The 57671-nt window shown below is 47.4% G+C and carries 45 protein-coding genes and 1 pseudogene (2 of these 46 cut by a window edge); 35 read left to right on the top strand and 11 right to left on the bottom strand.

Going from position 1 to position 57671, the window contains the following annotated elements; all coding sequences use genetic code 11:
• Window positions 1-243: the start of a Ppx/GppA phosphatase family protein gene (locus AC3ITG_RS26645; RefSeq protein ID WP_413373474.1), read on the bottom strand. The gene continues 1284 nt to the left of window position 1, outside the view; 243 of the gene's 1527 nt are visible here — the first part of the coding sequence; the start codon lies at window positions 241-243; its stop codon lies off the left edge, out of view.
• A 26-nt stretch (window positions 244-269) separates the two neighbouring features.
• Window positions 270-524 (bottom strand): hypothetical protein, encoded by a 255-nt coding sequence (locus AC3ITG_RS26640; RefSeq protein WP_413373472.1) that lies wholly within the window; start codon window positions 522-524, stop codon window positions 270-272.
• Between the two features lie 236 nt (window positions 525-760).
• Between AC3ITG_RS26640 and AC3ITG_RS26635 the strand changes: the two genes are divergently transcribed.
• The gene (locus AC3ITG_RS26635) at window positions 761-1420 is read left to right on the top strand and encodes a YheC/YheD family protein (RefSeq protein ID WP_053783243.1); all 660 of its coding nucleotides are present in this window, start codon (window positions 761-763) and stop codon (window positions 1418-1420) included.
• 355 nt (window positions 1421-1775) lie between these two features.
• Complete coding sequence (locus AC3ITG_RS26630; RefSeq protein WP_017692430.1) at window positions 1776-1919, top strand: sporulation histidine kinase inhibitor Sda; 144 nt, start codon at window positions 1776-1778, stop codon at window positions 1917-1919.
• 21 nt (window positions 1920-1940) lie between these two features.
• On the opposite strand, the gene AC3ITG_RS26625 is transcribed toward AC3ITG_RS26630, so the two are convergent.
• Together AC3ITG_RS26625 and AC3ITG_RS26620 are read right to left on the bottom strand one after the other, a co-directional pair.
• Window positions 1941-2192 carry a hypothetical protein gene (locus AC3ITG_RS26625; protein ID WP_489251850.1) on the bottom strand — a complete coding sequence of 84 codons (252 nt, stop codon included), beginning with the start codon at window positions 2190-2192 and terminating at the stop codon, window positions 1941-1943.
• A gap of 85 nt (window positions 2193-2277) precedes the next feature.
• On the bottom strand, window positions 2278-3252 hold the full coding sequence (locus AC3ITG_RS26620; protein WP_489254535.1) for an NAD(P)/FAD-dependent oxidoreductase: 975 nt from the start codon (window positions 3250-3252) through the stop codon (window positions 2278-2280).
• 534 nt (window positions 3253-3786) lie between these two features.
• Here AC3ITG_RS26620 and AC3ITG_RS26615 point away from each other — a divergent pair.
• Window positions 3787-4980, top strand: coding sequence for an NAD(P)/FAD-dependent oxidoreductase (locus AC3ITG_RS26615; RefSeq protein ID WP_489251849.1), 1194 nt, complete (start codon window positions 3787-3789; stop codon window positions 4978-4980).
• Complete coding sequence (locus tag AC3ITG_RS26610; protein WP_024632648.1) at window positions 4977-5231, top strand: hypothetical protein; 255 nt, start codon at window positions 4977-4979, stop codon at window positions 5229-5231. Before AC3ITG_RS26615 ends, AC3ITG_RS26610 begins: the two co-directional genes overlap by 4 nt.
• Before the next feature lie 134 nt (window positions 5232-5365).
• Here the strand turns inward: AC3ITG_RS26610 and hemQ are convergent, their stop codons facing one another.
• Window positions 5366-6112 carry a hydrogen peroxide-dependent heme synthase gene (gene hemQ, locus AC3ITG_RS26605; protein WP_489251848.1) on the bottom strand — a complete coding sequence of 249 codons (747 nt, stop codon included), beginning with the start codon at window positions 6110-6112 and terminating at the stop codon, window positions 5366-5368.
• A 230-nt stretch (window positions 6113-6342) separates the two neighbouring features.
• Here hemQ and AC3ITG_RS26600 point away from each other — a divergent pair, with 230 nt between their 5' ends.
• From AC3ITG_RS26600 to AC3ITG_RS26580, 5 genes are all read left to right on the top strand, one after another.
• On the top strand, window positions 6343-6636 hold the full coding sequence (locus tag AC3ITG_RS26600) for a YuiB family protein (protein WP_413373467.1): 294 nt from the start codon (window positions 6343-6345) through the stop codon (window positions 6634-6636).
• Window positions 6637-6990: 354 nt separating this feature from the next.
• Entirely contained in the window at window positions 6991-8526 is a 1536-nt protein-coding gene (locus AC3ITG_RS26595; RefSeq protein WP_489251847.1) for a replication initiation and membrane attachment family protein, read from the top strand.
• Window positions 8527-8663: 137 nt separating this feature from the next.
• Window positions 8664-9635: a helix-turn-helix transcriptional regulator gene (locus AC3ITG_RS26590; protein ID WP_489251846.1), complete on the top strand. Its 972-nt coding sequence runs from the start codon at window positions 8664-8666 to the stop codon at window positions 9633-9635.
• Between the two features lie 95 nt (window positions 9636-9730).
• Window positions 9731-10249: a DinB family protein gene (locus AC3ITG_RS26585; RefSeq protein ID WP_489251845.1), complete on the top strand. Its 519-nt coding sequence runs from the start codon at window positions 9731-9733 to the stop codon at window positions 10247-10249.
• Window positions 10250-10906: a hypothetical protein gene (locus AC3ITG_RS26580; RefSeq protein ID WP_489251844.1), complete on the top strand. Its 657-nt coding sequence runs from the start codon at window positions 10250-10252 to the stop codon at window positions 10904-10906.
• Between the two features lie 88 nt (window positions 10907-10994).
• Here the strand turns inward: AC3ITG_RS26580 and AC3ITG_RS26575 are convergent, their stop codons facing one another.
• Window positions 10995-13751, bottom strand: a complete 2757-nt coding sequence (locus AC3ITG_RS26575) for an endo-beta-N-acetylglucosaminidase (RefSeq protein ID WP_489251843.1) — start codon at window positions 13749-13751, stop codon at window positions 10995-10997.
• A 211-nt stretch (window positions 13752-13962) separates the two neighbouring features.
• Here AC3ITG_RS26575 and AC3ITG_RS26570 point away from each other — a divergent pair, with 211 nt between their 5' ends.
• The 11 genes and pseudogenes from AC3ITG_RS26570 (at window position 13963) to dnaI (ending at window position 35245) form a co-directional block, all read left to right on the top strand.
• Window positions 13963-15792: a sensor histidine kinase gene (locus AC3ITG_RS26570; RefSeq protein WP_489251842.1), complete on the top strand. Its 1830-nt coding sequence runs from the start codon at window positions 13963-13965 to the stop codon at window positions 15790-15792.
• A gap of 1 nt (window position 15793) precedes the next feature.
• Complete coding sequence (locus AC3ITG_RS26565; RefSeq protein WP_489251841.1) at window positions 15794-17308, top strand: response regulator; 1515 nt, start codon at window positions 15794-15796, stop codon at window positions 17306-17308.
• A 282-nt stretch (window positions 17309-17590) separates the two neighbouring features.
• Window positions 17591-19063, top strand: coding sequence for an ABC transporter substrate-binding protein (locus AC3ITG_RS26560; RefSeq protein WP_413373453.1), 1473 nt, complete (start codon window positions 17591-17593; stop codon window positions 19061-19063).
• A gap of 75 nt (window positions 19064-19138) precedes the next feature.
• Window positions 19139-20068, top strand: coding sequence for an ABC transporter permease (locus tag AC3ITG_RS26555; protein ID WP_489251840.1), 930 nt, complete (start codon window positions 19139-19141; stop codon window positions 20066-20068).
• Window positions 20069-20151: 83 nt separating this feature from the next.
• A complete protein-coding gene (locus AC3ITG_RS26550; RefSeq protein WP_413379814.1) occupies window positions 20152-21006 on the top strand; it encodes a carbohydrate ABC transporter permease in 855 nt (284 codons plus the stop codon).
• Window positions 21007-21040: 34 nt separating this feature from the next.
• On the top strand, window positions 21041-23389 hold the full coding sequence (locus AC3ITG_RS26545; RefSeq protein WP_489251839.1) for a glycoside hydrolase family 3 N-terminal domain-containing protein: 2349 nt from the start codon (window positions 21041-21043) through the stop codon (window positions 23387-23389).
• Window positions 23390-23393: 4 nt separating this feature from the next.
• Window positions 23394-26501, top strand: a complete 3108-nt coding sequence (locus tag AC3ITG_RS26540) for an alpha-mannosidase (protein ID WP_489251838.1) — start codon at window positions 23394-23396, stop codon at window positions 26499-26501.
• Window positions 26502-26793: 292 nt separating this feature from the next.
• Window positions 26794-28113 carry a glycoside hydrolase family 125 protein gene (locus AC3ITG_RS26535; RefSeq protein WP_489251837.1) on the top strand — a complete coding sequence of 440 codons (1320 nt, stop codon included), beginning with the start codon at window positions 26794-26796 and terminating at the stop codon, window positions 28111-28113.
• Window positions 28110-31283, top strand: coding sequence for a beta-galactosidase (locus AC3ITG_RS26530; RefSeq protein WP_489251836.1), 3174 nt, complete (start codon window positions 28110-28112; stop codon window positions 31281-31283). The genes AC3ITG_RS26535 and AC3ITG_RS26530 overlap by 4 nt, the downstream gene beginning before the upstream one ends.
• Window positions 31284-31287: 4 nt before the next feature.
• Window positions 31288-34065, top strand: a complete 2778-nt coding sequence (locus AC3ITG_RS26525; protein ID WP_489251835.1) for an alpha-mannosidase — start codon at window positions 31288-31290, stop codon at window positions 34063-34065.
• A gap of 230 nt (window positions 34066-34295) precedes the next feature.
• Window positions 34296-35245: pseudogene (gene dnaI / locus AC3ITG_RS26520) on the top strand (primosomal protein DnaI).
• A gap of 115 nt (window positions 35246-35360) precedes the next feature.
• On the opposite strand, the gene AC3ITG_RS26515 reads toward dnaI, so the two are convergent.
• Window positions 35361-35516, bottom strand: coding sequence for a YqzM family protein (locus tag AC3ITG_RS26515; RefSeq protein WP_090810527.1), 156 nt, complete (start codon window positions 35514-35516; stop codon window positions 35361-35363).
• 263 nt (window positions 35517-35779) lie between these two features.
• On the opposite strand from AC3ITG_RS26515, the gene trxA reads away from it, so the two are divergent.
• Together trxA and uvrC are read left to right on the top strand one after the other, a co-directional pair.
• On the top strand, window positions 35780-36097 hold the full coding sequence (gene trxA / locus AC3ITG_RS26510) for a thioredoxin (RefSeq protein ID WP_036605788.1): 318 nt from the start codon (window positions 35780-35782) through the stop codon (window positions 36095-36097).
• Window positions 36098-36612: 515 nt separating this feature from the next.
• Window positions 36613-38703 (top strand): excinuclease ABC subunit UvrC, encoded by a 2091-nt coding sequence (uvrC, locus tag AC3ITG_RS26505; RefSeq protein ID WP_489251834.1) that lies wholly within the window; start codon window positions 36613-36615, stop codon window positions 38701-38703.
• Here uvrC and AC3ITG_RS26500 read toward each other — a convergent pair.
• The gene (locus AC3ITG_RS26500) at window positions 38672-40369 is read right to left on the bottom strand and encodes a CPBP family intramembrane glutamic endopeptidase (protein ID WP_489251833.1); all 1698 of its coding nucleotides are present in this window, start codon (window positions 40367-40369) and stop codon (window positions 38672-38674) included. The genes uvrC and AC3ITG_RS26500 overlap by 32 nt on opposite strands.
• Window positions 40370-40844: 475 nt before the next feature.
• Between AC3ITG_RS26500 and AC3ITG_RS26495 the strand changes: the two genes are divergently transcribed.
• Both AC3ITG_RS26495 and AC3ITG_RS26490 read left to right on the top strand, forming a co-directional pair.
• The gene (locus AC3ITG_RS26495) at window positions 40845-42179 is read left to right on the top strand and encodes a TrkH family potassium uptake protein (RefSeq protein WP_205525066.1); all 1335 of its coding nucleotides are present in this window, start codon (window positions 40845-40847) and stop codon (window positions 42177-42179) included.
• A 17-nt stretch (window positions 42180-42196) separates the two neighbouring features.
• On the top strand, window positions 42197-42868 hold the full coding sequence (locus AC3ITG_RS26490) for a potassium channel family protein (protein ID WP_076290888.1): 672 nt from the start codon (window positions 42197-42199) through the stop codon (window positions 42866-42868).
• Window positions 42869-42923: 55 nt separating this feature from the next.
• Here the strand turns inward: AC3ITG_RS26490 and AC3ITG_RS26485 are convergent, their stop codons facing one another.
• Window positions 42924-43847, bottom strand: a complete 924-nt coding sequence (locus AC3ITG_RS26485; RefSeq protein WP_063566089.1) for a LysR family transcriptional regulator — start codon at window positions 43845-43847, stop codon at window positions 42924-42926.
• A 303-nt stretch (window positions 43848-44150) separates the two neighbouring features.
• On the opposite strand from AC3ITG_RS26485, the gene AC3ITG_RS26480 reads away from it, so the two are divergent.
• From AC3ITG_RS26480 to AC3ITG_RS26455, 6 genes are all read left to right on the top strand, one after another.
• The gene (locus AC3ITG_RS26480) at window positions 44151-44819 is read left to right on the top strand and encodes a succinate dehydrogenase cytochrome b558 subunit (protein WP_063566173.1); all 669 of its coding nucleotides are present in this window, start codon (window positions 44151-44153) and stop codon (window positions 44817-44819) included.
• A 43-nt stretch (window positions 44820-44862) separates the two neighbouring features.
• Window positions 44863-46605, top strand: a complete 1743-nt coding sequence (gene sdhA, locus AC3ITG_RS26475) for a succinate dehydrogenase flavoprotein subunit (protein ID WP_413373438.1) — start codon at window positions 44863-44865, stop codon at window positions 46603-46605.
• 464 nt (window positions 46606-47069) lie between these two features.
• Window positions 47070-47834 carry a succinate dehydrogenase iron-sulfur subunit gene (gene sdhB, locus AC3ITG_RS26470; protein ID WP_489251832.1) on the top strand — a complete coding sequence of 255 codons (765 nt, stop codon included), beginning with the start codon at window positions 47070-47072 and terminating at the stop codon, window positions 47832-47834.
• Window positions 47835-48011: 177 nt separating this feature from the next.
• Window positions 48012-48953: a metallophosphoesterase gene (locus AC3ITG_RS26465; protein ID WP_489251831.1), complete on the top strand. Its 942-nt coding sequence runs from the start codon at window positions 48012-48014 to the stop codon at window positions 48951-48953.
• A gap of 39 nt (window positions 48954-48992) precedes the next feature.
• A complete protein-coding gene (locus AC3ITG_RS26460; RefSeq protein ID WP_413373435.1) occupies window positions 48993-49727 on the top strand; it encodes a metallophosphoesterase family protein in 735 nt (244 codons plus the stop codon).
• Between the two features lie 170 nt (window positions 49728-49897).
• A complete protein-coding gene (locus AC3ITG_RS26455) occupies window positions 49898-50530 on the top strand; it encodes a GNAT family N-acetyltransferase (protein ID WP_413373434.1) in 633 nt (210 codons plus the stop codon).
• Between the two features lie 447 nt (window positions 50531-50977).
• On the opposite strand, the gene AC3ITG_RS26450 is transcribed toward AC3ITG_RS26455, so the two are convergent.
• Window positions 50978-51787: a histidinol-phosphatase gene (locus AC3ITG_RS26450; RefSeq protein WP_489251830.1), complete on the bottom strand. Its 810-nt coding sequence runs from the start codon at window positions 51785-51787 to the stop codon at window positions 50978-50980.
• A gap of 31 nt (window positions 51788-51818) precedes the next feature.
• Window positions 51819-52721 (bottom strand): LysR family transcriptional regulator, encoded by a 903-nt coding sequence (locus AC3ITG_RS26445; RefSeq protein ID WP_024632619.1) that lies wholly within the window; start codon window positions 52719-52721, stop codon window positions 51819-51821.
• Between the two features lie 449 nt (window positions 52722-53170).
• Between AC3ITG_RS26445 and AC3ITG_RS26440 the strand changes: the two genes are divergently transcribed.
• The 5 genes from AC3ITG_RS26440 to AC3ITG_RS26420 all read left to right on the top strand — a co-directional run.
• Window positions 53171-53629: a chemotaxis protein CheX gene (locus AC3ITG_RS26440; RefSeq protein ID WP_413373432.1), complete on the top strand. Its 459-nt coding sequence runs from the start codon at window positions 53171-53173 to the stop codon at window positions 53627-53629.
• Window positions 53630-53685: 56 nt separating this feature from the next.
• A complete protein-coding gene (locus AC3ITG_RS26435) occupies window positions 53686-54459 on the top strand; it encodes an SDR family NAD(P)-dependent oxidoreductase (RefSeq protein WP_053783210.1) in 774 nt (257 codons plus the stop codon).
• Between the two features lie 477 nt (window positions 54460-54936).
• Entirely contained in the window at window positions 54937-56310 is a 1374-nt protein-coding gene (locus tag AC3ITG_RS26430) for a DEAD/DEAH box helicase (RefSeq protein WP_413373431.1), read from the top strand.
• Between the two features lie 27 nt (window positions 56311-56337).
• Window positions 56338-57090 (top strand): ABC transporter ATP-binding protein, encoded by a 753-nt coding sequence (locus tag AC3ITG_RS26425; RefSeq protein ID WP_076290881.1) that lies wholly within the window; start codon window positions 56338-56340, stop codon window positions 57088-57090.
• Window positions 57091-57092: 2 nt separating this feature from the next.
• Window positions 57093-57671, top strand: partial view of an ABC transporter permease gene (locus AC3ITG_RS26420; RefSeq protein ID WP_489251829.1) — the beginning only. Its footprint extends 639 nt past the window's final position; only the first 579 of its 1218 coding nucleotides appear in the window; the start codon lies at window positions 57093-57095; its stop codon lies off the right edge, out of view.

Raw genomic sequence — 57671 nt, 5'->3', positions numbered from 1 at the left:
AGCGCGGATAAGTTTGGTTTGATAAGCTTCGCAAGTAGCCCTGAATTGTCGCAAAATAGTGATGGCCTTGTCCAGTGAATGTCGCAGTATGGTTCCGTCTTGTTCAACCACATTGCTTAGACGAGCAGCATATTTGTCTTCATGAATGATGCGATAGGCCCCATCCTGATCGAGTTCATAAATAACCAGACGAATGGAATTGGAGCCGATATCGATGATTCCGAGTATTTCGTTATGTGTCATAAGCATCTCCTTCTACAGAGGTTAATCTACCCGATTTTCAGCAAGGCAGCCATGGCTTCCGGTGAACCCGGAGGCGTGGAGGAGAAGGGCGTGGTCAGCATGACCACAATGATGAAGACGATAAAGCAGGCAAACAGAATACAACTTATAGCAAAACCGCGATTGCTTTTCTTCATAAACAGTCGAATACCTGTAACGAATAGAAGTACCGTAATGGCTACCAGAACGATAGAAATTGCAAAATAGGCTACGCCATAAAGTGATTTAAAAAATGATTCCATGTCTTCTGAACGCTCCTTAGATCCTCATATTTAAGCCTCTCCAAACCATTCCTTAGTAGCATACGATAGATTGATGCGTTTGAAAAGCAAACCAGGCGCCTGTTCCGGCCTTGAACCAAGCTGATGGACTTTATCCACGGAAAAGGGGCTCCAGCCTTGGACAGACATCCAAGAAAGCACGGCTCCTGTTGAGTATGTATAAGGAAGGACTATTGTTCACGAAAGGAGATCAACCCATGTCGAGACAACTTGCAAGCAAATGGCTGAAGACAGCGGCGCTGTTGAAATATCCGGTAGCTGCTGTCCATATTCCACAGACGAAGGCGTTCAACTCGGGGAATCTGCTAAAGATGCTTAGTCATTATGGAATGGTGTATATCAAACCTGTTGTCGGTGGTGGAGGTTACGGTGTCATTAGAGTATCGGCAAGCGGAGGAGCCTATCGATACACTCATATGAAAATAACCCGTTCTTTTACTCATTTTAATCAGATGTACCGTTCCCTAATCCGTGTAAAAGCCAGACGGAGATACATGATCCAGCAAGGCATTCATCTGGCGACCATTCAAGGCAGACCTATCGATTACAGAGTCAAAGTCGTCAAGACGGAAAGAGGCTGGGTATTCCGTTCTATGGTGGGACGGCTCGCTCGTCCGGGACTGGTCGTGACCAATCTTAGCAAAGGAGGAACGATGCTGTCTGGTAGGAGAGCGCTCGCTCTGTCTCTACCTCATATTTCCGGAAAACATAAACGTCGAGAGATGCGTTCACTGACACTCACCTGTACACATATCATGGAAAGTCGGTTCCCAGGTGTCGGCCAGCTCGGCTTCGATTATGGACTGGATCATTCCGGCAAGATATGGATTTTGGAAGTGAACACCAGACCGCAATGAAAATGGTGAAAAAAGCTAAAAAAATCCAAAGAAAATCCGATAGTAATATAGAAAGAAACTAGATGGAGAACGTTTGAAATATAACAATAAGGGTAATTTACTCGCATCAACTCTTGAAACTATGATTTTATTCTAAAAAAAAACGCTCTGATAATCGTTCTGTTCGATAAGCTACGATCCTGTGTATAAATACTGTCCACACTATCCACGTTGATCAATCAACATTTTTACCATTTATCAACAAACTATACACAGGATTTCCACATAACGTTGTGGATAACAAGAACGCTTGTTCTCTTTATAAATCTCTGATATGATAGTTTCGAGGAAAAAAAAGGAAAGGTTGTGGCGGGAAATGGCTATGTTATCCGATGAGATGTTGTTGGATTCCTACCATAAGGCGATTGAGTTGAATCTCGAACGAGATTTCATCGCACTGCTGTTGGCAGAAATCCATAAGCGCAAACTGGGTACCGACGTATCTGCCATTCTTCACTAGAGATCCTCATTGCAGGCAATGTTACAGGTTTCCGGACATGTCCCATAGATGGACAGGCCATAGCGTGCTTGTCTGGCAGTGGTGACAGAACATCATATGATTGCAAACGTTTTCGGCTTCGTCTGCTATGTCAGAGGAAGTTTGAAATACGTAGGGGCTGTACGGTCCGGTGTAATCGTCCAATTTGCCGCATTCTGACAGTCCCTGAAGGCAGTGGGGACAAGCCTGCTCCGGTACAACCAGACCGTTACACAGCGGGCATATATAAGACAAGGGTATCCCTCCTGATGTTGGATTCATTCAGGAGTAAGATACCCTTTTTTGTGTCTTTTATGTTCTATATGATTCCATAAAGGAATTAGCGCTTCATGTTACTGCTGTGTCCCGGGGACAACTTGGCATCTGGGTCGAAGTAGACCTTAGCATTGTTGACTGCGGTTGGCGCTTCACCGAATCCAACAGCAATCAGCTTCAGCTTGCCTGGATAGGTTGTAATATCTCCGGCAGCATAGATACCCGGAATCGAAGTTTCCATGCGGGAATCAACCACGATGGAATTGCTGTCAATTTCGATGCCCCATTCTGCAATAGGTCCCAGGGAAGAGACAAATCCGAAATTGACGATTACATCATCGACTTCAATTTCCTGTGTTTCCTTGGTTTTAACATGAGCCAAAGAAACCTTGGTAATACTGTCTTCACCGTGAAGTTCCGTAATTTCGGTAGGTGTAACGATGTTAACCTTGGAATTCATCAGGTTTTCGACGCTGTGCTCATGCGCGCGGAATTTGTCGCGGCGATGGATCAGGGTTACTTGCTCAGCGATCGGCTCGAGCATAAGCGCCCAGTCTACAGCGGAGTCACCGCCACCGCTGATCAGTACTTTTTTCCCAGCAAAGGCGTTCAGATCACTGATGAAGTAGTGCAGATTGGTTTTTTCGAATTTGGCCGCACCCTCAAGCTCCAGACGACGGGGTTCGAATGCACCAACACCTGCAGTGATAATTACGGCTTTGGCGTGATATTCATTCACATCGGTTTTTACGACGAAGTGACGTTCTTCTAATTTCTCTACCGATACAACCTTTTCCTCCAGACGGATGTTCGGGTTAAAATGGCTCATTTGCTCCACTAGATTATTCACCAGTTCCTGAGCGGTAACTTTCGGGAACCCGGCTACATCATAGATGAATTTTTCGGGATAGAGTGCGGCAAGTTGTCCACCAAGTTGTGGCATACTTTCAACCAGAGTAACAGATGCCTGACGCATCCCTCCGTAAAACGCGGCGAACAGACCCGCAGGGCCGCCACCAATAATAAGTAAATCGGTCATGTCATGACCGGCAGTTTGTGCAGTCAAGAATCAACAACACCTTTCTTATTTTAATAGGTAGTTAACAGAAATAATGAAGCCGGGTACGTTTGGTAACCAGCGTTTGTTGCTGAACTGTCTTTTTCATTATAAACGGTGTAAACTGGGTTGCAAAGTTGGCAGTTTGATGAATCTGGGAACAATAGATGAAGATCAGGTGAGAATAGGATGAAATTGGAAATGAAAGGTTATGAAAAATAACAAAAAAAACCTTGATCTTTGCCAGAAATACAGATATCCTTGACCTGTACTATGTGTTTTTTTGTCTAATTTAGCCCCAATTTGTAATGTGAAGACAATACCCGCGTTTTGTTGAATCTTGTGTATAATTTCACAATTTTAATCGATAACTTGCATGCAAAAAGTTCAAATAAATTCGCGAAGTTAACATTTGTCGTCATAATGGATAAGACCTCATCAATATGGGTAAGTAAGAGCTTTTTTACAACAAAACAATCGAATGGCTGATGCAACGAAACCGGAAGGGGTATAGACATGAGCAGTATTCCCAAAATCGTCATCCTCGGCGCGGGCTATGGCGGGATTCTGACAGCCCAGCGGCTGCAGAAGGAATTGAACTATAACGAGGCCGATGTCACATTGGTGAACCGGCATGATTATCATTATATCACTACACATCTACATATGCCGGCAGCCGGCACAGATACCATTGAACATGCAAGGGTCCCGATTTCGAAGCTGATTGACGAGTTCAAGATTGATCTGGTCAAATCTTCGGTGAAGGAGATCCGCCTGCAGGATCGGAAGATTATTCTGGAGGATGGCACGTTATCCTATGATTATCTGATTATTGGATTGGGTGGAGAACCGGAGACCTTTGGTATTCCAGGCATGCTCGATCATGCCATGACGATACGCAGCATTAACTCGGTCAGAATGATTCGCGAGCATATCGAATATCAGTTTGCCATGTACAAAAATGATAATAAACGTAACCGCATTCGTTTTGTTGTGGGTGGGGCTGGCTTCAGTGGTGTCGAATTCGTGGCAGAACTTGCGGATCGCATTCCTCAGCTTTGCAAGGAATTCGACGTGAATCCCAAAAATGTGCACATCTATAATGTGGAAGCAGCGCCTTCAGCTCTGCCGGGCTTTGATCCGGAACTGGTTGAGCATGCAATGAACGTGTTGAAGAAAAAAGGTGTTACTTTCAAAATCGGTGTTCCGATCAAGCAATGTCTGCCAGACGGAGTCATTGTGGGTGAAGGAGAAAAACTCGATGCAGCAACGGTCGTATGGACCGGCGGTATTCGTGGGAATGCTCTGCTTGAGCAGGCAGGCCTTGAAGTGATGCGTGGACGGGTGAAGGTTGATGAATTTCTTCGTGCCCCAGGGCATGAGCACGTCTATGTCATCGGTGACAATTCACTCGTGTTCAACAACGAAGGGCGTCCATATCCACCAACAGCTCAGATCGCGATGCAGCAAGGTGTTAACTGTGCCAAAAACGTTGTCGCTGCCATCCGCAAGAAGCAGCCACAGCCTTTTGTATTTACAAGTAAAGGTACGGTTGCGTCATTGGGGAAAGGTGAAGCTATCGCCGTCGTAGGCAGTAAGAAATACAAGGGATGGAAGGCGGCTCAGCTGAAAAAGCTGGTGGATCTCCGGTACTTGTTTATCATCGGTGGCATTCCTTTGGTACTTAAGAAAGGGCGGTTTTTTGGATGAGACATTGCAGTGTTCAGGTCAGAGGACTACTCACACGCGAAGAACTGGATCGTTACAACGCCCTGATGCAGGTTGGCGGTTATCTGGAGGAACAGGATCAATACGATCTGGCTTATATCGTTCAGAAGGAAGTTGATATTCTCATTTTGCCTGCGATCGAGCGGCTTAAGGAGAAGGGACGTGACCGTGACCGGGCAACGGCTGAGTTTTTGGAATCTCTGAAAGCGGTTGATGAAGAGGATCAGGATTAAGGAATCACATTTCCAAAAGAACCTGAGTCATCCATTTATTATTGAACATTTCATATTCATTCGAAAAAAGTAAAAGCACCGCTGATCCTATCCTTAATGGATTGTATCGCGGTGCTTTTTGTGATCTATACGATTTACAGCTTAAGCATATCTTCCAATGTTCCTTCGTTCAGCAGACTTCCCACATAGAAAGAGCCGAATTCGCCAAAACGGGCACTGACTTCGTCAAAGCGCATCTCGTAAACGAGCTTCTTGAACTGAAGTGCATCATCCGCAAACAACGTAACGCCCCATTCCCAGTCGTCGAAACCAACGGAACCGGTAATGATCTGTTTCACTTTGCCCGCATAGCTACGACCAATCATGCCGTGGCTGCGCATCATCGTACGACGCTCGTCCATCGACAGCATGTACCAGTTGTCGTTCAGCTCGCGTTTTTTGTTCATCGGGTAGAAGCAGATGTATTGCCGCTGAGGCAGGACCGGTTTGAGACGGGCGATGATTTCCGGGTTCTGCATAGGGTCTTCGCCCTCTTTACCAAGATAGTTACTCAGTTCCACTACACTGACATAGGAATATGATTTGGTGGTGTACTGGGCAAACATCGTTTTGTTGAACGCGTTCTCAACGGCCTTCAGATCTTCCAGCGTTTCACGCAAGTGCATCATGACAAGGTCAGCCTTCTGTCCCACAACGGTATAAACGACAGTGCTTCCTTTGGATGAATCCTCTACAACTTTCCATTCCTTCCAGAATGCCTGAAGCTCGTCCAGTGCTACGGCGCGTTCCTCATCATCGGCTGCTTTCCAGGCGGCCCAGTTAATCGAGCGGAAGTCATGCAGGGCGTACCAGCCCTCCAGTGTTGATGCGGCTTCGTTCATTGAATTGATTCCTCCTGCAGGTTATATTTCCAAATCCCGGTAAGGGACGGTTGAGTACTTTATCGTCTTCATTGTATCCCAACAGGAAGCAGAAGGGCAAATGAAGAGAAGGTGAATATAGGGAAATTTGTCCAGAAAGTTCGTTGCTTCGCCACATTTTTTGCGGTACACTATCTACTATCCGTAGTAAGAGTAACCGAGTCAGTGAAAGAAGAGGTGAACGTCACCCGATGCAGTTTATACCTGTGCTGGTATTGATGGTGTTATTTTTCGTTATGATGTTTGGTATCGGTTTCATTCTGAATATGCTGATGAAGACAACCTGGTTTCCTTCCTATCTGTTCATTATTGTCATTCTGCCTGTTGTCGTGTATTCTTTATGGGATCATACGGCATCGTTGATGTCGCATCTGGGTTCATTCCATATTGTAGACTATATGACGGGGGTAGCTGGACTTGGTGGAGCGGTCATCAGTGGCTGGGCCATTCGCAAACTTCGTCTGGGTGGGTACAAAATGTTTTAAATGGCTAGCCAATTGGCAGCAAACGCTGGACTGCATTTTCCGTAAAGGTCTTGCCTTTGTCGTAAACGCTTACGAGTGCAAAGGGAAGGCTTTTTGGCATGCATCAAAAAAATGAGCATGATTATTCGGACATGTCTCATATATATATGGATAACATTTCTCCATATGTTCACTTGTGTTCTAAGGCTGTAGCTTTTATAGTAATCTAGCAACTCTGCGAAAACGTGAATGCTGTCGACCTAGGACGAAACGGAGCGAGAACAGGTCCGTTTTTTACCTGTTTTTGAGCATTTGAGGATCGGACATTTATGATAGAATAGATAAACATACTTTTGGGGAGAAGGAGATCAAGCTATGCGCATGAAGAATTTGCACCATTATACTGAACATCATCGCTACTGCGTATACAGGGAGTTTGGACTTAGTGCCCTGGATGACCGCATGCTCACCGGAGCGTATCAGCCAATGGTAGGTGCCTTTGCGATAGGCTTGTATCGACTGCTGTTTCAGCATCTTCCCGGTGAACAGGTCGGTTACTCGCCGCTTGAACAGCAACGGAGGCTGTTCATGACGTTGGGACTCGAGCCCAGCGAGAAAGGGCGCAAGTATTTGGTGGAGCAGGCATCCAAGCTTGAAGCCGTTGGTTTGCTTCAGACTTCACGGCTGTATATTCCGGAAAATGATGATTACATTTATGAATATGAGCTGCAACCTCCGCTTTCTCCGGCAGAATTTTTCCGTACACAGCATTTGACACTGCTGCTTCGTGACAAAATCGGCAAGTTCGCCGTACTTTCACTGCGTTCCGGTTTTTCGGCGATAGAGAGCGGTGACGCGCCTTACCCAGCAGCGAATAAAGAGAATATTTCCATTCCTTTTTACGATATATTTGAATTGAATACCCATGTCATTGATTATGAACTGGAACAAGCGTTGTCGGAAGTTTCGACTTCGGCCCAGCGCAGCGGGATAAGTGGTGCGGCCGAAGAAAACAGCCTGAATTATGCCGACATTATATTGCGTTTTCCGCGTGAGTCGGTCAATCGCCGTCATGTGGAGCAATTGCGGTTCGATCACGAACAGCTCGGCATTGTGAATTATGTGGTGAACAAGTTCAATCTCAGCGTACAGGATGTATGTCGTTTGCTGGATGAAGATGATATCTTCAACTCACAGGGGCAGCTCGTACTGGATGATCTTCAACACAAGGCAAGCCTGCAGTTCAGACAGACCAAGAAGCGACATGAGCAGCAGACGGTACAGGCAGCGAAGGTAGTTGCCCTCAGACAGCATATGGAGGAGCCTGAGCGGAAAGAGGATTCCGGTGAACCGCCTGTCGAACATGTGGTACAGATGGAATACTACGTCGAAGTGCCACCGCAATTTTCGACCAAGTGTGATATTCATCAATACAACATGATGCTGCGCAATGAGCCTTACACAAGATTGCTTCAGACGTTCTTTCCTGGTGCCGTACCGGACAACCTGGTGGACATTTTTGAGAAGATCGACCTCAGCTACAAGTTGCCTGGTGAAGTGATCAATGTGCTGATTCATTATTTGATGGCATTGCTTGTATCCGGTGGTGAGCAAAGAATTAACCGTAACTTTGTTGAGGCCATTGCCTCCAACATGCTGCTCAAGCAGGTGAATTCCTATGAGAAGGCGGTACAATATATTCGTGACCAAGCCAAGGTCAAAGGCAAACAGGCTGCTGGTGCAGCTGGAACCCGTTCCCGTACATACGGCAAAGGAACCAAAACCAAACCCGAAATTCCGATTGTACAAGACATAGGCGCCGACGGCGATGCCGTATCCGAAGAAGAATTTGAAGAGATGATGAGGTTTGCCCAGCAGATGCAGGCAAGCAAACAAAAGGGAACCTCATAACTTTCATAAAATACATCCAAAAGGCGAGTCACCTAAATTAAAGGAGACTCGTCTTTTTAGCTAGATGATTATGTTTTACATCTTTGAACAATACATAAATGACTTTTATTCTTTCAAGGAAAAGAGGAGGGCTCCCGATGGCGAAATGGGATAACATGCTGTCCATGCTTTGGATGCTGCGATCCGGAAGAAAGCTCACCGCCGCTCAGATCGCGGACAGTTTGGAGATTAGCGTCCGCACCGTGTACCGATATATCGACGCATTATGCGCCAGTGGCGTGCCAGTCGTTGCGGAATCGGGCCATGATGGCGGTATTCGTATTCTGGAAAATTTCAAGGAAACGCCATTGTTCTTCAACTCTGTAGAGTTGAAGGCACTTGTGGATGCGTTTAAATTTGCCCAAGGTGCTGGTTATCCGTATGTGCAGGAGCTGGAGTATGCGTTGAAGAAGGTGGAGAACGGACTGCACGAGGAGCAGCGCCACGATCTGTCTCGCCAGCAGAGCAACTTGGACGTCGTTTCTTCAGCGCGTGCACCTTCTGTTGTTCCGTTGTTGCGGGACTTGGAACAAGCGACGAAAGACGGGCGAACGGTCCGTATGGTCTATCGCAAAGCGAATGCGGAGCAGGCTGACGAACGTGAAGTGGATCCATATGGGCTAGCGTATGACCGAAACGAATGGTACGTTGTCGCGTTCTGCCATCGGTCGCAGGCGATGCGGACGTTTCGCGTCGAACGAATCGAACGGCTGGAGTCAACCGAAGCGAGGTTTGACAAGCCGGAGTCTTTCTCTGCGTCCGCGTTTTTCTGTGAGCAGTCCAACCAGAGACGGGAGGCAGATGGGCCGTTAACGGTTATCTGTATCGAGGGACAGCCTGACACGCTTAATGCGGTTTGCAACCACTGGCATCTGCGCCACTATTTGACGGAACGAACCGATCGGGAGGCACGGTTTCTGATCGATGCTCCGACGATGAACAAATACCTACCGACATATCTCCTGACGTTCGGCACGGCCATTTGCATCCGCGAACCACTGGAGTTGAAGCGGCGGATTCAGGAAAAGGCATACGGTATCGCCAAACATTACGAAGACGATCCGGATTGAAGTTTGCTGACAACATTTGTCAGCGAACTTGTTATATGATAAAGACACAGCTGCGGCAGCCAAACCATGCGAAGAAGGGAAAGGTGAATTTATCGATGCTTCAACAACCATACCGACTGTATGACTATCATGTTTGGGCAAATGATCGATTGTTTGCACACCTGGAGCAACTCCCGAAGGAAGTATTCCATACGGAAGTGACGAGCGTGTTCCCATCCGTATCACAAACATGTGCACACATGTACTTGTTCGAACAGCTCTATATGCTCGTGCTCGCAGAAGTTCCGAACGAGGAGATTTTCCCGAAAATCTCAGGCTGGACAGAGGAAGCACAGGGCAAAACCGTGAATGAGATGAGGGAGCTGTTTAGCAGTGTTGCCGAACGTTTCCGCGATTTACTGCGGCATACGCCTGACCCGGACAAAAAAATGACAATCGAGCATCCGAAATACGGTAAAATGGAAACACATTTTTCGGACATTCTACAGCATGTTGTTAACCACGGGACGTATCACCGGGGCAATGTGACCGCGATGTTGAGACAGCAAGGTTATAGCGGTGTTCCAACCGATTATATATTTTATTTGTTGGAACAGCAGAAAGTTCAAGGGTAAATGAATAAGATTAGAGCGAAGAGCGAGTCAACCACAAAACAAAAAGTTTTATCGATAGGGTACGCCATGCTGATCGGAGTTATCATGGGGGTGGCAGCCAAACTTGTTGATGCTCCGGGAATCAACCCTATATTTGACAGTATCGGTGGACGTCTGGGTGTATGGGTATTTGTTGCAGCGCTTATATCGGTTTTTAGCTATTCTCCCCAATTGGCGGCAGTAAAAATATTCGTCTTTTTTGGGTCAATGTTGACCGTGTATTATGTTTATACCGTGTTATTTCTACATTTTTCTCCAGTGAGGGCTATGGTTTTTTGGGGGATATGCGCGGTGGTATCTCCGATCTGTGCTTATATTATGTGGTATGCACGTGGGAGTGGGCTGTTATCTAATGTTGTTGCAGCTCTCCCCGTTACATTATTACTGTCAGAAGGGTTTCAATTACGTCACGCTTACTTACCTATTCATACTCATTACTATTTAGTTCCAATCCTTATGATAATATATTTAATCATGATTATTGTGTTGTTGCTGATCATACCGATAAATAAAAAACAATTTTTACCCATTCTATCGATAGCACTTATATTGTCATTTATTATGATCTATTTTAATGTTTTAGGTCGGATATTTGGTGGGATGAACGGCGTATTGTAGGGTTTAATTAAAAGTACCGAACATGAATTAGGCCCTTCCGACTTCCTGTAGGGAAGCGAAAGGGCTAGATTGATTTCTTGTGAATCTTTTATCGTAGAATCGTCGTTGCTTTATTGCCAGCATAATCTTCGATAACGAGCTTCAGGGAGCTGGCGCTGGATGCAGGCGTGAATGTCAGTTCGCTCAGCTTCGTTCTACCCCGAATGATATAAGGGAATTTTTGCGAAACGTAAGTTACTCCGAATTCGCGTGCTACCTCATTTTCATAGACATAGATTTTGTACCAATCCTCCAAATCAGGCAATGCGAGGGTGTACTTTCCATCCTTTACCGTAACCTTTTCCTTGGCATATGGTGTAATCTGAGTATCTCCCAGTTGTCCGGTCGTAGTGACTGGATTCTGTTTGCCAATGGCAATATCCAGGACGTAATGTTCACCATTGGTCGGAAGGCCTGTCAGAATGGCAGACTGTTTTCCTTTTTTGACCTGAAGTGTCTTGGTGAAAGGTTCCTTCGTGTACTCAGTTTGGAGTGTAAGCTGGATCGGATCTTTACCTAGGTTCTTCTTCGGGTTTTTCCAACTGACAATAGCATCGCCATTGTTCTTGAATTTCACATCAATGTCCTGAACAGCTGCATTCAGATCATAGGACAGGACGGTTGCTTCACTCTCGGTACCATCTGCGCCTACAGCACGAATGGACAGTTCGCCAGCGGGATGTTTGAGCGTTTTAATATAAAATGTGGAGTCATACACGCCGCCGACATAAGCGCCGTTCTCATACAGATTATATTGCTTAACCTTCGAATAGTCCTCGATATCCCATTCGACAACCAACTCATCGGTGTTGGTCAGTGCTTTGGCAATATGGAATCCGGTTGGAGCATTCGGTTTGGCGGCAGAACCGTCGGATATACGAATCTCACCAATGTTCATCTGATATTTTTCAATCGTAGTGCCGTTAGGATTGAAGGATAGACCAAAAGCTGCAACGGTCTTCCCTTGGTATGCACTCAGATCCAGTGAAGCGATCTTCCAGCCTGACGTGTGCTGACCTGAATTTGGCACTTTGACTTTGACCACTTTGGTTGGTTCATCCTCAAATATCAGTCCGACATACATGGAGGAAGCGTCGTTGACAGACGGTTTGTTATAGGTGAGTTCCAGTTTGGATTGGGCGTTGATCGACAGATCCGTCTTGTACAGACGCAGGAAATTGTCCGTATTCAGACTTCCATTTACGACAAGAGAACTGCCGCCAGTGAACGCACCAACGGAATCATAAGTATAACGAGCACCTTTTTCATAGGTTGGACCATAGTCAAAATCAACAGTGAGTTTGTCACCTTGACTATCCATCCACCACTGCCAGGTGACTGGGATATCCTGAATATTAATATTGGACCATTCGGCTTCATTGGAGACGGTCCCGCCCTCATAATATTTCAGACCGTGGCCTGTATTGAAGTTGGTCACAAAATTGGAGCCGTGAATAACGGAGCGTTCGGTGAGATAAGCGGCTATGCCGTCCCACTTTGCACCGGATGCATACACGTCGGATAGATCAACGGATGCTGTACGGAGTGCATTGGTTGGGTCCTGATTTGGACCTGACCACCAGGCGCGGTCACGCACAAAGGTCATCCATTGGTACTCATCTTCGGCTCTATGATTCGTGCTGCCATCGCCCATCTCTTCATCCAGGGCATTATGGGTAAAGTCGGCACCGAGTGTTGCAATACTGTTCATCGGCTGACCGTTCTCGTCCAGATTGTTACGCAGATCGTAGAGCTGCTTCCAGCGGCCAAACTGGTCATTCCCACCTTCGACACCGGCAAATACCGTTTCCAGTGGATCAAGTCCCAAATCTAGGGCATGATCGCGCGAATCACGCAGCATGTCATGGTTCCACACGTAATTCAGGAAGATCGAATCCGAGACTCTGCCTAATGCAGAATCTTGCACAAATGGACTGTTGAGTCCGTTAAACTGATTCTGGTATTGAATCTTGCCCGTTGTATTGATAGTGGAGTCATACCACTGAACATATAGTCCTTCGTCTCTTAAATACTTCATGAATTTCTTGTAGGAAGCGATGTCTTCAGGCGCAACGCCTTTAGCAACCTCTTCCTGATTGAAGAAGTATCCGTCGTAATTATAATACTTTGCCATCTCGACCAGCTTTGCAGCGACAGGGAAATTCCCTTTTTCATCCTGCACAAGCATCTGCTTGTAGGTTTGTGGTCCGCGATCGTTGTCGGAGAAGAAGATGTTGGCGATGGACCGGACACCATTTTTGTGTGCTGCATTGGTGTAGGCCGGATTTGGAATGTTCAAAATGCCAAACTCAAAGTACTTTTCCGTCCATTCCTTATTGGGGTCATACAATTCCTCAGGCACGCCAGCAGAAGCCATACCATGCCAATAGCTGTAATAGTCTGTGTACTGCCAATAATTAAAGAGGTACTCGCTGAATTCATTCGTGTAAGGAGTGCTGTCAAAGAACGCGTTGCCATAATCGCCACTCATCGTAAACAACTGGGTGTCTGGGCTGAGTTCGGGGTAAGCTTGCGTGGCCGCAAAGGCATCATTACGTGGCTGCAAAGGTACATGAGCACGAAGCAGATCACCATGGATATCACTTTCGGGTGTCCAATTCAGAATCTGGGCAGCGGTGTAGCCATGCTGATAAGGCTGATTTACTCCCTTGGCGCTGTCACCTGTGTAAGGAAGCGTGTCTCCGGCATAAACGGATGAGGCAATGACTTGTCCAAGCAGAGCCGAAGTGAGAACCATTACGGTTACTTTGGGGATAAGGCCTTTGGGTTTGTGTTTGCGTGTCATGCTGTTCCTCCTTCAAGTCGAATGAATGTAAGGTATTCTTTTACACAAAAATAAACTTATGGTTAACGATAGGGTATGAAAGCATTTTCAAATAGGGTTAAATTAAAGAAACTCAGGTATAAACTAAAGAAAAGTTCAAGGTGACAAGTTAATGTCAGAAGGCAAATGATATACTTTAGACAGGAAAACAGCATCGGGGGGAACATGCGACTTGAAAATTGTTAGCGTTTACAAAAATTTCTTTAAAAATAATATGTTTATGAAGATGCTGTTCATCTTCTCCATGATTTCGATTGTAACGATTATTACCTTGTCTTATATCATTTTCCTGTCAGTGTCCGATGCCACGATTCGCCGAGAACTGGCGATTCAGAAAGCGGCCATGGAGAGCGTCGACCGATATATTCATCAGCAGTATGAATCAGTGCAAAATATGGTGAGAGATATGCATCAGAATGAGGCGTTATCGTCCAATATCACCTATCTGATGAAGCACACGTACGCCGAGTATGTACAGCATCTGACGAATGGCTATTATGCGAATCAGGATGATTACTCAGCTGATGTACTGAAACATTTTCAAAATATCATGGATCGCAATTCGGATATCAATCAAGTGATGTTATATAGTGCAGAGCGGCAGGATCTGTCCGCCTTCAATCAACATAAGCAGTTCAGAAAGTTGAACACCAATGTGGCTCATTCCTATATTCCTGACGTGATGGCGATGGAGACACCCAATATCAGCTCACCAAACTATTGGATTCGTAAAGAAATTGATCAATGGGACCCGGCGCTGTATGCGATTCGTGTGCCTATCAACGATACACAGACCCTTCGAAATTTGGGTCAGTTCCTTGTTTTCTTTGACTCAGCAGGTATTGGCAACGCTTTGGACAGTTATGAAAGTAATCTCAAGGGAGAAATTGTGGTGCTGTCAGCCAAAGGTACAGTATTGTTCGATTCCAACAGTAACTATTACGGCAAAAAGTATCCGTATATAAATGTGGCCGATTCCCTGTTTGATCAGACGGATATGGATTCGATGAAAAAGGAGCGAAATATGTATGTGAACAAGTTTGTCTCGGCGGATCAGGGATATGTGGTCGTTGGCACGGTTCCTGTGGATGAGATGGCTGAGGCCTATGCGGGTACACGCAATACAATCGTTTCGATTAGCATCATATGTATCCTGTTTGCAGTGCTGGTTCCGGCGTTTTTCATTATTAATTTTGCCAAACGCACCCGCAGAATCATTCGTTTCACCCAAAGGGTGAAATACGGCAATCTGACAGCACGCATCGATGATGCCCGTGATGATGAGCTTGGACAGATCTCGCACAGTTTCAACGATATGCTGGATGAACTTAATCAATATATCGAACGCGTCTACAAAGCCGAGATCAAACAAAAGGAGACAGAACTGGTCGCTCTCCAGGCACGGATTAATCCTCATTTTCTCTATAACACGCTGGAGGTCATCCGTATGAGGGCAATTTCGCAAGGGGCGAAGGATGTCGGCGAGATGATCTACAGTTTATCCGTGTTATTCAAGAGCCTTGTTCAACAGAAGAAAAATTATACGCTGAAGGATGAGATGGAAGCTTGCCGCTTATATCTGGAATTGTTCCGGATCCGGTATAAGGACATTTTCATGTATAAGATTCAGTTGGACCCCGTGCATAACCAGCATCCGGTGGTCAAGCTATCCCTGCAGCCGATTATTGAGAACTATGTGGTGCACGGCATTCAGACAGAACGTTCGGATAATCAATTAACAATCGTTGTTGAAGAATTGGGCGACGCTTTGCAGGTAGAGGTCAGAGATAATGGTAAAGGCATTGAGCCTGCCCGCCTGACTGAAATTTTAGAAGAACTGGAACGTCCGGAAGAGTCGGGTAAAATGTTTGGACTGCGCAGCGTTCACACCCGTTTGCGTTTCCTGTATGGACCGGAATTCGGCATCACGATAGAGAGTACACTCGGAGAAGGAACCCTGATCAGGGTACGTTATCCTCATACAGAAGGGACAGGTATTTAAAATGTACAAGGTATTTATTGTGGATGATGAACCGTTCATCATTGAAGGATTGTACGATATTTTGGATTGGTCGTCGTTTGATATGGAAATTGTAAGCCATGCCGGCAATGGACAGGCCGCATTAAACGCCTTGTCTGCGCAGCCCGTGGACATTCTGATCACGGATATATCCATGCCATTCATGAATGGTCTGGATCTGATTCGGGAAGCAAGGCAAGTGCAGCCTGACATCAAGGTAATTATTCTAAGTGGTTTTAATGAGTTTGAATATTTGAAAGAGGGCATGCAACTGGGCATCGAAAATTACCTGCTCAAACCGATCAATGTCGAAGAGCTGGAATCGACGCTTCGTAATACGGCTTCCAAGCTGGACCATGCGTTGTCACCTCAAACGGATGATGCTTATGGTGTTCAGATTCTGAAAGACAACATCCTCCATCGATGGCTGACGGGACAGATTGCGGCCACGGAATTCGAGGAACGGGCACAGTTCTTGAATCTTTCGCTGGATGCACCTGATGTTGCAGTAGCTATACTGCGAACTAAAGGGGAAGTATCCGGCATGTTCGAGCGAGTGGAGGGTATGCTGAAGGGAAAGTCCTATGTGAATATATTTCATGACATCGATGGAGACATCGTCATAGTTGCCAATGTGCATGCAGGTGAGGACGAGAAAAAGAGGTTTATGGAGTGCCTTCAGGCATTATCCGCCGCGCTATCTGAGACACATCCTGCTGTTCTGATTGGGGCAGGAAGTCTGATGCGTGGGCTTCACCATGCGCCTGCAAGCTATCAGGAGGCGAAAAAGGCGCTCCAGTATGTGATGATCTATCCCGACCTCAAAGTAATCGATCATGCCATATTGGAGAAGGGTGGGAGCTCTGCTTCTTCCTTCTCGATCGATTGGAAGGAGTATGCGAAGCTCATTCTATCCCGTAATGCAGAGCTGCTTGCGGAGCGAATTCGGGTCGATTTTGAACAGCACCGCGACGGGGTTACTCCGGCTGAGTTGCAGAACATCGCACTGGAAGTGGTCATTCGTTTCAAGATGGAATTAGAGGGCATCAAACATTCGGATGAATCGGCCATTTACCAACGTGGACTTCGCCTTGTACTGGACAGCGGAACCTTTGATGAACTCGTGCAGGCGTTGCAGCAGGTCGGTACGGAGACGATTCAGTCCCTGCTTCAGGATTTAAAGAATCCGATTGTCAACCAGGTGCTTCAACATATTGACAAACATTATGCAGAAGAGCTCTCCCTGAAGCTGCTGGGTGCTCTCTATCATCTTCATCCGGTATATTTGGGACAACTGTTCCACAAGGAGACGGGGGAGACTTTTGCCGAATATATCAATAAATACCGGATTGAACGTGCCAAGGAACAGCTGCGCAATTCGAATCTGAAGGTACATGAGATCGCAAGGAATGTTGGGTACTGGGAGACAGGATATTTCTATAAACAATTCCGCAAGTATGTGGGAATATCACCTACCGATTATAAGGTTTTTGGATGATTTCCAGTGGATCATAGATTGGACCAGTGGACTGAAATGGATGAGACATTCTGGGGACAGTAGGGCATGCAACTAAGCTGGTGCCAAATGTTACTCAGCATGTCTTTTTTATGTAAGCGATTTATTCAAAAAGGTACAAATTAAGGAATCGGTACTGATTTCTCTTTAATTTGTACCTCGAAATATTAAGTTTATCTTCTTTTTGAAAATGCTTTCATTCGATAAGGTTAAAGCAGTTAGTTTGTAGAGCTAAAGGGAACACGAAAAGGGAGGATCAAGGAAATGAGTAAACAAAGAAAAAGTTTTTCTCTCGTTCTTGCATTGTTGATGGCGGTTACAGTTGTTCTTAGCGCCTGTGGAGGAAGCAAGGATGCTTCAGAATCAGGGGAAGCAGGAGATGATGCTGTCGAGCTGATCTGGTACACCATCGGTACCCCTCAGAAAGATGTTAATAAAGTGATGGAAGAAGTCAGCAAGTACACCAAAGAAAAAATCAATGCCACAGTAACGATGAAGATGGTTGACTGGGGTGACTATCCGCAAAAGATGCAAGTTAACGTGGCATCCGGCGAGCCAATGGACATCCTGTTCACTTCTTCCGGCGGATTCGATTATGTTCAAAATGCCAGAAAGGGCGCATTCATGGAGCTGGATGACTTGCTACCTAAATACGGTCAGGATCTCATTAAAACCATCGATCCTGCATTCCTGAGCGGTTCGAAAGTAGACGGACACAATTACGGAATTCCGGCTAACAAGGAGTTGCCTCAACAAGAGGTATGGCGTTTCAACAAAACGCTGCTTGATAAATACAAAATGGACATCTCCAATATTCGTACGTTAGACAGTCTGGAGCCTTTGCTCAAAACAATCAAGGAAAATGAGCCAAGTGTGACTCCATTTGGAATGGATAAAAACTTCGTTCCTTATGTTCCTTATGACTATGTCATTCAGAATTTGCCAATGGCAATCAAACTGGATACAACGGATTACAAGATTGTGAACATTCTGGATACGCCAGAAATGAAAGCAGCACTCAAAACGATGAGCAAATACTACAAAGCTGGTTATGTATCTGCAGAGGCAGCAACAACAGGCTCCACCAATGACCTGACTACATCAGGCAACTGGTTCCTGGATCGTGCACAAACTCAACCGCTTGCAGACAACCAATGGTCGGCAAGTTACGGATATCCGGTAGTTTCCACACCAGCTAGTGACGCGATCATCACCAACACGTCTGTACAAGGTTCAATCATGGCCATCTCGTCCAACTCCGAATATCCGGAGAAAGCAATGGAGTTCCTGAACCTGTTGAATACAGATCCAGTGCTGCGCAATATGGTCGATTCCGGTATTGAGGGCGTTCACTACAAAAAAGTGGATGATACGCACATGGAAAATCTGGCTGAATCCAAGAACTACGATATGCCTTCTTACTCCCTCGGTAACAACATGTTGTTGTATCTGAACAACAATGACCCGGATAACAAATGGGATGAGTTCAAGAAGTTTAATGCAGAGGGTGTAAATTCCCCAATTCTGAGCTTTAACTTTGACTCAAGTAAGGTGTCGTCGGAACTGACAGCAGTGCAGAATGTCAAAGAGCAATACTGGGCCGCATTGATGACAGGTACGCTGGACCCAGAGAACAATTTGGAGCAAGTGATTGAGAAGTTCAATCAAGCCGGACTTGAAAAAGTGATGGCTGAAGCCCAAACCCAGCTTGATGCCTGGAGAGCGGCAAATAAGTAAGGGTAATTTCAGGGATCGGGCCGCTGCTTGTTGCGCCCGATCCTTTTTCATTCAAGCCTGAAGGAGGATCTCCATATGACCGCATTTTTGAAAAATTTGATTAGAAACCGAGTCATGCTGTTCATGGTGCTGCCAGGCGCCATCTGGTTCTTCTTCTTTTCCTACTTACCATTGGTTGGTACAGTAGCAGCGTTCAAACAATATCGCTTCAGCCGCGAAGGTTTCTGGGCAAGTCTTGTGAAGAGCGAATGGGTGGGCTGGGACAACTTTAAGTTCCTATTCAGCACCAACGACGCGTGGCTCATTACTCGAAACACGCTTTTGTATAACATCACGATTATTGTGTTAGGGCTGGTATTCGCTGTAGGTTTGGCGATTCTGCTCTCAGAGTTGGTCAATAAAAGATTGGCCAAATTGTATCAGACAGGTATGTTCCTGCCGTATTTCTTATCTTGGGTTATTGTCGGTTACTTCGCGTTCAGCTTCCTGAGCATGGATCGGGGGATGTTGAACCAGATTATTGGGTGGTTCGGTGTGGAACCGATTCAGTGGTATTCGGAGGCGAAGTATTGGCCGTATATCCTGATTTTTGTAGCGCTATGGAAAACGATTGGATACAACAGTATTGTTTATCTGGCTTCCATTCTGGGCATTGACCGGTCGCTGTATGAGGCGGCGATGATTGATGGGGCGAGCAAATGGCAGCAGATTCGTAACATTACGATTCCATTGCTTTCACCTATCATTACGATTATGACCTTGTTGGCCGTAGGCCGCATTTTCTATGCCGACTTTGGACTGTTCTATCAAGTTCCTAGGGATTCGGGTACGCTGTATTCCGTTACAAACGTTATTGATACGTATGTGTATCGTGGCTTGAAAACAAGTGGAGAGATTGGCATGAGTACGGCTGCCGGATTGTATCAATCCGTTGTAGGCTTTGTGCTCGTTATCATTTCCAACTACGTAGTACGCAAAATCGATAAAGATAGCAGCCTATTCTAGGACAAGGGAAGGAGTGAACCACTGTGGCTCAAATCGTAAAAAAACGCGACTTCCATCATGTATCTAATGCCTGGAACGTCGTTATGAATATTTTGGCCGGACTATTCGCTTTAATCTGTGTATTTCCATTCGTGTTTGTAGTGATCATCTCGTTTACGGACGAGAAGGCACTAGCCCGTGACGGGTATCGACTGATTCCGAAGGAATGGAGTCTCGCAGCCTATCAGTTTGTTTGGCAGAGTGGTGACACGCTGCTGCGTGCTTATGGGGTAACCATTTTGGTGACGGTACTGGGTACCATCATCAGTCTGATTCTAATGTCGCTGTATGCTTATGCGATATCCCGCAAGAGCTTCCGTTATCGGAGATTTTTCTCCATATTTGCCATTCTGACCATGTTGTTTAACGGCGGGATGATTCCGACCTATATGGTCGTGTCCCAACTTCTTCATTTGAAAGATACCGTGTGGGCACTGATTCTGCCACTTGCAATGAATGCCTTCTATATCATGATCCTGCGTACATTCTATTCAACCAGTGTACCGGATGCGGTCATTGAATCCGCGAAAATTGATGGAGCCGGAGAATTTTATACGTTTATGAAGATTGTCATTCCATTATCTCTGCCAGGGCTGGCGACAATCGGATTGTTCAGTACGCTCGGTTACTGGAACGATTGGTTCAATGCGCTGTTATATATCGATAATCCCAACCTCGTACCGCTGCAATCGATGCTGATGCGGATCGAGTCCAGCATCCAGTTCATCCAGCAGAACTCGGCGAACAGCTCGATGAGTCTGGCGGCGATGCAATCCATCCCGCAGGATACTTCACGGATGGCTATGGTGGTTCTCGCCACGTTGCCGATTATTTTCGCTTATCCGTTCTTCCAGCGTTACTTTGTACAGGGTCTGACGGTCGGAGCTGTCAAAGAGTAACCGAATCACTTCTATAGGGTGGAGGCATCGAAGGATGATGATATATAAGGACAAAAGCAAATCCGTGGAAGAGCGAGTAGAACATCTGCTGGGCTTAATGACGACGGAGGAAAAGGCGGGTCAACTCATCCAGCCTTTTGGTTGGCAGACATATACCAATGATCAAGGGAACATCACGCTGAATGAATCCTTTAAGCAGCAGGTGGAAAACGGGGGCGTAGGCTCCCTGTACGGTGTACTTCGTGCAGATCCATGGACGGGTGTTACGCTTGAAAATGGACTGTCTGCCAGAGAAGGGACAGAAGCAGTAAACCTCCTTCAGCGCCATGCTGTAGAGCATTCCAGACTGGGGATTCCCATTCTGATCGGAGAGGAATGCTCTCACGGACATATGGCGATTGACGGTACGGTCTATCCGGTTCCCCTGCTCTTAGGAAGTACTTGGAACGTGGATCTGTACCGTGATATGTGTCGGGCGGTCGCTCGCGAGACGCGTGCTCAAGGCGGTGCGGTAACGTATTCTCCGGTGCTGGATGTTGTACGTGATCCACGCTGGGGGCGTACTGAGGAATGCTTTGGGGAAGACCCGTATCTCATTGGCGAACTGGCTGTTGCTTCCGTGCAAGGACTTCAGGGCGAACGTTTGGACCAAGAGGATGCGGTAGCGGCTACACTGAAACACTTTGTCGGTTATGGAAGCTCGGAAGGTGGACGCAATGCGGGACCGGTGCACATGGGGTGGCGTGAGCTGCTGGAAGTTGATCTGTATCCGTTCCGCAAAGCTGTTGAAGCAGGTGCTCAATCCATTATGCCGGCTTATAACGAAATCGACGGTATCCCGTGCACGGTTAATACGGAACTGCTGGATGACGTTCTGCGAAAAGACTGGGGCTTTGACGGTCTGGTGATTACGGACTGCGGAGCCATCAACATGCTCGCAAGTGGGCATGATGTGGCGGCAGATGGATTGGAAGCATCCGTACAGGCCATTCAGGCTGGTATAGATATGGAAATGTCCGGTGAGATGTTTGGACAATATTTGGTGCAAGCGATCTCGGAAGGCAAACTTGAAATGCATGTACTGGATCAAGCTGTCCGCCGCGTGCTGGCACTGAAATTCAAGCTGGGACTATTCGAGCAGCCTTATGTGGATGCCGATCGAGCAGCAGAAGTCATTGGCAGTGAAGAGCATATTCAACTGGCACGCCAATTGGCTGCAGAAGGTGTGGTCTTGCTCAAAAATGAAGCTGCAACGTTACCTCTGTCGACGGCAACAGCGGGCCGAATTGCTGTCATTGGTCCTAATGCAGACCAAGCCTACAACCAGTTGGGCGATTATACATCCCCCCAACCGAAGTCCAAAGTGGCTACGGTGCTGGATGGCATCCGCAGTAAGCTTGCTGTAAGTGAGAGTGGGCACGCAGGGGAAGGCTCAGATGGACAATCGAATGGTGAAGATCAGATACTCTATGCACCGGGATGTCGCATCAAGGGCGATTCAAGAGAAGGGTTCGAGCATGCAATAGAAACTGCACGTCAGGCTGATACGGTCATCATGGTCGTTGGCGGCTCGAGTGCCCGTGATTTTGGTGAAGGAACGATCGATCTGAAGACAGGTGCTTCCAATGTGTCCGATAACTCATGGAATGACATGGAGTGTGGTGAAGGTATTGACCGCATGACGCTTGGGCTTGCAGGAGTCCAGCTGGAGCTGATTCAAGAGGTTCACAAGCTTGGCAAAACACTTGTCATTGTTTATATCAACGGTCGCCCGATCACCGAGCCTTGGGTGGATGAACATGCCGATGCCATTCTGGAAGCATGGTACCCAGGTCAAGAGGGTGGGCATGCCATTGCGGACATCTTGTTCGGCGAAGTGAATCCGTCCGGCAAACTGACGATATCCATACCGAAGCATGTGGGTCAATTACCGATTTACTATAATGGCAAACGTTCACGCGGCAAGCGTTATTTGGAAGAGGATCTGGAGCCTCGTTATCCATTCGGATACGGGCTTAGCTATACTACCTTTAATTACAGTGAGCCGAAGCTGAGTACAGAATCGATGACGGCCGACGAGACAGTCACCGTATCGGTGGAAGTCACCAATACGGGGTCTTGCAGAGGTGCAGAAGTCATCCAGATGTATGTATCCGACGTGGTCAGCCGAGTCGCTCGTCCAGCCAAAGAGCTGAAGGGGTTTGCAAAAGTGAATTTGGAACCTGGAGAGACGAAGACTGTAGCCTTCCATATTGGAGCAGAGCAGCTGCAATATATCGGTCGTGATCTCACGCCTGTCGTTGAACCAGGACAATTCCATATTCATATCGGGAGACATGTGAAAGATACGCAGTTCGCCGAGCTGACGGTAGAGGAGGCGTAAGGAAATGGAACGCATCAGACGATTTATTCGCGAGTTGTCCGAACGTCAGTGGTTGGAGCAAATGAAGCTGCGCAGCTGGGACATCACCCGCGCTTATTATAAAGTGCCAGGACAATATGAGGATCAGAAGGCTTATCCAGAAGGCGAGGGGTTGAATCGTTTCCCGAGTGATCAGGGAACGACCTATTTCTTCCGGACACGGTTGGATGTACCTGCCTCCTGGCAGAAAGAACCTTACGGACTTGTATTTGAATCCGGTGGGGAAGGCTTGCTTCGGGTGAATGGACATTCCTATCAGGGGCTGGATCGTAATCATACGTATGTAACACTCGACCCTTCCCGAATAGGGGCTCAGCCTGAACTTGAGATTGAGTTATTTGATCCAGTACCCGAGCCTGTAGATCCACTGAACCAACAAGCGGTTATTCAGCCGCCGATTACATCAATCAGCAGTTTGTTGGTGCGACCGAATGAACCTGTCCGTAGCCTGATGTACACGGTTACGATTGTGCGTGATTCCGCGGTGCTGCTGCCGGAAAGTGATTTCCGCCGTGTGCGCCTGCTGGAAGCGATCTATCGGGCGATGGATCAATTCGTGAGTCTGACAGAAGAGGCTGTCAAGCAGGGGAATGGCATCCACAGTATCGAAGAAAGATTGATCCATGAAGTGCGAGAGATTGGTGGAAACGCCGAAGGCTTGGAGCATATGGTGGGGCAATCGCACATCGATATTGCCTGGCTGTGGCCTGTACGTGAGACGGTGCGCAAGACCAGTCGTACATTTTCCACGGTGGATGCACTCATGAATGAATATCCCGATTATATTTATTCCCAGAGTCAGCCTTTGCTGTATGCTTTTCTGAAGGAACATGACCCCGAGCTGTATGAACGGGTGAAGAAGCGCATTGCCGAAGGACGCTGGGAACTAGTTGGCGGGATGTGGGTTGAGCCGGATCTGAACATTCCGAGCGGGGAATCCCTGATTCGTCAGATGTTATATGGTCAGCGCTTTTATATGGAGGAGTTCGGCAAAACATCACAGATTGAATGGCTGCCAGATACATTTGGTTATTGTGCTTCCCTGCCTCAGATTTTGAAGCATGGTAATGTCGAGTACTTCATGACGACCAAGCTCGGATGGAATGATACGAACGTGTTTCCATATGATCTTTTCCACTGGGTAGGCATTGATGGCACGGCCATCCTGTCTTATCTCAATCATGGCGTCAACGAGCATACGCTGCCGAAGGACATTCATGATCATTGGCAGTCTTACCGCGAGAAAGCATCGCATCCTGAGCATATGCTTCTGTACGGGCACGGTGATGGTGGCGGCGGCGTGACACGAGAGATGCTGGAGTACGTGGATCGATCCGAGTTGATGGTGGGACAGCCGAAGAATGGTTATAGTACCGCCGGAGCCTTTTTTGCCGGAATTGAGAAGGCGCAGCCTGATCTTCCGAAGTGGCATGGCGACCTGTATCTGGAGCTTCACCGGGGTACTTATACGACCCATGGTCGCAATAAGCGCAACAACCGGAAGGCTGAGGTGCTTTATCGCGAAGCGGAGCTCTGGAACACACTTGCCTTACCGGATATGGAGCCGCAGCAGGATGCTGAAGTGCGTTCGGCGTTGCATGATGGATGGAAGCTGATTTTGCTGAATCAATTCCATGATATTATCCCTGGTTCGGCCATAACGGAATCCTATGTAACGTCGGATGAGGAGTATATTCGGGTATTCGAATTGGGTAGAGCAGGACTGAATCAAGGTGTTGCTGCATTAACGAGGGGGATTAACACGCAGGGGCCAGAGGGTTCTGTTCCTTATGTTGTGTTCAACAGCCTTGGTTGGAATCGAAGTGAAGTCGTTCAACTTCAAATGCACGATGGATTGGATCGTTACGTTATAGATGAAGAAGGTCAGCGTTTGCGCATGGATCGGGAAGATGGCCAAATTTCGGTTCTGGTGACGGATATTCCAGCGTTTGGTCATAAGACGATTTGGCTCGTACCGGAAAATGCAAGGGAAACAAATGTACGGGAAATGGCGAGCATTGCCGGGCAAAAGAACTTTACAGATACGTGGGAAACCGCGTATTACCATGTGGAGTTTAACGAGCGTGGCGAGATATCCCGCTTGTGGGATAAGACAGCAGAACGTGAGATTCTGAAGCCGGGTGAATGCGGCAATCAATTTTACTTTTTCCATGACCGTCCGACGCTCTGGGATGCCTGGGATATCGACAGCCGTTATGAGGCTCAGGTTGCTGGAGAAGTCGAGCTTGTGGAGAAAAAACTGGTTTTGGCGGGTACTACGAAGGACGTACTTCGTTTTCAGTGGAAGCTTCACCAGTCTGTGATTACACAGGATATGGTGTTCTATCATGACAATCGACGGATCGATTTCAAGACCCATGTAAGCTGGAATGAAGATCATAAATTGCTCAAAGTGGGCTTCCCAATCGATGTAGTGAGTTCCAAAGCGACCTATGAAATTCCATTCGGTGCATTGGAGCGTCCGACTCATCGCAACACGAGTTGGGAGCAAGCTCAGTATGAAGTGTGCGGACACCGCTTCGCAGATGTCGCCGAGCACGGATATGGCGTCAGTCTGCTCAATGATTGCAAATATGGATACGACGTACAGGGAAGCACGATTCGCCTTTCCTTGTTGCGTGCACCGAGATGGCCTGACCGGACTGCGGATATTGGAGAACATGACTTCACCTATTCCCTGTATCCACATGAAGGCGACTGGAGAAGTGCACATACGGTACGTCAGGCGGCCGAATTAAACCATGAAGTGCCTGTGCATCAGGTGGACCAGAACGCAGGCGTACGCCCGGCAACTGGAGCATGGATTGAATTCGATAGCAGCCATGTCATCTTGGATACGGTCAAACCGGCAGAGGCAGGAAACGGTACAGTGCTCCGTTTCTATGAATCTTCGGGAACACGTGAACGTGTGACGCTGCAATGGCCGCATGCATTTGAGCAAGCTTATCTCTCCAATGCTTTGGAAGAAGCAGGCGAGCCTTTGGATAGCACCAATGGTCAGATTACATTATCTTTTAAACCTTACGAAATAAAAACCGTGCTATTACGGTAAACCTTTTTGAAATATATTGAGCTATGTAAGCTCAGCTTTTTATTCACACGTTAACGGAGAGGACAGAAATAACCTGAAGAAGTGAAACGTTCGCCTAAAAGCTTTCTGAAAGAAAGCTACATCGGAAGCATACGCTATCCCCGGATTTTAACCTTTTGGAGAAGGGAATCAAAAAATCTGGGGATAACAGCGATCGGAAGGTTATTCTGTCATCGTAGTGGCTAGTGTGAATGTTCTCAGCTGATCTTGCTACGGCTACACCATTCAATTTGTTTAAGGAGTGCACTCATTCATGGAACAATTCAGACTACCCAAAATACCGATGCCACCTGTTGCATTGCCACAAGCCGTACAGGCTGTAATGGAAGAAGCGGAGCAGAAGCTGGCACATCGACCGAAGCTGCTTCAACTATTTAAGAACTGTTTCCCGAATACGATTGAAACAACAACGAAATTAATGGATGACGGCACGACCTTTGTCATCACTGGCGATATTCCAGCTTCCTGGCTACGGGATTCCGTGGAGCAAGTGGTGCATTACATTCCATTTGCTAAAGAAGATCAAGACCTGCAACGCATTATTGGTGGTCTGATCAAGCGCCACATCCAGTACGTTCATATTGATCCGTATGCCAACGCCTTCAACGAGACAGCCAATGATTGGCACTGGAACACCACCGACGTGACCGAGATGTCACCTTGGGTGTGGGAGCGCAAATTCGAGATTGATTCTTTGTGCTTTGTCGTGCGTCTCGCTTATTTATATTGGAAAGAAACTGAACTGACGGATATTTTCGATTCCAGCTTCAAAGCCGCAATGCGCAAAATCGTGGATTTGTTCCGAGTGGAGCAGCATCACATGGAGAAATCACCATACAGCTTTACCCGCAATAACGGCATTGCTACGGATTCAATTCGTAATAACGGACGAGGTATGCCCGTCAATTACACAGGCATGATCTGGTCCGGTTTCCGTTCCAGTGATGATGCGTGTGATTTCCATTACAACATTCCAGGCAATATGTTTGCCGTCGTTGCCCTGCGTCAGATGCAGGAGTTCGCGGAGTGGGTATTCCGGGATATGGAGTTCCTGCAGGAGCTTAAGGATCTGGAAGCCGAAGTAGATCATGGTATTCAGCTGTACGGTATTTACCGCCATCCTGAATTTGGCCCGATCTATGCTTATGAGACGGATGGTTTTGGCAACTACTGCCTGATGGATGATGCGGGTACACCGGGACTGATGTCCATTCCTTATCTTGGTTACGTCACAGCGGATGATCCGATCTATCAGAATACGAGACGTTTTGCGCTCAGCAAAGAGAATCCGTTCTATTACGAAGGCAAAGTTGCCAAAGGAATTGGCAGCCCGCATACACCGCCCAATTACATCTGGCATATGGGTCTGTCCATGCAAGGATTGACGGCCCAGTCTGCTGAAGAGAAGCTCGAAATCATTCAGATGCTGGAAGCAACGGATGCAGATACAGGATATATGCATGAAGGTTTTCATGCCGATGATCCGACGATTTTTACGAGAAAATGGTTTGCTTGGTCCAACAGCCTGTTCTCCCAGTTGGTCTATAAATCCATGAAGGATGGTTTGCTATGAGTAGCGCACAGGTGAAGAGAACCAAGCTGATTATTTTCTCTGATCCAACGTTTCCGGTGGAAGGCACTTTGCCAACGCAAGGTGCTCTTGATTCGTGGAAAGCATCGGAAGAGGTCATCGTTGTGGGCGCGGATGAATTGGCTTCGGCTTTGAGTACAACGTCAGGTGAAGGATGTTTCGTGAACCTGCATGCGCCTTATTTTCCTAAATCCGCTTGGACCGAAATCGCAGCTTTTCTTCATCAGGGGGGAAGTCTGATCAGCATTGGTGGCGCACCATTCAAACGTCCTGTTCGTCAGGAGAATGGGGCATGGATTTCCGAGTCGGAACAAACGGCGTATCATCAGGAACTTTATATTCATGAGGCGTTAAAGGTATCCGCAGTCAAAGTGGATTCACTAACTTCCTCAGAAGATATTCCACTTCTTGCAGGCAAAGAGGGACTGTTCGAGAGTGCGGATACGTGGAATCTGGTACCTCATACAACCAAAACAAGCGATTTGCCACATCAGATGGGTTCCTCAGGTCCGATGAGCACGCAGATTTCTCCGCTGCTCCGCGGCCGCAGCAAGGATGGTCGCAGCATCGCTGCCCCAATCGTATTATGGGAAAACTCCCGCAGTACGTTTGCCGGTTCGCGCTGGCTGTTTGTTCATCTGCCTTTGACGGCTACCTTCTGGGAACAGAACGGAGCAGCCGAAATGGTGAACTGGGCGCAGTATTGCGCCAAAGGTGTAACCGAGCTATCTCTGAAGCCGAACTATGCTTCGTATGAACTGGGTGAACGAGCTTCACTAATCCTCCAAACCCAAATTCTACAGCGTGCGGGTAGCAGAAGAAGTGAGCCGGAACTTTGGACGTTTGATCTAACAGTTGAACGGGAAGATCGTACAAACGGCACGGTAGAGAAGGTATGGAATCATCAACTGGAGATGGAACTTTCCGGCGAACAGCGTTTTGAACGTATTCTTCTTCCTTTTTCAATCGAGAGCGGGCTGTATCGAATCGTCGGTCGTGTTCAGGCACCGGATGGAGAAGTTCGCATACTGCGGCAGGGCTTCTGGGGTCAGGACGCAGCCTTGTTGGCAGAAGGGGAAGTCATTACACGCAGCAGAGATTATTTTATCAAAGACGGTCGTCCGTTGCCTGTTGTTGGTATGACCTACATGACCTCTGACGTGGCACGGAAATTCCTGTTCCTTCCTAATGCGGATGTGTGGGATCGGGATATGGCACAGATGGCGAAAGCCGGCATTAACTGGATTCGGACCGGAATCTGGACTGCCTATCGCAACATGATGCAGGTGGATGGTCACATGTCCGAGGATGTACTGCGTGCTATTGATGCGTTCCTGTTAACGGCAAAACGGCATGGCCTTCAAGTGACGTTCACCTTTTTCTCCTTTACACCCGAGACCTGGGAAGGAACAAATCCATATTTGGACCCGCAGAGCGTAGATGCACAGAAACGCTTCATTCGCAGCATTGTTAGTCGTCACAGACATTCCACACATGTGGACTGGGACTTGATTAATGAACCGTCGATGTTTGATCCTGTGCGCATATTCTCCGATGGGCCACGTTCGGCAAGAGATTCATATGAACAGCAGGAGTTTATCGAGTGGCTTCAGCAGCGGCATCAGACGATTGAAGCGTTGCAGGAGGCATGGAACATGTCACCTAAGCAGCTCCCTGACTTTACAGCAGCAGTCATTCCTGAACCGGAAGAGATCAATTTCGATGTACAGGACATGCACAAGGCTAAAAAAGGAACACGCTGGCTCGATTACTGTCTCTTCTCGATGGAGATGCATAATGTTTGGGCGAGAGAGCTTGTAGGCACGATCAAGGATCTTGTTCCCCATCATCTGGTTACCGTAGGGCAGGATGAAGCTCTTGGAGCACAGCGGCCTTCACCATTCTTCTATGAGAATGAAGTGGACTATACAACGGTGCATTCCTGGTGGCTCAACGATGATCTGATCTGGGACGGCATTTTCGCCAAAACACCACATAAACCTAATCTCATTCAGGAGACAGGTATCATGTATGTGGAAACCCCGGATGGCCGGGCCAAACGCACAGAGGAAGAGCTTCACAGCATTCTGGAGCGCAAATACGCCTATGCCTTCTCAACAGGCGGTGCCGGAGCTGTGCAATGGATCTGGAATACGAACTTCTATATGGATAATGCCAATGAATCTCATATTGGAGCGCTGAGAGCGGATGGTACAGAAAAACCTGAAGCCGATGTGTCTTACGATTTTGGCCGATTCATGGAGCAGATTCGAGACCTGTTTACCGATCGCGAACTGGAGGAAATTGCGGTGGTCTTCCCGTATTCCAACGATTTCTCGAACCGTTCCCTGGCCTACGATGCAACCACAAAATTGACGCGTGTAATGGCTTATGAGCTGAAGCAGCCATTCCGGGCTGTATCCGAGTATCATTTGGAAGCGTTGAAGCAACAACCACCGAAGTTGATCATGGTTCCGAGTCCGCACAACATGGACAGCGATGCGTTAAGCGAACTGCTGAACTTCGCGGAGAATGAAGGAGCTACGCTACTTATCACTGGGCCGCTTGGACTGGATGCTTATTGGAAGAGAAGTGATCGGGCAGATCATCTTGTCGGCCAGCGCAGTCTGGGTAACGTACAGCGAGAAGAAATGCTGAATATTAACGGGGTGAATCACCGCGTCACGTATGGTCGTCGCCGGATTGCCGAGGTGGCGAAGGAAACGTTGCTTCATGCGGAGAATCATACACCTGATGAAGTAGTAGTACTGCCATTAGGCAAAGGCAAGTTGATCTGGAGCCCGCTGCCGCTGGAGCTGAACGGCCGGGATGAGCCGCTGGCTGACCTGTATCGATATGCGTCAGAAGTGGCTGGCATTGAGAATGAACTGGAATGGATATCTGGCGGTGAACTTGCAGGGATTTATGGCCGGAAGTTGAGCTTCCCGAAAGGGAATCTGTACGTATTTGTATCGGAGTTTGCTTTGGATCATGAGGTGAAAGTCAGAGATACGCGTACCGGAGTCATATATACGCTCCTGTTGGAGAAAAATCGTTCCGTGCTGTTTGCCACAGATGCTGCCGGACAGCTGCAAGCCGTGTATCGTCCGGATGAGGTAGAGATTGTACAACAAGAGGTAGAGGGGGAATAATTCAATGACTAAACCGACAAGCAAATCGAAGAGAGCGCATATTATTTCTCACACGCACTGGGATCGGGAATGGTATTTGCCGTATGAGAAACATCATATGCGATTGGTGCAACTAGTGGATGCCTTGCTGGATCAGCTCGATCAGGGGCCAGATTTTAAGAGCTTTTATCTGGACGGCCAGACGATCATCATCGATGACTATCTTCAGGTTAGACCTGAGCAGAAGGAACGGCTGGAGAAACATATTCGTGATGGCCGTATTGTCATTGGGCCTTGGTATATTTTGCAGGATGCGTTCCTGACCAGTGGTGAAGCGAACGTACGTAATATGCAGGTTGGACATCGTGATGCCAAACGTTATGGAACACCTTCAAAGATCGGATACTTCCCAGATACGTTCGGACTTGTAGGACAGACACCGCAGCTGATGCTGCAATCAGGTATCGATAATGTCTTTTTCGGGCGAGGCGTGAAGCCAACGGGCTTCAACAACATGGTGTCTGACGATGGATACGAATCCAGTTTTTCAGAGCTGATGTGGGAAGGTCCGGATGGATCAAAAGTGCTGGGTGTTCTATTTGCCAACTGGTACTCTAACGGGAATGAAGTTCCGGTGGACGAAGCTTCAGCTCGCAAGTTCTGGGAAACCAAGCTAGCGGACGCGGAGAAGTATGCATCGACCAATGAATTGCTATACATGAACGGATGTGATCACCAGCCGATTCAGAAGGATCTGCCTGAAGCCATCCGTATGGCTGAACAATTGTATCCCGATATCGAGTTTGTTCACTCCAACTTCCCTGACTATCTGTCAGCGTTGAAAGAATCTGCGGTTCAGGAGCTGTCTGTTGTAAAAGGAGAGCTGCGCAGCCAGCGTACTGATGGCTGGGGCACTCTGGTGAACACGGCTTCCGCACGCGTTTATCTGAAACAGATGAACCAACTGGGCCAAGCCATGTTGGAAAAAGTGGCTGAGCCACTGGCTTCGTTCGCGCACCTGTTGGGTCATTCATATCCGCATGATCAGTTTACCTATGCCTGGAAAACGTTGATGCAGAATCATCCGCATGACAGCATCTGTGGCTGTAGCGTAGACGAAGTACATCGCGAGATGGTCACACGGTTTGATAAGAGCCGTCATGTCGCTGAGGCCCTGATTGAGGATAGCACCAGCCAAATCGCTGCAGCTGTGGATACTTCAACATTTGAACGATATGGTGATGAAGCGCGGCCAGTGGTTGTGTTTAACACTTCGGGATGGGAGCGCAGCGGTGTGGTTCAGATTGAACTGGATGCGGCCCGTTTGTACTTCCGCGACGGTTTCTCATTGGAAGATATGGCAGCCAAAATGAACGCCATTGACCTGTCAGGTCGTATTTTGGTGGATGAAGAAGGCAAACCAGTTCCGTGTACGGTAGAGGATCTGGGTCTGCAATTCGGCTATGATCTGCCTGATGATCGATTCCGTCAGCCATATAGCTGCCGTCGGGTCAACATTACGTTTGAAGCAGAAAATGTGCCTGCACTTGGCCTGAAGACGTATGCCTTGGTCCGCATGGACAGCAATGCTGCGAATTCAAATACACTGCTGCGTGGTGAGCGTGGCATGGAAAATGAATATTTTATCGTAAATATTGCAGACAACGGCTCGTTTGCACTCACGGATAAACGGACAGGCCGGATGTATAAAGATCTTGGTGTGTATGAAAATGTCGGTGATATCGGAAATGAGTATATGTTCAAGCAACCGGAGAACGAATTAGCACTGACTACGAAAGATCTTAAGGCAGAAATTCGGGTTATCGAAGATGCGCCTTACAGAGCTTCGTACGAAATTGTTCATCATTGGGAAATTCCTGAATCCGCCGACGAAACGCTCGATCGTGAGCAGCGGGAACTGATCTATTATCCGCATCGCAAAGCTCAACGTTCCAAACAAATGGTTACGCTCAAAATCCGTACCATTGTGTCGTTAAGCCGCAGTGGAAAAGGCATCAAGCTCGAAACAACCTTCAACAATCAGGCGAAGGATCATCGGGTGCGGGTACTCTTCCCGACGGATCTGACAGCGGCTGTTCATTACGTAGACTCGATGTTCGAAATTGCTACTCGTGATAATACGCCTGCACCGGAATGGCAGAATCCGAGCAACACCCAGCATCAGCAAAGTTTTGTTGATGTGAGCGAGGATCAGGCTGGGTTAGTTGTAGCCAATCTGGGGCTGAATGAATATGAGGTTCTTGAGGATGGACGGAATACGATTGCCGTAACACTGCTTCGTGCCGTGGGAGAGCTTGGAGACTGGGGATTGTTCCCGACACCGGAAGCTCAGTGTCTCGGCGAGCATTCCTTCCAGCTGGAGATTATCCCTCATGACGGGAACGGGGCAACATCCGGAGCGTACAATGAAGCTTACCAGTTCCAGATTCCATGGACTGTGGCTCAGACGAACGTACACCCGGGTTTCCTGACGCCAAGCAACACACCGTTTGAGTGGCAAGGGGACGGTCTGGCGTTTTCTTCACTGAAGGTGAACGAGGATTCGGGTGATCTGATGTTGCGCTGGTATAATATGAGATCTAATACGACTGAGTTGAAGTTTGCTGCTTCTGAGTCCATTCCGCAAGCATTGGAAGATGCATATCAGAGCAACATTCTGGAGGAAGAGACAGGTAAGCTGAATTCTTCAGTTATAAATGAATCTTCCACTGCCTTGATCAGCAAAGAATGGGCTCTTCAAGCGGGACCTTGTGAGATTGTTACGGTGGGGTTGCGTAGATAATTTTGCAAGTGTGATCGGGTCAATCTTTGTGTATAGCTCTACCTGAAGTTATGCGTACTGTCATGGAATGGATAATGCTTTTTCCAGCTGAAAATGTTGAGTTATTCCTCAAGTTTATATAGAATGAACATTAGAATTACAAGCGATCGAAGGTTACCCTGCCATCATGATGGTCATCGTAAAATTCAATTGTTCATTCTATATTGAAACTATTAAGGGGGCTTGAAGCCATGGAATCCTTGGGAGGACTGCTTCAGCAGCTGAATCCTTCCTTTCGTGAACAGTCGCGGCGGATTGCGGCGGAATTGATGGAAGATCCGTACGTACGCGAATTCCGAGCAGGTCATCCTGAACTGAAAGATGCACAGCTTATTACCGATCTGAGCAAGCTGTATCAGTATGCCAAAGATTCGAAGAACTGTGCGAACTGTCCGGGGCTCGACAACTGTCCTAACGATTTCCAGGGTCACTTTTGCAAACTGGAAGTAGAGCATTTTAACGGTAAACCCGAAATTATAGATAAAAAAGCGCCTTGTTCCAAACATATCGCACGGCAAAATGAGCATGTTATCAAGCAAAGAATCCGCAGTTTCTATGTGGACGAGCGTGCGCTCAATGCAGGATATAACGATGTGGAAATTATGGGCAAGGATCGGATGCGTGCTCCGGCGGTGAACCAGGTTCTGCGTTATATTAACGACACCAAGGAGAATGGATTGTCTCCGCAAGGACTGTTTTTGGAAGGATCATTTGGAACGGGCAAGACGTTTCTGATGTGTTATCTGCTGCATGAACTCGCGGTTGTGGGCCACACAGGTGTTATTATCTACATGCCTGATTTTGTGGAGGATCTGAAATCCATGATTAGTGAAGGAAACAAGCTGAAGGAAACGACGGATATTCTGAAAAGCTGTGATCTGCTCATCTTTGATGATATCGGGGCAGAGAATCTGAATTCGTGGGTACGGGATCATGTGATGGGGTCCATTCTGAACTACCGTATGAATCGCAAACCTACGTTTTACACGTCCAATTACAATCTGGAGGGGCTTGAGAAACATCTTAGCTTCACCAATCGGGATGGCGAGGAAATGAACAAAGGCCAGCGTTTGATGGACCGGATTCGTCCGTTTGTTGATGTCATCTCGGTTCGGGTGAGAATCAGCGTGGTAAACGTTAATTCCTATTTATATTACCGATCTGATCTATTTTTACTCATATAGTCCCAAAAAAAGCCTGGCTTTCGCATTGTCGCGAAAACCGGGCTTTTTTGGCCTGCGTGCAGCCTGAAGATCCTATTCGGTGATAAATTTGAAAATCACCATTCCGAAAAAGATAACCGTCATCAGGCCGGCCATGCCAGCAACACCCGCTATCAGATCAAACAAATCATTACGGGGTTCCTCGTTCACATGTTCACGCGGGTCGTTGATCCGCACATTTGCATCCATGGTATTGCCTCCTTATGGGGATAACAGCTTGCCCTTACAGGTAGCTGAAGCCCGGAGTAATTTTAGTATACTTGGAAAAGAAAGCGTTTGTAAAGATTTTGCAGTGAACCTGCAAGTTCTTCAATTGTGAAGATTTGATGTTGGGAAGATGAACATTGATCCGTTCATTTCACAACATTAGAGTAGCTGTGTTATACTGGAAGTGTCGTTCGCGACGTTACAGGTTAAAATAAACCGTAAGTATATATAAGGAGGACAATTTCATGGCTATTGTTAACGTATCCGATCAATCCTTCAACGCTGAAGTCGAAGGCGAAGGAACGGTTCTTGTTGATTTCTGGGCGCCTTGGTGCGGTCCTTGTAAAATGCTCGCTCCAATCTTGGAAGAGCTGTCCACCGAAGTTGGCGATGCAGTGAAAATTGCTAAAGTCAATGTGGACGAAAATCCGGAATCCGCTTCCCGCTTCGGCGTAATGAGCATTCCAACATTGATCTTCTTCAAAGATGGTCAACCGGTTGATAAAGTGGTTGGTCTGAACTCAAAAGATGCTCTCAAAGGAATTATCGAAAAACACCAATAATTGATCAAGATTTCACATACGCCTCCGGTTATGCGCCGGGGGCGTTTTGCGTCGAAACCTTTTATATAGGACAATATAAAGTATAATTATTTTTACACGATAACGTAGAGTGCAGAGCCGATCTGGAGAAGCGCAGCGCTTGTTTTTATCCCAAGACTTCTCCCATATATATTAATGGAACTAATTATTTACACAGTAACGGAGAGGACAGAAAAAACCTGGAAAAGCGAAGCGTTCGCCTAAAGCTTTCTGAAAGAAAGCTGCATCGGAAGCATACGCTATCACCGGATTTTCCCTTTGAAAGAAGGGAATCGAAAAAATCTGGGGATAACAGCGATTGGAAGGTTGTTCTGTCATCGTAGTGTCAGTGTGAATCATCTTTTAGTTCAAGTAATATAGAAAGGAACTCATAGAAAATCCGGGGATAACGGCGATCGGAAGATCGTACTGCAATCGGAGTGGTACAGTGTAACCTTTTATTTATACTTTTTTCGGGAAGGAGGACCCACCGAATTATGGATGAATTCATTACAAACGTGCAGGAGCAGGAGAAGGCACTAGAGCAGATCCGCCACAAGCTGGCTTTACTGCCCGACATGTCCGGCTGTTACCTGATGAAAAACAGTGAAGGTACTATTATCTATGTAGGTAAAGCCAAAGTGCTAAAGAATCGCGTAAGATCATATTTTATCGGCAGTCATAATGGGAAGACACAGCGCCTAGTGTCCGAAATCCGTGATTTCGAATATATCGTTACCGGCAGCAATATGGAAGCACTCATTCTGGAGTGTAACCTGATCAAGAAACATATGCCGCGGTATAACGTGTTGCTCAAGGATGACAAGACATTTCCTTACCTTAAAATTACGAATGAAAAGCATCCCCGACTCGAAGTGACCCGGCGGGTGCTCAAAGATAAAGCCAAATACTTTGGACCTTATCCGAATTCATATGCGGCACACCAAACGAAAAAGCTGCTTGACCGGATGTATCCGTTACGCAAATGCGGCGTGATGCCGAAGGAAGTATGCCTGTATTATCATATGGGACAGTGCCTCGCTCCCTGTGTGCAAGAAGTGGGCAAGGAGCAGTATGATGAGATCTCCCAGGAGATCAGTTCATTTTTGAGCGGTGGGCATGAGGAGATCAAGAAGGATTTACAGCGCAAAATGCAGGAAGCGGCTGAGGATCTGTATTTTGAACGTGCCAAGGAACTTCGGGATCAGGTCATTGCCATTGATGCGATGATGGAAAAACAGAAAATTACGATGGCGGATGCCCGAGACCGCGATGTGTTTGGTTTTGCCATTGATAAAGGCTGGATGTGTGTCCAGATTCTATATATGCGTCAGGGGAAAATGATCGAACGCCACGTATCGACGTTCCCGTTTTATGGCGAGGCATACAGTGATTTTATGTCTTACGTGACCCAGTACTACAGTGATAATCCAGCATTGCCACAGGAGATCTTACTGCCGGAAATGCCAAAAGATCTGGGAGCTGGTGACGATAGTGCGGATGATATATCCGAAGCTGATGGAGCGGTACCTGCGGCCGTGACAGTCGAGTCAGAACAGACAACGCACTTGGCGCAAGATTCTGCGATTGAGCTACGTGTTGCCGAGTCCCGTGCAGCTTATGGCGATATCCAACCCGAAGCAGAAGCGGAAGAAACTGCGATGGTTATCCAGGAAGACGCTGTTGCTCAGGAAGATGTATCGGCTGATAAACAGCCTCCAGGTCTTGAAGATCCTTCTCAGGTCGCAGCAGCATTGCAGGAATGGCTGGAAATCAAAGTCCACATTCCGCAGCGTGGATTGAAACGGCAGATGATCACCATGGCCGTGGATAACGCACGTGTGGCACTGGAAGAGAAGTTCCGCCTAATTGAGCGGAATGAAGAACGGACATCGAAAGCTGCTGAAGGACTGGGACGTTTTATTGGACTGGATCAGCTTCACCGTATTGAAGCGTTTGATAACTCGAACATCCAGGGTACCAACCCGGTATCTGCCATGATTGTATTTACCGATGGTAAACCGGATAAGAAGGAATATCGGAAGTACAAGGTCCGTTCGGTTGAAGGACCGGATGATTATGAAACGATGAGAGAAGTTATCCGTCGCCGTTACGAGCGGGTATTGAAAGAAAATCTGACCCAGCCTGACCTGATTGTTGTCGATGGAGGCAAAGGCCAGATTTCAGCAGCCGTGGACATTTTGGAGAATGAATTGGGATTGTTTATTCCGGTATGTGGATTGGTGAAGGATGCGAAGCACAAGACTTCACAATTGATGATCGGCAATCCGCCGGAAGTCATCTCCTTGCCGCGTGACAGTCAGGAATTCTACCTGTTGCAGCGGATTCAGGAAGAGGTCCACCGTTTTGCAATTTCGTTCCACCGTGAGCAACGTGGAAAATCGATGGTGACTTCCCGTCTGGATGCCATTCCGGGGATCGGAGAAAAGCGGCGCAAGCTGCTGTTGAAGCATTTTGGCTCTTTACGCAAAATAAAAGAGGCCAGCGTCGAAGACTTCCGGCCTCTATCTATTGGTGACAAGCTTGCGAATCAGATTATTGCAGCACTTCGTGATGAGGAGTCGTGACATACGGCTTCTCTTTTTGTTTTGGATTCAGTTTGTAGATGACATAACCAACGATGGCGGGAAGCACAATCCAGAAGAGCCCGGCGGAAATGTTCAGTGCATCACCCATGAAGATCAGGCTTAGCCCCATCAACAGGCTGTCAAAGATAACATGTGCGAATACAACGGCGATGAAGCCGTGACGCAGCATGATCAGACTGAACAAAAGTCCGATGACGGTCAGCTCTATCGGACGTGTGATGACTGGATAGATCGGATACAGGGTGTGCCCCAGCGCCCAGATCAATGTTGGGATGAGGCAGGCAATGAACGTATTGCGTACAACCTTCTGCATCATGCGGATCCCGAACAGACGATAGACCGTTTCCTCACCGATCCCGGCCATCCAGGCCATAATCGGGAAGATCCAGGCATAACTCATGTTGTATGTGGACTGGTCAGCCGATGTTGTTGACCAGCTTCCAACACTCCGTTCCAGAATAAAGAACAGTACGGATTGCACACCCAGCAGAATCAACGCCCATAAGTATCCTGTATACATACTGTGCAGTACATATTTGCCATATCCGGGTTCTTTGGCCCGAGGCCAAGGATTCAGACCGATTTTGCGCCACATGCCGTCACCGGCAACGAGCGACAGATAGATGGTTGCACTCATGACTAGCGTTATCCCAGCTTGCATCACCATCAGGAAGGTCAGCATAAAGTTAGACAGCCCCTGCGCCTGAAAGAGCGGAATCATGTTCAGTGTGCCAATCACGGAAGCCGCAAAGTATACCAGAGACAGAACGATTCCGCGTTTGAATGACGTGTGTGCTCTCGTCAGAATACTGTAGATGATCGCGAGCACGCCAAGCACAAAGGTCAGGAAAGCATAACCACCATAAGTCATCCAGTTGGCTTGCCGGGTCTGATTTTGTACATAGTCGGTATGGGAGGTAGGAACCGAGAAGACCGATTCGAAGGAGCGAACGGCTCCGTTTTCAAACGTAAAATTCAGTTCCAGCTTGGAATCTCCAATTTGCTTTTCATTATCTGTGTATTGAAGCCCCGCTTCTTCTTCACGGGTGTCCAGTTGAAGTTTCGGCACATTATACCCGAATTCGCCAAGTACGCCAGCGGCAAGCTGCTCTTTTTCATTTAGGGAAAGGTTATCTTCAGCTAAACGTTGGGCAGCATTTACTTTGCTTTTGTCCTGCTCTGCCTCAATGGATGCATACAGGGAAGACGGCAGTTCGCGCTTGAAACCGACAACTTTTCCTGTTCTCATATGTACGTCAACATTCAAATAACCGCCTTTGTCCTGATCGGGCAAACGAACGCGGTACACATCGTAAGGATAGGTTGTTTCCCATTTCTTGTTATAGGTTTCTAACTGTTTGGTTTTGGCCATATACCCATAGATGTCGGAATGGGTTTGGTAGGTCACAAGCTCGTTTCCGGTATCTGACGGAAGGGTATAATCAGGTAGAGAAGCTGCAAAAGATCGTGCCGACTCCGCCGCTTTCTCCTTGCTTATGAAGGAAGTAGACTGGATATCAGTCGTTTGCGATGAGGTGGCAGGAAAGATTTGAAAAACGAAAAACAGAATCAGGCCAATCGCCGCAAGCAACCCTAAACGCTTGAAGTTAGCTTTGAGTACCAAAGGCTGCCCTAAGGGATTCATTTAATATTGTTCCTCCTTTATTAATATGGATATTAAAGTAAAGATAGCACAGCCCAAGCCCCGAATGCCAATGACGAAACGAGAAGTGGTGCAAATGCATGAAAACGAATGAAAATGATCGAAACAATCTGATCTATCCATCGCCATATCTGAGTTTTTCCCTTTTTGACGGAATTCGATGCTATTTACACAAAAATCGTTTTGTATACAAACGTCGCAGCGCTTATAATTTTGAATCAAATGTCCAATATTCTGCATGTCATTAGGCTAACAAGGGAACGAATAGAATGTATAAAAGGTATTCCAACCTAATGTATATGTGTTACAGCGAAAATCATACATGTGTACACTCCGAAATGAAGCTTTCCAAGTGCTTGGCTATTCCGTCAAGTCATGTGGAAAAGCGCTTCGGAGAAAGGCTCCACGTCGTGGGGTCATTTTCTTTTTGGCAGAGGTGGATGATACTCAAGTGAAAATGAATGTTCAATGGATGCGTCTATCGCCACCCCGAATTCTGGTCCTAGGGTTCGCGGGTATTATATTGCTCGGGACACTTCTGTTGATGCTTCCGACATCCAGTCGAAGCGGGGTCAGCCTTCCTTTTATTGACGCACTCTTCACTGCGACTTCCGCAGTCTGCGTAACGGGGCTGGTTGTGGTGGATACGGGTACTCATTTTACGACGTTGGGTCAGATCATAATTGCAATCCTGATTCAAATTGGCGGCCTTGGCTTTATGACGATGTCGACACTGGTGGCGATTGCATTCAAACGGCGGATCTCTCTGCGTGAGCGGTTGATTTTGCAGGAAGCGATGAATCAGAGCACGATGGAGGGGATTGTCCGCCTTATTCGCAAGGTTGTGATCTACTCGCTCATATTGGAAGGCATATGTGGCACGTTGTTCGCCATTCGGTGGTCGTTCGATATGCCAATGGGGCAGGCCATCTATTATGGATATTGGCATGCCATCTCCATGTTCAACAATGCCGGGTTTGATATGTTCGGAGATTTCCGCAGCTTAACCGGGTATGTGTATGATCCGCTCGTAAATTTTACAGCCATGTTCCTTATTATTGCAGGAGGAATCGGTTTTGTCGTTTTGTCTGATCTGGTGGAGTATCGGAGGACGAAGAAGCTGTCGCTGCATTCCAAAGTGGTATTGCTGACAACAGGATTGTTAATCATATTTGGAGCACTGGTTATATTTGTATTTGAATTCAGCAATCCCCGGACATTGGGTGGTCTGAACTGGGGTGGTAAAATTCTCGGTTCGTTCTTCCAGTCGGTTTCCCCAAGAACAGCAGGGGCGAACACGGTAGACATTGCTGGCCTGAGGCAGGCAACGCAATTTTTCATCATTATATTAATGTTTATTGGTGCTTCCCCTGGTTCTACCGGAGGCGGCATTAAAACAACCACATTTATGATTATGGCCGGAGCTGTCATTGCCATGATGCGGGGACGGGAAGATATCGTTTTTTTCAGATATCGGCTTCTACAGGAACGGATTTTCAAAGCACTGACGATTACACTGCTTGCACTGTTGCTCATTATTGCCGTTACGATGGTGCTTAGTACGACGGAAGACAGCAGTTTTTTAATGATATTATTTGAGACAACATCCGCCTTCGGTACTGTAGGTTTATCTATGGGGCTTACACTGAAGCTGACCACGATCGGCAAGCTTTTGATCTGTTTCACTATGTTTGCCGGACGTCTTGGACCAATTACGCTCGCGTATGCACTCGGACAGAAAAAGGGTAAAGAGTTGTACAGGTATCCGGAAGGCAAAATGATTATTGGATAAGGGGTTCGTGAAGAACAATGAAAACACAGCAGTTTGCGGTAATTGGGCTTGGGCGCTTTGGCTCCAGTCTGGCACAGGAATTAATGGAGCTTGGTTATGAAGTGCTGGGTATCGATAAAAATGAAGAAGTCGTCGAAGACATGAGTGAATTGGTCACCCATGCCGTCGTCGCGGATTCAACTGATGAGGAAGTGCTGCGCTCCCTGGGCATCCGTAATTTTGACTGCTGTATCGTTGCCATCGGGGCTGATATCCAGACCAGTATTCTCACTGCTATTTTACTGAAGGAACTCGGTGTAAAAACAGTTGTGGCCAAAGCCATTTCAGTTCTTCATGGACGGGCACTGGACAAGCTGGGGATCGATCGTGTCGTTTATCCTGAGCGTGATATGGGAATCCGGGTAGCCCATCAGCTCGTCACCCCGAATCTGCTGGATTATATCGAATTGTCCGATGATTACAGTATTGTGGAGATGAAGGTTCCGGCCTGTCTGCATAATAAAACGCTGTCCACTCTGAATGCTCGAGTACGCTTTGGTTGCAGCATTGTAGCTTTGCAAAAAGAAGCCGGGGTCATCATTGCCCCGACTGCACTGGACTCGCTTCAGATGGGTGATATCATGGTGATTATCGGCATGAATGATGACATTGACCGTTTTGAGGAAGAAGTGATCAGCCAAGAGAGCTAGAGCTGAGTCTATTAAATGAAAGCAGAGCGTTGAGCTCGGCTGATTGATATGAATGCTAAGGCGTCGTAGTCCTCCGTGAGGGCAGCGGCGCCTTTGCTGTAAAGAGCGCAGCCGTTTCTCTGACCCACTGTCTGGAGGTTTGGCTGAGGTCTTCCTTTTCCCCATAGATCATGCAGGTTGTTCGCCGGGTCTGTTGCAATTGCGGCAGATATACCGAGACGAGATCATTGTCCGCAAGCAACTGAGGGCGGAGATATGACTTGGGCAAAAGGGCTGCAGCTTTGCAGGTAGGCAGAAGACGGACAATCGCTTCAAAGGAATCAATCTCCATGCGAATATCCGGCATCACGGCGCAGCGCTGGAACAGGTCGTCGGTTAATTTGCGATACCAGGTTCCCTTGGAGAACGTAATCATCGGCAGATCTTGCAAATGTTCCATTCCGGCTTCTTTACCCGATAGGGGATGCGTTAAGGGCACAACCAGCTCCAGATGATCATCAAAGAGTGGCACACAGTTTAGCCCGGCTTCACTTATAGAAGAGGCAACGATACCTACATCAGCTTTTTTATCCCGCACAAAAGAAACAATTTCATGCGTTTTCCCCGTCACCAGCTTGATTTCCGCATTCGGATGTTTCTCCATAAAGGCATTTACCAGCGGTGGCAATGTGGTTTGAAGCGTTGTCAGACTGGCTCCAAGCGTAATGGAGCTTTGTTCTTCGTCCTTGTACTGGGCCAGCATGGTCAGAAATTTTTGTTGCTGCTGTTTCTGCTCTACCGCGAAAGTGTAGGCAAACTGGCCTACGCTGGTTAATTCAAGTCGTTTACCACGGCGATGAAAGAGCGCCACGCCGAGTTCATCCTCCAATTTGGAGATTTTGCGAGACAGCGCGGGCTGTGACAAATTCAGCAATTTCGATGCACGGTTCAGACTGGACTGCTCTACAACCGCCGCAAAAGCGTTTAATTCCTCGAACATGAGCACTAACCTCTTTTCTAATGAACGTACTTTGCGTGAGGCATCTCCTTGTCAAATATTTCTTCATGTTGTATGGCCTGCACGACCGATGTTTATAACTTATACCTATAGGTTATAACATTTAATAATTATATTGCAATTCCCTTATAAGAAAAAAAGGAGTAACATGAATCGTGACACAAGTTGTTCACACCTGAAGAAAACGGAACAATTTGTCGAACCTTTCCTTGGGAAAGGTTTGTGTCATGATAAGCGAATTTATTTATGAAAACGTTGTATTTAGCGAAAGGGGATCGACATTTTATGAAAGGGTTTTACTCCAGAAAGCTGCACTCCTTGCTTGGCGTCATTCCGCTCAGTCTGTTTTTCATTGAGCACATGGTGACGAACTTCTCGGCAGTTGAAGGCGGCAAAGAAGGCTTTAACGATGCAGTTGCATTTCTGAATGGCCTGCCGCTCGTGATTGTACTTGAAACGCTTCTCATCTGGTTGCCGCTGTTCTATCACGGTGTATATGGTTTGTACATTGCCTATCAAGCCAAGCCTAACGTGGGACGTTTTGGCAATGAGCGCAACTGGCGCTATACGTTGCAGCGCGTCAGCGGTGTCATTACGTTTGTGTTCGTCATCTGGCATATTTGGGAGACTCGTTTCCAGGTTGCGCTGGGGAATGTCACACACGAAGAGCTTGGCGGTGTTATACATGGCATCGTGATGAACCCGGTAACGTTTATTTTATATCTGATTAGTGTGGTTGCGGCATCCTATCACTTTGCCAATGGCTTGTGGTCGTTCCTGGTTAGCTGGGGAATTACCGTCGGTCCTCGTGCGCAGCGTGTATCTTCCTACATCTGCATGAGCTTGTTTGCTATCGTAGCCATCATGTTTATTGTATCGTTGCTTGCTTTCCGGAGCATGGATTTCCAGGTAGCAACTTCGATGATTGACGCAGTTAAGACAGTTCTGATTTAAGCATTTGGACTTTAAATGCTGACTTATAAGGGAGTGAACAGCAATGGCATCATCTAATGTAATTATTGTGGGCGGAGGTCTCGCGGGATTGATGGCGGCGATCAAATCGGCTGAAGCCGGAGTCCATGTTCATTTATTTTCACTGGTTCCCGTCAAAAGATCCCACTCCGTATGTGCCCAAGGCGGCATCAACGGTGCGGTAAATACCAAGGGTGAGGGCGACTCCCCATGGGTACACTTTGACGATACAGTATACGGCGGTGACTTTTTGGCGAATCAGCCTCCAGTCAAAGCGATGTGTGAAGCGGCACCAGGTATCATTCACCTGATGGACCGGATGGGCGTAATGTTTAACCGGACACCGGAAGGTTTGCTTGATTTCCGTCGTTTCGGTGGAACGAAGCATCACCGTACGGCGTTTGCCGGTGCAACGACAGGACAACAATTGCTCTACGCGTTGGATGAGCAAGTACGTCGCTGGGAAGCAGCGGGTCTCGTTACGAAGTATGAGAACTGGGAGTTCCTGCAGGCTGTTGTGGATGACGAAGGCATCTGCCGCGGGATTGTAGCACAAGATCTGAAAACGATGAAGGTACAAACGTTCCCGGCAGAAGCAGTTATTCTGGCGAGCGGCGGCCCTGGCATTATTTTCGGTAAAACAACCAACTCGGTTATCAATACAGGTACTGCCGCAAGTGCGGTATATCAGCAAGGTGTAAATTACGCGAACGGTGAGTTCATTCAGATTCACCCGACAGCCATTCCAGGCGATGACAAGCTGCGTCTGATGTCCGAATCGGCTCGTGGTGAAGGTGGACGGATCTGGACGTACAAAGACGGTAAGCCTTGGTACTTCCTCGAAGAAAAGTATCCGTCATACGGTAACCTTGTTCCGCGTGATATCGCGACGCGCGAAATTTTCAGCGTCTGCGTGGATATGGGCCTCGGTGTGAACGGCGAGAACATGGTATACCTTGACCTGTCACACAAAGATCCGAAGGAGCTGGATGTGAAGCTCGGAGGAATCATTGAGATCTACGAGAAGTTCATGGGTGATGACCCACGTAAAATCCCGATGAAAATCTTCCCGGCAGTCCATTATTCCATGGGCGGCATGTGGGTAGATTATAACCAAATGACAAACATTCCAGGACTGTTCGCAGCTGGTGAATGTGAATACCAATATCATGGTGCGAACCGCCTCGGTGCGAATTCCCTGGTATCGGCAATCTATGGTGGTATGGTAGCTGGACCGAAAGCGGTTGAATATATCAAAGGACTCAAAAAATCGTCCGCAGATATCAGTTCTTCCGTATTCGATGGTTATACCAAGCGCCAAACCGATAAATACGAAGGCATCCTAAACATGCAGGGCAATGAAAATGCCTATGTCATTCACAAAGAGCTTGGCGAGTGGATGACGGCGAATATGACGGTGGTACGTTACAACGATAAGCTGGAAGCGACCATCGGCAAAATCAAGGAATTGAAAGAGCGTTACGGCAAAATCAACATGTACGACACTTCCGGTTGGAACAACCCGGGTGCAGCGTTTACCCGCCAGCTGTGGAATATGATTGAACTGGCGGAAGCGATGACTTTGGGCGCACTGCTGCGTAACGAAAGCCGTGGAGCGCATTACAAACCGGACTTCACCGAACGGAACGACGAGGAATTCCTGAAAACAACCATCGCAAGCTGGTCGAAGGAAGGTCCAAAAATTTCGTACGAGCCTGTAGACGTTTCCCTGATCCCACCACGGATCCGGGACTACTCGAAGGATTAAGTAAACGGAATTTTGGTCTATTAATAAAGTTAAAGACTTAGCATCTTAACGGAAAAAGCAGTAGACATATAGAGGCGAAGCGTTCGCGGAGCTTCTCAAAGTTACTGCAACCAGAATGAATTATTGCTACTTTCAGTAAAGCGACTCTATAAGCACGACGCAGCGGAGGAGACGGAAATGTCCTGAAGAAGCGAAGCGCCCGCCTTTGCTGCATAACATCAAGAGGATTTATTTAATATTTACATGATCTAAAAGTTAACACCTGAACGGAGAAGGCAGAAGAATACTGAAGAAGCGAAGCGTTCGCCTTTATCCCCGGATTTCCACCCTTATAAGGTGGATCAAAGAAATCTGGGGATAACAGCGATCGGAAGGATCTTCTGCCAGCGGAGTGACCATTTGTGAACATTGTGGTCTTGTAACGATAGCAATCAATCATCGTCACCAAAGGAGGGGACAACGATATGACGGACACAGCTACAGCCCCAAAAACCGTCAAGTTTATCATCACCCGTCAGGACAACCCGGAGTCATCTTCGTACAACGAAGAGTTTGAGCTTCCGTACCGTCCCGGCATGAACGTTATTAGCGCCCTGATGGAGATCCAGCGTAACCCGGTTAATACAGAAGGCAAGTCCATTGCCCCGGTCTGCTGGGAATCGAACTGTCTCGAAGAAGTCTGTGGAGCATGCTCCATGGTCATCAACGGCAAGCCGCGTCAAGCGTGTGCAGCCCTGATCGATAAGCTCGAACAGCCAGTTCGCATTGAACCGATGAAAACCTTCCCGGTGGTTCGTGACCTCGTCATCGACCGTGCCCGGATGTTTAACGCCCTGAAACGGGTTAAAGCGTGGATTCCGATTGATGGTACCTATGACCTCGGTCCAGGTCCGCGGATGCCGGAGAAGAAACGTCAGTGGGCTTACGAGCTGTCCAAATGTATGACATGTGGAGTATGCCTCGAAGCATGCCCGAACGTCAATGAAAAAACAGACTTTATCGGTCCGGCTGCACTTTCTCAGGTACGTCTGTTCAATGCTCACCCAACAGGGGAGATGAACGCTGAAGACCGCCTGGAAGCACTTATGGAAGACGGAGGTATCGAGGGCTGTGGTAACTCGCAGAACTGCGTTCGCTCTTGTCCAAAAGGTATTCCGCTGACTACTTCCATTGCCGAAATGAATAAACAAACGACCAAACACATGTTCAAACGCTGGTTGGGCGTGTAATCTAGTCATATCAAATGCAGAACTTCGAATCTGTACCATTAGAAGAAGTCGTGATCCTTGGCGCATGTAGCCTAAGATCCCGGCTTCTTTTTCTATATGCGCAGAGGAACCGGGCTAGTCATGCAGAATATGGTATACTAAGGGGATGGATTTGGAGCGGAAGAAGGAGGGGGACGCATGGGAGAAACACCGCGTGAGGGCAGCAAGATCTCGCCGCCCCGGCGCTCACAGTATGGATCTGATTCGGAGGACACCATTTTTCCCGGAGAGGAAAAGGATCATGATCCCTCCCGGCGCAGTTTTTTGCTGCGCATGATCTTAATGACGGCGAGTGCCAGTTTACTCACAGGAGGATATGCCTGGTTATGGGAGCCTCGTCATCTGGAGATCAAGCATGTTGAATTGAAACTGCCCAAGTTTCCAAAAGCATTCGCGGGACTGCGTGTAATTCAGTTCAGTGATGCTCATCTTGGATTCCATACGGGGCTGAAACAAATGGAGAAGCTGGCTGAAACGATACGGGAGCAGCAGCCTGATCTGATTTGTTTTACCGGAGATATGGTTGAACGGGAAGCAGAACCGATGCGTGAATGTATTCCTGTACTGGCCTCGATGCAAGCGAAGTATGGAAAATATGCCGTATTGGGGAACCATGATTATCGAGGCCAACAGCAGCATGAAGTTGAGCTGATGTTCAAGGAGGCCGGGTTCACGTTGCTCCGAAACAGTCATGTTCTGATTGAACGAGGGGATTCACGTATCGCGATAGCAGGTTTGGATGACGCGCTTACGGGCAGACCTGATCCTGCTGCGGCAATTAAGGGACTGAGTAGAGAGGTATGGAAACTGTTGCTTATGCATGAGCCCGATTATGCAGACATTGCGGCACCGTACGGTTTCGGACTGCAGCTCTCCGGACACAGTCATGGCGGGCAGGTACGTTTTCCGTGGATTGGGGCACTGACAACACCGAGAGGTTCACTTAAGTATATTCAAGGGTTATATTACGCAGGTGATAAGCATATGCCAGTCTATGTGAACCGTGGCTTTGGCATGACCCAACTGCCGATTCGCTTTTTGTGCAGGCCGGAATTGACTGTTTTTGAACTAAAGGGTTAACAACATAAAGAATATAGAGCATAAAGGGAGGTTAGCCAGATGGAACGAATTGCGATTGTATCCGATATTCATGGCAACATGACTGCTTGGGAAGCGGTATTAAAAGATATTCGGAGTCGCGGATTGAAGCGAATCTTTTGTCTTGGCGACCTCGTTGGTAAGGGGCCTGATCCTGTACAGGTTGTAGATCTGGTAAGAGAGACATGTGAGCAAGTTATCCGTGGCAACTGGGATGAGTTGGTTGCGGTTAATCAGGACAATGAGAATTTTACTTGGCAAGCGAAGCGGCTGGGTAAGGAGCGATTGGCGTATTTAGAGAGCTTGCCATTTAGCCACCAATTAGAGCTGAGTGGTCGTACGATCCGCCTGGTGCACGCATCTCCCCAAAGTGTATATCACCGCGTACAGCCATGGGATAAGATCGAGAAGAGGTTAGCGATGTTCGATCCTCCGGCAGATGAGCCTGAGCTTGGTATGGCGGATGTCGTCGGATATGGGGATGTGCATAACGCATACTTGCAATTTATGAATGGGAAAATGTTGTTCAATGCAGGCAGTGTGGGTAACCCGCTTGATTTTACCCAGGCTTCTTACTGTATTCTTGAAGGAGAGAACAGCAACGATCGGAACACCCCATTCAACCTTCAATTTGTAAGGGTACCTTATGATATTGAGCAGGAAGTACAGACTGCTCAGCAGGCCCAGGTACCTTCGCTTGATTTCTATATCCGAGAGCTTCGTACAGGCGTTTATCGCGGGTTGCAAACGGATTAGTCATCTCAGGAATAAACGACTGTAATGAATTGGCATACTAATGTTCGGGCTACTGAGCGGAGTATAGTGATGTTTCATTGTTTATCCATGTATTTTATTTGCGCCGGATCATCCTCAGAGCATGCTTGTCTTACCGGACTAGAACCCGTTAGGCAAAAGGAGCGATTGTCATGCTGACCCGAAAAATGCTGGGCCAAGGATTGCCTGCTTTATGGACAGAGCGCCTTGTTCTTCGATCATTACGTCAGAGTGATTACAGCACGTTGTCGGAGCTGTTTTCCGACCCGCAGGTGATCCGTTATGTAAACAGGGGGAGTCAGCCCACGGCAATTCGGGCTAGGCGATTATTGAATCAGATTCGCAGCAGCAGTGCCAAGCTGGATTCACTGCATTACGGCATCTGCTGGAAAGGCAGCGAACAGATCATCGGCATCACTTCATTCCAGCATTGGAACGATCAGAACGGTACCGCACAGATCGGATACATCCTGAACAGATCCTGCTGGGGTAAGGGAGTGGCTACCGAGGCAGTACAGCGATTGCTGGAATTCGGTTTTGCCGAGCTTAATTTGTGCAAAGTGGAAGCCCGCTGTTACGAGGCAAATGTATCATCCGAACGGGTTCTCTGCAAAAGCGGTATGATTTATGAGCGGACCCTACCCTCGTTTGTTTTGAATCATGAGGATGGTGAGACGCCGGATACTCTGCTGGATGTTAAGGTGTACAGTCTGTATCGTGAACAGCATGTCCGTTCTCATTGGGAAAATCGCCTGCAAACGTTGGTATCCGACAAGCACGAGTAACATAGAATAAAATGAAACAGCAGAGGTTTGAAACGAACTTCAATCATTTGTTACACAATTGAAATATAGCTGCAATTGAACTCTAACAGACAGCGGGTAAACTTATCTCATGACCCCCTTTTTGATAATAGATTATGCTGTTGGGACCCGCGCTTAGCGGGTTCATTTTTTTTGTCTATATAAGTTTAACTATGGAATTACTACACCAACACTCCGATGACAGAACTACTTTCCGATCGCTGTTATCCCCAGATTTTTTGAATCCTTTTTAAAAAGGGGAAATCCGGGGATAAAGGCGAACGCTTTCGCTTCTTCAAGTTAGTTCTGTCCTCTCCGTTATCGTGTAAATATTTAGTTGAACTTATATAACATTTTTTTTATATTAGGATACAAAGAAAAACCCCACAGCGTTTTTTACGCCGTGAGGGCTATTGTGATGCTCTATGTTTAAAAAAGTACAACTTGCATTTGTTTCTGCTTGAAGTATACCCATTCGGTGAATCCAATCTCTTGCAGACGTGTACGAACGTCATCTAGTTCATCAGCAACACGCTGCGGTTTGTGGGCATCCGATCCGAAGGTCACCTTCACCCCGTAATGATGCGCACGCTCCAGAATGGCATCTGACGGGTACCAGCCGCCACTGAGCTTGGTTTTACCCGACGTGTTAATTTCAATAGCCACGTTCGATTCTGCAATGACCTGCAACGTTTCATCAATGGCTTGATCCGCGATAATGTCCGAGAAAGGTGGATAATTTCCTTTCATAGCATCAATATGTCCGAGAATCTGGAACATGCCGCTTCGGGCTGATTGCCGAATCAATGCATAGTAACTCTCTTTCACTTCAACCTTACGCGCATCGCTTAATCCATTCCAGCGGGTTTTGTTGAATATGCTGACATCTTCCGTATGATGAACTGAACCAATAATATAATCAAAAGGATATTGCCCCAGCGTACTGCGGTACAATTCGGCATGGACAGGGAAATAGTCGGATTCAATGCCAAGCAGCACATCAATTTTGCCCGCGTATTCTTCCTTCAGAGCCAGTACTTCTTCCACGTAATGAGTCAATTCCGACTTGCCCATCGCAATCCGGGGGAAAGCCTGTTCTTCGTCACTGCCAAAGTAAGGTGTATGATCCGAGATACCGATGACCTGAAGTCCAGACTGGATACCTGCCTCGATATAGTCGCGAATATTGCCGTCTGCATGACCACAACGAAAATGATGGGTGTGAAGATCAAATTTCATATGAAATCCTTCCTTTCTCATGGCTCATTTATCATTCTGAACTGATGAACTGGGTCTCCGGCATGCCTTTGAGATCGCTCAGGAATTGCTGCATGGCCGAATTGAGATAACGACTTGATTTATAAATGACTCCGACAGGGTGACTGACCTCCAGTTCACTGAGTGGAATCATACGCAGTGTGCCTTGCCGCAACTCGTGGGCAACGGATTGTTTGGATATAACGGCTGCCCCGAGATTGATCTCCACCATCCGTTTCACTTCTTCGCTGCTCGACAACTCCATGACGATATTGGGCTCAATATTATGTTTCTTGAAAATGCCTTCCGTAAAGCGACGCCCCACCGTATCCGGAGATAGCAAAATCAGAGGTGTGCTGCGCAGGACATCCACCGCAGCATGCTTTTGCTTCGCCAGTGGATGGAATGGTGATACGACAAGTTCGAACGTATCATAATACAGCACGGACGTATTCAGGTTAGGATTACGCTCCGTCAGATAACCGATACCAATATCGACCATACCATTCTCGACCTGGGTATAGATCTGTGAGGAAGGCAGGGATTGGATACTGGTCTTGATGAGTGGAAATTGATCCTGAAAGTAGGATAAGACCCGTGGCAAAATCTGAATGGCAATGGACGTGGTTGTACCGAGTCTGATATGTCCCTGAGGAGTCTCATCGAGATCCATCAGCTTCTGTTTCAACTCACCCACGATGTCCAGCATACGTTCGGCATGTTGAAGAAACACTTGTCCACGATCGGTGAGGGTGACCGGTTGGTTACGATCAACAAGAACGGTTCTGAATTCGTCCTCCAGGCTCTTGATCTGGGCCGAGACGGCGGGCTGGGTCAAGTTTAGAAGTTCTCCGGCTTTGCGGAAACTCATCGTTTTCGAGATGGTAATCAGCGTCTCCAGTTGACTGATATTCATGTATGGCCTCCTTGCACGCAAAATGTCTTCTGTCTATCCATAGGTGGAATCCCGTAACTGGTCATTGCTTGCGTTCCTTAAATTATAGGTGATTCAGGACAGCAGGGCAATGAAGGGAACTTCATGGATTTGGGGAGGTCCATTAGAATGAGAAATTAATTTAATTTCAAGAAATTAAAATTTTTAATGTTTTAAGAAGCAGTAAAAAAGTCCTAAATGCCTTTTGCCATGCCTCTCTATGGCAATTGTTCTTGCAGCAGATGCGAAAAGCCTTGTTTATTCGCTAGAATCAGCTATAAACATTTACCACGCGGATGACGATAAATTATAGTACACATGCTTTACCGAATTCTTGGTGAATTCTTGTACGTGATAAAGTATAATAAATTTATTGAATATGGGACTTTTGGTATGTGACCAATAACCCAGTGTAAGGGGGACATTAGACAGTGAAAGCGGAAGTGATTAATCCTTTCCTGGAATCCGCACGGAACGTATTCGAACAGCTCATCCAAGTTTCGCCTTCCACCGGGAGTCTTGCCGTGAAAAATGTGGAGTACATTGCAGACCATGTCTGGATCGTGATCGGAATGACTGGACAACTGAGCGGAAACATTGTGTTTGGAATACAAGAGTCGGTTGCATTGAAAATCGTTTCTGCCATGATGGGCGGTTTTGTCATTACAGAAATGGACGAAATGAGTAAAAGTGCTATTTCGGAACTTGGCAATATGATTAGCGGCAATGCAAGTACCATCCTGTCCAATCAGGGTGTCATTGTTGATATTACACCTCCACAAGTGATGAATTCTGAATATCTGACTTCCTTTAGTGCAACGAAGGCATTGAGCATTCCTTTGCTGATGGACGGAATCGGTGAGATGGATATTCAAGTGATGATCTCGTAGAATAGAACCATACGCCTCTAGGGGCAATATGTGTTCAATACGGGAGGACATCCGGTATGCTGAAAGATCAGGTTGTTTTTATCACAGGTGCGTCGAGCGGAATCGGTGCGCTCTGTGCGCAGATGCTGATAGAAGAAGGAGCCATCCCGATTCTGGCTGCCCGCTCGCGGGACAAGCTGGAAGAGATTGGTGCCTCGCTGAAAGGGCAACATGAACTACTCACGTTAGATGTAACGAATGATGAGCAAGTTCAGACAGCCGTGGATGCGATGTTGCAGAAATACGGACGAATCGATATTTTGCTGAATAACGCTGGTTACGGAAAATTTGCGGCCATGACGGATATGTCTGTGCAGGAATTCGATGAGATGATGGACGTTAATTACATGGGCATTGTCCGCTGTACCAAGGCAGTGCTGCCGCAGATGCTACAACGAGGCAGAGGACAAATCGTAAATGTAGCTTCCATGGCTGGCAAGATCGGAACTGCAAAATCCGCTTCATATACGGCGACCAAACATGCCGTACTTGGCTTCAGCAATGCCCTGCGCCAAGAACTTCGCAAGACCGGAGTCACGGTAACGACCATTAATCCCGGACCCATCGATACACCGTTCTTCCAAAGGGCAGACCCCTCCGGTAACTATGTTAATAATGTACGTTGGATGATGCTGAAGCCGGAAGAGGTTGCGGGGCATATGATCCGGGCGATGAAGAAGCGCAAGGAAGAAGTGAATCTGCCCAGACTGGCTTCGGCTGGAGTGTGGCTGTATCAGCTATTTCCGCGTCTCGCTGACAGATTGTCGCACGGTGTAATGAATCAGAAGTAAGATGCAACAATGGGCATCATATATCGGATGAAAGAAGGGCTCCGCCGAGGGGCTTTTCTTTTTTTTGCGTGCAAAGACATGTTTCATGAATAAGATTTGGTCCGGAGGCTTTTTTCGCATATAATGAAAGGTAATGTGATGACAGGCTTCGGTTTTATTAGTACAAGCAGGGCTATATATGTTCAACTAAACATTTACACGATAACGGAGAGGACAGAAATAACCTGAAGAAGCGAAGCTACAAGCTTTCTGCAAGAAAGCTACTTCGAAAGCATACACTTCGCCTAAAAGCTTTCTAAAAGAAAGCTACATCGGAAGCATACGCTATCCCCGGATTTCCCCTTTTCAAAAATGAATCAAAAAAATCTGGGGATAACAGCGATCGGAAGGTTGTTCTGTCATCGGAGTGTTAGTGTAAATATTTATTAGTTGAATGTATATAGCGTCATAACGAATAAATTTAAAGGATGGACATACATGACGAATCAAACATTTGCTTCAATTGGCGTAGAACAGGATCTTGAGGCTGTACTCGCCAGACATGGCATCAACGAACCTTCACCGGTACAGGCACAGACGATCCCGGTTATTTTGGAAGGTCGCGATGTGGTTTCGAAATCTCAGACGGGAACAGGCAAGACGCTCGCCTATCTGCTGCCATTGCTGCAATCGATCAAAAGTGATGTGAAAGGGACACAGAAGCTCATCATAGCTCCTACACAAGAGCTGGCGATGCAGATTGTACGCGAAGCACAGAGATATGGAGAAGAACGCAAAATTGGCGTTCTGGGGCTAATTGGCGGCGCCGCAGTAAAACGTCAGATCGAGAAGCTGCGTGAACACCCGGAACTGGTTGTAGGAACGCCAGGACGTCTGAAGGAACTGATCACGCTGAAAAAGCTGAAAATGCACAACGTCTCCACGATTGTTATTGACGAGGCAGACCAGGTATTCCAGCTCGGCGGGGTAAGTGACGTGGACTTCGTATTGCGCAGTGCTCTGCGCGACCGTCAGCTCATTTTCCTGTCGGCGACGATCGATGAACATACCGCAGGACTTGCGAAGCGGGAGATGAAAGAGCCGGTACAGATCGGAATTGAACCGGACCGGGCAACCGCGGCAGGACTGGAGCATTTTTATTTTGTGGAAGAAAACCGTAACAAAATTGATATGCTGCGACGTCTGGTTAGACAGTATAACCCGGATCGTGCCATTGTCTTTGTGAATGCTACCGAGGATATTGGCGAGGTTGAAGCGAAAATGAATCATCTGGGCTTCTCCGCAGCTGCGCTGTATGGAGATGCTGACAAAGTGACCCGCAGCAACGTGCTATCTGCATTCCGCAACGGCAAACTGCAACTGCTGATCGCGAGCGAGGTTGCAGCCAGAGGACTGGATATTGAAGGTTTGCCGATGGTCATTAACTATGACCCTGCATTTGATTCGGAACACTATGTTCACCGTGCAGGAAGAACAGGTCGTATGGGGCGTAGTGGTATCGTGTTGTCGATCGTGGACGAAACGCAAATTTTCATTATGCGCAAGTTTGCGCGGGAACTAGGAATCGAATTGCCGGAACGTGTATTGTTCGGGGGTAAAGTGCTGGAGGCTGATCCTCGTCCGGATACGCGGCCTGAAGGGCATTCTTTCTCCAGAAAACCAGGGCAGTCCCGGGATCGTAAACCAGGTCAGGCCAGCCGCAATGGCGGCGCCAGAACTGCTGCTCCGAATCAACGTCCGGCGGGCGGCAAGCCAGCTGGCAATACAGGCAGAACAGAACGGGACCAGGATCGCAAGAACAAGGGCGCTCCCAAATGGAGCAAAGGTAAAGAGCCACGCTCTGAAGAATAAAACCTGACGAAAGAGGTGCAGGGATAGATGGATAACGTTCAACCACCCGTATTGAAAATCAACGGGCTAAGCGGAGGATATAGTGCCAAACGGCCCGTCCTCCATGGCATCGATCTTGAAGTTGGGCGCGGAGAAATGGTCGGACTGATCGGATTAAACGGTGCTGGAAAAAGTACTACGATGAAGCATATTTTAGGATTGATGACCCCGCAGCAGGGAGAAGTGCGGGTCATGGGCAAGAAGCGGGACGAAGACCCACAGGTATATCAATCCGCCATGGCCTTTGTACCGGAATCTCCTGAGTTGTACGACGAGATGACAGTCATGGAGCATCTGGAGTTTACGGCCAGAGCATATGGTGTTTCTGAGGCTGATTTCAAAAAGCGTACGGAGAAACTGCTGGACTTGTTCCGAATGAATGAGAAAAGTACAAGTCTGTCGACCCACCTGTCCAAAGGTATGCGGCAAAAGGTCATGATCATGTGTGCTTTTGTGGCAGGTCCGCCTCTCTATATCATTGATGAGCCTTTCCTGGGACTTGACCCGCTCGGAATCCGCTCTTTGCTTGATTTTATGCTCGAAATGAAGGCATCGGGATCATCCATTTTGTTGAGTTCACACATTCTGTCCACAATTGAAAATTACTGTGACCGTTTTATTGTCCTGCACCGAGGACAGGTCATTGCTCAAGGGACGCTAAATGAGCTGCGTACTCAATTCGGGGAATCGAATGCCACGTTGGAGCATATGTTCTATTCCCTTGTACAAGGCAGGGATTAAGCATGGATCTCAAGCAGCTATGGAAGCAAAGACGCACGGGATTCTGGAATGGAATTCTTCCTTATCTGGGTTATGTCATTCAGAGTGGCGTAGCCATGGTTTTCTTATTTCTCGTCATTGCGTTCTCCGCCTGGTATACATCGTTTGTACAGCACATTCCGGCGGGATTTCCGATTCGCTGGATTACGTTGCTGTTGCTGGCACCACTGGTGCTGTTTAGCAGTTATCGTACATATCTGCATCCGGCAGACATCGTATTTTTACGTCCGCAGGAATATCGGATGCACGAATATCTGAAAAACAGCTTCGCTCGTGGCATTATCTATAAAACCTTGGGCATGCTGCTCGTATTTGTTACGTTGTGGCCGCTCTATGTTCGTGCAGATCAGGATGCAAGGCCATTTGGCTGGTTTATCCTGCTTCTCCTGTTGTGGAAAGGGCTATCGAGCTATGGGGCTTGGCAAGAACTGCGCATGGTGCAAATCGGTGCTGCTAGAGGGTATCGTTTGCTCCGATGGGCATTGGCTCTATTGGCGATTGCCGCCTGGTTGTGGCAGCCTCCACAGCGCAGCATCTGGTTC

It is taken from the genome of Paenibacillus sp. GL_099_B (assembly GCF_057835695.1).
Note: the sequence above shows the minus strand (reverse complement) of the source record. Positions and strands in the feature narration are given on the sequence as shown.

Coding starts and splice junctions, on each gene's coding strand:
- AC3ITG_RS26620 (WP_489254535.1), bottom strand. CDS start 3,252: ATGACCGATTTACTTATTATTGGTGGCGGCCCTGCGGGTCTGTTCGCC.
- AC3ITG_RS26600 (WP_413373467.1), top strand. CDS start 6,343: ATGCAGTTTATACCTGTGCTGGTATTGATGGTGTTATTTTTCGTTATG.
- AC3ITG_RS26445 (WP_024632619.1), bottom strand. CDS start 52,721: ATGAATATCAGTCAACTGGAGACGCTGATTACCATCTCGAAAACGATG.
- AC3ITG_RS26480 (WP_063566173.1), top strand. CDS start 44,151: ATGAAAGGGTTTTACTCCAGAAAGCTGCACTCCTTGCTTGGCGTCATT.
- AC3ITG_RS26540 (WP_489251838.1), top strand. CDS start 23,394: ATGGAACGCATCAGACGATTTATTCGCGAGTTGTCCGAACGTCAGTGG.
- hemQ (WP_489251848.1), bottom strand. CDS start 6,112: ATGAACGAAGCCGCATCAACACTGGAGGGCTGGTACGCCCTGCATGAC.
- AC3ITG_RS26590 (WP_489251846.1), top strand. CDS start 8,664: ATGGCGAAATGGGATAACATGCTGTCCATGCTTTGGATGCTGCGATCC.
- sdhA (WP_413373438.1), top strand. CDS start 44,863: ATGGCATCATCTAATGTAATTATTGTGGGCGGAGGTCTCGCGGGATTG.
- AC3ITG_RS26460 (WP_413373435.1), top strand. CDS start 48,993: ATGGAACGAATTGCGATTGTATCCGATATTCATGGCAACATGACTGCT.
- AC3ITG_RS26490 (WP_076290888.1), top strand. CDS start 42,197: ATGAAAACACAGCAGTTTGCGGTAATTGGGCTTGGGCGCTTTGGCTCC.
- AC3ITG_RS26550 (WP_413379814.1), top strand. CDS start 20,152: ATGAATATTTTGGCCGGACTATTCGCTTTAATCTGTGTATTTCCATTC.
- AC3ITG_RS26615 (WP_489251849.1), top strand. CDS start 3,787: ATGAGCAGTATTCCCAAAATCGTCATCCTCGGCGCGGGCTATGGCGGG.
- AC3ITG_RS26565 (WP_489251841.1), top strand. CDS start 15,794: ATGTACAAGGTATTTATTGTGGATGATGAACCGTTCATCATTGAAGGA.
- AC3ITG_RS26595 (WP_489251847.1), top strand. CDS start 6,991: ATGCGCATGAAGAATTTGCACCATTATACTGAACATCATCGCTACTGC.
- AC3ITG_RS26640 (WP_413373472.1), bottom strand. CDS start 524: ATGGAATCATTTTTTAAATCACTTTATGGCGTAGCCTATTTTGCAATT.
- AC3ITG_RS26555 (WP_489251840.1), top strand. CDS start 19,139: ATGACCGCATTTTTGAAAAATTTGATTAGAAACCGAGTCATGCTGTTC.
- AC3ITG_RS26560 (WP_413373453.1), top strand. CDS start 17,591: ATGAGTAAACAAAGAAAAAGTTTTTCTCTCGTTCTTGCATTGTTGATG.
- AC3ITG_RS26485 (WP_063566089.1), bottom strand. CDS start 43,847: ATGTTCGAGGAATTAAACGCTTTTGCGGCGGTTGTAGAGCAGTCCAGT.
- AC3ITG_RS26545 (WP_489251839.1), top strand. CDS start 21,041: ATGATGATATATAAGGACAAAAGCAAATCCGTGGAAGAGCGAGTAGAA.
- AC3ITG_RS26455 (WP_413373434.1), top strand. CDS start 49,898: ATGCTGACCCGAAAAATGCTGGGCCAAGGATTGCCTGCTTTATGGACA.
- sdhB (WP_489251832.1), top strand. CDS start 47,070: ATGACGGACACAGCTACAGCCCCAAAAACCGTCAAGTTTATCATCACC.
- AC3ITG_RS26580 (WP_489251844.1), top strand. CDS start 10,250: ATGAATAAGATTAGAGCGAAGAGCGAGTCAACCACAAAACAAAAAGTT.
- AC3ITG_RS26585 (WP_489251845.1), top strand. CDS start 9,731: ATGCTTCAACAACCATACCGACTGTATGACTATCATGTTTGGGCAAAT.
- uvrC (WP_489251834.1), top strand. CDS start 36,613: ATGGATGAATTCATTACAAACGTGCAGGAGCAGGAGAAGGCACTAGAG.
- AC3ITG_RS26530 (WP_489251836.1), top strand. CDS start 28,110: ATGAGTAGCGCACAGGTGAAGAGAACCAAGCTGATTATTTTCTCTGAT.
- AC3ITG_RS26465 (WP_489251831.1), top strand. CDS start 48,012: ATGGGAGAAACACCGCGTGAGGGCAGCAAGATCTCGCCGCCCCGGCGC.
- AC3ITG_RS26635 (WP_053783243.1), top strand. CDS start 761: ATGTCGAGACAACTTGCAAGCAAATGGCTGAAGACAGCGGCGCTGTTG.
- AC3ITG_RS26575 (WP_489251843.1), bottom strand. CDS start 13,751: ATGACACGCAAACACAAACCCAAAGGCCTTATCCCCAAAGTAACCGTA.
- AC3ITG_RS26500 (WP_489251833.1), bottom strand. CDS start 40,369: ATGAATCCCTTAGGGCAGCCTTTGGTACTCAAAGCTAACTTCAAGCGT.
- AC3ITG_RS26495 (WP_205525066.1), top strand. CDS start 40,845: ATGAATGTTCAATGGATGCGTCTATCGCCACCCCGAATTCTGGTCCTA.
- AC3ITG_RS26435 (WP_053783210.1), top strand. CDS start 53,686: ATGCTGAAAGATCAGGTTGTTTTTATCACAGGTGCGTCGAGCGGAATC.
- AC3ITG_RS26430 (WP_413373431.1), top strand. CDS start 54,937: ATGACGAATCAAACATTTGCTTCAATTGGCGTAGAACAGGATCTTGAG.
- trxA (WP_036605788.1), top strand. CDS start 35,780: ATGGCTATTGTTAACGTATCCGATCAATCCTTCAACGCTGAAGTCGAA.
- AC3ITG_RS26525 (WP_489251835.1), top strand. CDS start 31,288: ATGACTAAACCGACAAGCAAATCGAAGAGAGCGCATATTATTTCTCAC.
- AC3ITG_RS26535 (WP_489251837.1), top strand. CDS start 26,794: ATGGAACAATTCAGACTACCCAAAATACCGATGCCACCTGTTGCATTG.
- AC3ITG_RS26450 (WP_489251830.1), bottom strand. CDS start 51,787: ATGAAATTTGATCTTCACACCCATCATTTTCGTTGTGGTCATGCAGAC.
- AC3ITG_RS26515 (WP_090810527.1), bottom strand. CDS start 35,516: ATGGATGCAAATGTGCGGATCAACGACCCGCGTGAACATGTGAACGAG.
- AC3ITG_RS26425 (WP_076290881.1), top strand. CDS start 56,338: ATGGATAACGTTCAACCACCCGTATTGAAAATCAACGGGCTAAGCGGA.
- AC3ITG_RS26630 (WP_017692430.1), top strand. CDS start 1,776: ATGGCTATGTTATCCGATGAGATGTTGTTGGATTCCTACCATAAGGCG.
- AC3ITG_RS26610 (WP_024632648.1), top strand. CDS start 4,977: ATGAGACATTGCAGTGTTCAGGTCAGAGGACTACTCACACGCGAAGAA.